The sequence below is a fragment of the Anaeromyxobacter sp. Fw109-5 genome, assembly GCF_000017505.1.
Classification (GTDB): Bacteria; Myxococcota; Myxococcia; order Myxococcales; family Anaeromyxobacteraceae; genus Anaeromyxobacter.
The window spans coordinates 2,084,646-2,142,316 of sequence record NC_009675.1; the positions used below are offsets into that span (position 1 = coordinate 2,084,646).

The 57,671-nt window shown below is 72.4% G+C and carries 40 protein-coding genes and 1 tRNA gene (2 of these 41 cut by a window edge); 30 read left to right on the forward strand and 11 right to left on the reverse strand.

Annotation, left to right across the window (positions count from 1 at the left end; genetic code table 11):
- The 8 genes from ANAE109_RS09335 to ANAE109_RS09370 form a co-directional block, all read left to right on the forward strand.
- Positions 1 to 1,902, forward strand: the 3' portion of a protein-coding gene (locus ANAE109_RS09335) for a hypothetical protein (RefSeq protein WP_012096612.1). It extends 297 nt beyond the left edge of the window; the window shows 1,902 of its 2,199 coding nt (coding positions 298-2,199); the start codon falls outside the window, past its left edge; its stop codon occupies positions 1,900 to 1,902.
- 19 nt (positions 1,903 to 1,921) lie between these two features.
- Positions 1,922 to 2,494, forward strand: coding sequence for a GNA1162 family protein (locus ANAE109_RS09340; protein ID WP_012096613.1), 573 nt, complete (start codon positions 1,922 to 1,924; stop codon positions 2,492 to 2,494).
- Positions 2,466 to 3,635, forward strand: coding sequence for a hypothetical protein (locus tag ANAE109_RS09345; protein WP_012096615.1), 1,170 nt, complete (start codon positions 2,466 to 2,468; stop codon positions 3,633 to 3,635). The genes ANAE109_RS09340 and ANAE109_RS09345 overlap by 29 nt, the downstream gene beginning before the upstream one ends.
- A gap of 351 nt (positions 3,636 to 3,986) precedes the next feature.
- Positions 3,987 to 5,582 carry a peptidyl-prolyl cis-trans isomerase gene (locus ANAE109_RS09350; protein ID WP_041448236.1) on the forward strand — a complete coding sequence of 532 codons (1,596 nt, stop codon included), beginning with the start codon at positions 3,987 to 3,989 and terminating at the stop codon, positions 5,580 to 5,582.
- Positions 5,583 to 5,602: 20 nt separating this feature from the next.
- Positions 5,603 to 7,573: a cytochrome c3 family protein gene (locus ANAE109_RS09355; protein WP_158305882.1), complete on the forward strand. Its 1,971-nt coding sequence runs from the start codon at positions 5,603 to 5,605 to the stop codon at positions 7,571 to 7,573.
- An 8-nt stretch (positions 7,574 to 7,581) separates the two neighbouring features.
- Positions 7,582 to 8,859: a cytochrome c3 family protein gene (locus ANAE109_RS09360; protein WP_041448237.1), complete on the forward strand. Its 1,278-nt coding sequence runs from the start codon at positions 7,582 to 7,584 to the stop codon at positions 8,857 to 8,859.
- Positions 8,860 to 8,864: 5 nt separating this feature from the next.
- The gene (locus ANAE109_RS09365) at positions 8,865 to 9,755 is read left to right on the forward strand and encodes an NHL repeat-containing protein (RefSeq protein ID WP_012096619.1); all 891 of its coding nucleotides are present in this window, start codon (positions 8,865 to 8,867) and stop codon (positions 9,753 to 9,755) included.
- Positions 9,756 to 9,763: 8 nt separating this feature from the next.
- Complete coding sequence (locus ANAE109_RS09370; protein ID WP_012096620.1) at positions 9,764 to 10,678, forward strand: NHL repeat-containing protein; 915 nt, start codon at positions 9,764 to 9,766, stop codon at positions 10,676 to 10,678.
- Positions 10,679 to 10,693: 15 nt separating this feature from the next.
- On the opposite strand, the gene ANAE109_RS09375 is transcribed toward ANAE109_RS09370, so the two are convergent.
- The 3 genes from ANAE109_RS09375 to ANAE109_RS09385 all read right to left on the reverse strand — a co-directional run bounded on the left by ANAE109_RS09375 (position 10,694) and on the right by ANAE109_RS09385 (position 13,655).
- Entirely contained in the window at positions 10,694 to 12,598 is a 1,905-nt protein-coding gene (locus ANAE109_RS09375) for a tetratricopeptide repeat protein (RefSeq protein ID WP_049768561.1), read from the reverse strand.
- Between the two features lie 176 nt (positions 12,599 to 12,774).
- On the reverse strand, positions 12,775 to 13,194 hold the full coding sequence (locus ANAE109_RS09380; protein WP_012096622.1) for a hypothetical protein: 420 nt from the start codon (positions 13,192 to 13,194) through the stop codon (positions 12,775 to 12,777).
- A gap of 35 nt (positions 13,195 to 13,229) precedes the next feature.
- Positions 13,230 to 13,655 carry a hypothetical protein gene (locus ANAE109_RS09385; protein ID WP_012096623.1) on the reverse strand — a complete coding sequence of 142 codons (426 nt, stop codon included), beginning with the start codon at positions 13,653 to 13,655 and terminating at the stop codon, positions 13,230 to 13,232.
- Between the two features lie 367 nt (positions 13,656 to 14,022).
- Between ANAE109_RS09385 and ANAE109_RS09390 the strand changes: the two genes are divergently transcribed.
- Entirely contained in the window at positions 14,023 to 16,320 is a 2,298-nt protein-coding gene (locus ANAE109_RS09390; RefSeq protein WP_041448238.1) for a YfhO family protein, read from the forward strand.
- A gap of 83 nt (positions 16,321 to 16,403) precedes the next feature.
- On the opposite strand, the gene ANAE109_RS09395 is transcribed toward ANAE109_RS09390, so the two are convergent.
- Positions 16,404 to 16,823, reverse strand: a complete 420-nt coding sequence (locus ANAE109_RS09395; RefSeq protein ID WP_012096625.1) for a helix-turn-helix domain-containing protein — start codon at positions 16,821 to 16,823, stop codon at positions 16,404 to 16,406.
- 358 nt (positions 16,824 to 17,181) lie between these two features.
- Here ANAE109_RS09395 and hemA point away from each other — a divergent pair, with 358 nt between their 5' ends.
- The 3 genes from hemA (at position 17,182) to ANAE109_RS09410 (ending at position 21,418) form a co-directional block, all read left to right on the forward strand.
- A complete protein-coding gene (gene hemA / locus ANAE109_RS09400) occupies positions 17,182 to 18,453 on the forward strand; it encodes a glutamyl-tRNA reductase (RefSeq protein ID WP_041448240.1) in 1,272 nt (423 codons plus the stop codon).
- Positions 18,454 to 18,536: 83 nt separating this feature from the next.
- On the forward strand, positions 18,537 to 20,042 hold the full coding sequence (locus tag ANAE109_RS09405) for a sensor histidine kinase (protein ID WP_012096627.1): 1,506 nt from the start codon (positions 18,537 to 18,539) through the stop codon (positions 20,040 to 20,042).
- Positions 20,039 to 21,418 (forward strand): sigma-54 dependent transcriptional regulator, encoded by a 1,380-nt coding sequence (locus ANAE109_RS09410; protein ID WP_012096628.1) that lies wholly within the window; start codon positions 20,039 to 20,041, stop codon positions 21,416 to 21,418. Before ANAE109_RS09405 ends, ANAE109_RS09410 begins: the two co-directional genes overlap by 4 nt.
- 332 nt (positions 21,419 to 21,750) lie before the next feature.
- Here ANAE109_RS09410 and rpoH read toward each other — a convergent pair whose 3' ends face one another.
- Positions 21,751 to 22,674 carry an RNA polymerase sigma factor RpoH gene (gene rpoH, locus ANAE109_RS09415; RefSeq protein WP_012096629.1) on the reverse strand — a complete coding sequence of 308 codons (924 nt, stop codon included), beginning with the start codon at positions 22,672 to 22,674 and terminating at the stop codon, positions 21,751 to 21,753.
- Positions 22,675 to 22,974: 300 nt separating this feature from the next.
- On the opposite strand from rpoH, the gene ANAE109_RS09420 reads away from it, so the two are divergent.
- From ANAE109_RS09420 to rplC, 3 genes are all read left to right on the forward strand, one after another.
- Positions 22,975 to 23,691 carry a sensor histidine kinase KdpD gene (locus ANAE109_RS09420; protein ID WP_012096630.1) on the forward strand — a complete coding sequence of 239 codons (717 nt, stop codon included), beginning with the start codon at positions 22,975 to 22,977 and terminating at the stop codon, positions 23,689 to 23,691.
- On the forward strand, positions 23,688 to 24,068 hold the full coding sequence (locus ANAE109_RS09425) for a response regulator (RefSeq protein WP_012096631.1): 381 nt from the start codon (positions 23,688 to 23,690) through the stop codon (positions 24,066 to 24,068). The genes ANAE109_RS09420 and ANAE109_RS09425 overlap by 4 nt, the downstream gene beginning before the upstream one ends.
- A gap of 181 nt (positions 24,069 to 24,249) precedes the next feature.
- On the forward strand, positions 24,250 to 24,960 hold the full coding sequence (gene rplC, locus ANAE109_RS09430; RefSeq protein ID WP_012096632.1) for a 50S ribosomal protein L3: 711 nt from the start codon (positions 24,250 to 24,252) through the stop codon (positions 24,958 to 24,960).
- Positions 24,961 to 25,089: 129 nt separating this feature from the next.
- Here the strand turns inward: rplC and ANAE109_RS09435 are convergent, their stop codons facing one another.
- Positions 25,090 to 26,487 (reverse strand): hypothetical protein, encoded by a 1,398-nt coding sequence (locus ANAE109_RS09435; RefSeq protein WP_041448241.1) that lies wholly within the window; start codon positions 26,485 to 26,487, stop codon positions 25,090 to 25,092.
- Between the two features lie 275 nt (positions 26,488 to 26,762).
- Positions 26,763 to 28,613, reverse strand: a complete 1,851-nt coding sequence (gene typA / locus ANAE109_RS09440; protein WP_012096634.1) for a translational GTPase TypA — start codon at positions 28,611 to 28,613, stop codon at positions 26,763 to 26,765.
- 169 nt (positions 28,614 to 28,782) lie between these two features.
- Here typA and ANAE109_RS09445 point away from each other — a divergent pair, with 169 nt between their 5' ends.
- Genes ANAE109_RS09445 through ANAE109_RS09455 form a run of 3 tightly spaced genes read left to right on the forward strand, consistent with a single transcriptional unit; the run spans position 28,783 to position 34,868 of the window.
- Positions 28,783 to 32,118, forward strand: a complete 3,336-nt coding sequence (locus ANAE109_RS09445) for a response regulator (RefSeq protein ID WP_012096635.1) — start codon at positions 28,783 to 28,785, stop codon at positions 32,116 to 32,118.
- Positions 32,115 to 33,917 carry an ATP-binding protein gene (locus tag ANAE109_RS09450; protein WP_012096636.1) on the forward strand — a complete coding sequence of 601 codons (1,803 nt, stop codon included), beginning with the start codon at positions 32,115 to 32,117 and terminating at the stop codon, positions 33,915 to 33,917. The genes ANAE109_RS09445 and ANAE109_RS09450 overlap by 4 nt, the downstream gene beginning before the upstream one ends.
- 3 nt (positions 33,918 to 33,920) lie before the next feature.
- On the forward strand, positions 33,921 to 34,868 hold the full coding sequence (locus ANAE109_RS09455) for a hypothetical protein (RefSeq protein ID WP_012096637.1): 948 nt from the start codon (positions 33,921 to 33,923) through the stop codon (positions 34,866 to 34,868).
- Positions 34,869 to 34,947: 79 nt separating this feature from the next.
- Here ANAE109_RS09455 and ANAE109_RS09460 read toward each other — a convergent pair whose 3' ends face one another.
- Positions 34,948 to 36,978 (reverse strand): cytochrome c3 family protein, encoded by a 2,031-nt coding sequence (locus ANAE109_RS09460; protein WP_234945278.1) that lies wholly within the window; start codon positions 36,976 to 36,978, stop codon positions 34,948 to 34,950.
- A gap of 1,450 nt (positions 36,979 to 38,428) precedes the next feature.
- Between ANAE109_RS09460 and ANAE109_RS09465 the strand changes: the two genes are divergently transcribed.
- The 5 genes from ANAE109_RS09465 to ANAE109_RS09490 are packed head-to-tail and all read left to right on the forward strand — an operon-like array spanning position 38,429 to position 47,956.
- Positions 38,429 to 38,791: a hypothetical protein gene (locus tag ANAE109_RS09465; protein WP_012096639.1), complete on the forward strand. Its 363-nt coding sequence runs from the start codon at positions 38,429 to 38,431 to the stop codon at positions 38,789 to 38,791.
- Between the two features lie 60 nt (positions 38,792 to 38,851).
- A complete protein-coding gene (locus tag ANAE109_RS09475; RefSeq protein ID WP_049768562.1) occupies positions 38,852 to 40,423 on the forward strand; it encodes a hypothetical protein in 1,572 nt (523 codons plus the stop codon).
- 8 nt (positions 40,424 to 40,431) lie between these two features.
- The gene (locus ANAE109_RS09480) at positions 40,432 to 42,213 is read left to right on the forward strand and encodes a hypothetical protein (RefSeq protein ID WP_012096641.1); all 1,782 of its coding nucleotides are present in this window, start codon (positions 40,432 to 40,434) and stop codon (positions 42,211 to 42,213) included.
- Positions 42,213 to 45,644: a hypothetical protein gene (locus tag ANAE109_RS25285; protein WP_012096642.1), complete on the forward strand. Its 3,432-nt coding sequence runs from the start codon at positions 42,213 to 42,215 to the stop codon at positions 45,642 to 45,644. Before ANAE109_RS09480 ends, ANAE109_RS25285 begins: the two co-directional genes overlap by 1 nt.
- 2 nt (positions 45,645 to 45,646) lie before the next feature.
- The gene (locus ANAE109_RS09490) at positions 45,647 to 47,956 is read left to right on the forward strand and encodes a hypothetical protein (protein WP_012096643.1); all 2,310 of its coding nucleotides are present in this window, start codon (positions 45,647 to 45,649) and stop codon (positions 47,954 to 47,956) included.
- On the opposite strand, the gene ANAE109_RS09495 is transcribed toward ANAE109_RS09490, so the two are convergent.
- Positions 47,949 to 49,244 carry a DUF4388 domain-containing protein gene (locus tag ANAE109_RS09495; protein WP_012096644.1) on the reverse strand — a complete coding sequence of 432 codons (1,296 nt, stop codon included), beginning with the start codon at positions 49,242 to 49,244 and terminating at the stop codon, positions 47,949 to 47,951. The genes ANAE109_RS09490 and ANAE109_RS09495 overlap by 8 nt on opposite strands.
- A 67-nt stretch (positions 49,245 to 49,311) precedes the next feature.
- On the reverse strand, positions 49,312 to 50,298 hold the full coding sequence (corA, locus tag ANAE109_RS09500) for a magnesium/cobalt transporter CorA (RefSeq protein WP_200860893.1): 987 nt from the start codon (positions 50,296 to 50,298) through the stop codon (positions 49,312 to 49,314).
- Positions 50,299 to 50,453: 155 nt separating this feature from the next.
- Here corA and ANAE109_RS09505 point away from each other — a divergent pair, with 155 nt between their 5' ends.
- From ANAE109_RS09505 to ANAE109_RS09525, 5 genes are all read left to right on the forward strand, one after another.
- Positions 50,454 to 50,846, forward strand: a complete 393-nt coding sequence (locus tag ANAE109_RS09505) for a VOC family protein (RefSeq protein ID WP_012096646.1) — start codon at positions 50,454 to 50,456, stop codon at positions 50,844 to 50,846.
- 32 nt (positions 50,847 to 50,878) lie between these two features.
- Positions 50,879 to 51,646: a hydroxyacylglutathione hydrolase C-terminal domain-containing protein gene (locus tag ANAE109_RS09510; protein WP_012096647.1), complete on the forward strand. Its 768-nt coding sequence runs from the start codon at positions 50,879 to 50,881 to the stop codon at positions 51,644 to 51,646.
- An 11-nt stretch (positions 51,647 to 51,657) separates the two neighbouring features.
- Positions 51,658 to 52,260: a CDP-alcohol phosphatidyltransferase family protein gene (locus ANAE109_RS09515; RefSeq protein WP_012096648.1), complete on the forward strand. Its 603-nt coding sequence runs from the start codon at positions 51,658 to 51,660 to the stop codon at positions 52,258 to 52,260.
- Between the two features lie 57 nt (positions 52,261 to 52,317).
- Positions 52,318 to 53,394: a metallophosphoesterase gene (locus ANAE109_RS09520; protein ID WP_012096649.1), complete on the forward strand. Its 1,077-nt coding sequence runs from the start codon at positions 52,318 to 52,320 to the stop codon at positions 53,392 to 53,394.
- 248 nt (positions 53,395 to 53,642) lie between these two features.
- Positions 53,643 to 53,714, forward strand: a tRNA-Val gene (locus ANAE109_RS09525).
- Positions 53,715 to 53,980: 266 nt separating this feature from the next.
- Here ANAE109_RS09525 and ANAE109_RS09530 read toward each other — a convergent pair.
- Positions 53,981 to 55,315, reverse strand: a complete 1,335-nt coding sequence (locus ANAE109_RS09530; protein ID WP_041448245.1) for a hypothetical protein — start codon at positions 55,313 to 55,315, stop codon at positions 53,981 to 53,983.
- A 472-nt stretch (positions 55,316 to 55,787) separates the two neighbouring features.
- Between ANAE109_RS09530 and ANAE109_RS23395 the strand changes: the two genes are divergently transcribed.
- Together ANAE109_RS23395 and ANAE109_RS09540 are read left to right on the forward strand one after the other, a co-directional pair.
- Positions 55,788 to 57,176: an ATP-binding protein gene (locus ANAE109_RS23395; protein ID WP_012096651.1), complete on the forward strand. Its 1,389-nt coding sequence runs from the start codon at positions 55,788 to 55,790 to the stop codon at positions 57,174 to 57,176.
- 388 nt (positions 57,177 to 57,564) lie between these two features.
- Positions 57,565 to 57,671: the 5' end (the start) of a hypothetical protein gene (locus ANAE109_RS09540; protein ID WP_041448246.1), read on the forward strand. The gene runs 238 nt beyond the window's last position; 107 of the gene's 345 nt are visible here — the first part of the coding sequence; it begins with the start codon at positions 57,565 to 57,567; its stop codon lies off the right edge, out of view.

The window sequence follows — 57,671 nt, forward strand, 5'->3', positions numbered from 1 at the left end:
AGCCGGCGCTGGACCCTCAACACGCGGCTCGAGCTCCGCCAGGACCCGTTCCAGACGGGCGTCTCCTACGCCCGGCGGGACGCGCTCCTCGAGTCGACCCGCCTGGGGGAGACGCGGACCATCCGCGCGCCGATCAACGACACCTACGCGAGCTGGCTCCAGTGGAACCCGGCCGGGCTCCCGCGTCTCTCCCTGAACGCTTCGCGGGGGAACACTTACGATCCAGGAAAGGACGAGGTGGACCGGACCACGGACGCGGCCTCGCTCGCCCTGGTGTACCAGGAACTCGAGGACTGGGATTTCCGCTACGGGTACCTCATCTCGCACGGGGTGGATCGGTTCAAGGATACGGACGCGCTGACCCAGGCGCATTCGGCGCGGGTCGGCTGGGGCGAGGACTGGCTCGACGGCCGGGTGTTCACGGCGGTCTCCTACGGAGCGGGCTACAACTCGTCGCGCCTCACCGCCGGTTCGGCGGGGGCTACCCGCGAGACGCAGCAGCGCCCGTCTACGGGGCTCTCCCGCGTCGAGGTCTTCCCGGACGAGCCCTCGCGGGTGAAGCTCGATCCAAACCCCGCCCTCGCCGACGCTGACACCGTCGTCCCCACCCAGCTCGACCTCGGCCACGCGCGCTCCACCGCACGCGACGTGGCGCCGCGCGACCTCGGCGCCCAGTTCCCCGACGACCGGCTGGAGGTCAACCTGATCCGCGTCTGGGTGGACCGGCAGCTCCCGGCCCACGTCGTCGCGGGGTTCGCCTGGGAGGCCTGGCAGAGCGACGACAACCTGGAGTGGACGCGCGTGCCGCTCGCGGGCGCGGTCAGCTTCGGGGTGTTCGACAACCGGTTCGAGATCCCCATCCAGCGGACCGGCGCGCGTTATCTCAAGGTGGTGACCCGCCCCATCACCACCGCGGTGACGACCGATCCACTTTACGCGAGCATCCTCGTCACGGAGCTCGAGTTCCTGCTCGTCGAGTTCCTCCCCTCCGGTACCACGCAGACGAGCGGGATCTCCGGCGACCTGAGCGGCTCGCTCCGCTGGGTGATCCTGCGGGAGCCGAGCCTCGCTTACAGCCTCGCCGTGCTCACCTCCCATCGAGGCGATCCCATCGACATTCGCACGGCGGTTCAGCAGTCGCTCGGCTTCCTGCGCACGCTCGGCGGGAACGCACGGCTGTCGGCCCAGGTCTCGCGGACCGACTCCTTCGACGACCAGGGACTGCGTTCCCAGGACGGCTGGGGCGCGTCGCTGGGCGCCGACCCGCTGCCGGCCCTCTCCTGGAACCTCAGCTACTCGGGGTCGTACGCCGAGGACACGCGCGACCTCTCGAACACCACGGCCGCGTCGGTGCGCGCGGACCTGTATGAAGGCTTCTCTGCGAGCGCGAACGGGGGCCTCGCCTGGACGAGCGCCGGGACCGGACGGCAGAGCCAGTCCGCAGAGAGCAGCGCATCCCTCAACGTGACGCCACACCGGGCGGTCAGCGCCAACGGCGTCATCACCTGGCGCTACGCGCAGGGCTGGGGCGGAGGTGCGCCCGAGAGCTCCGAACGGGCCGGACGGGTAGACGGCACGATCTCGGTGAACCCGTTCCCGGCCCTCTATCTCTCGGCCTCGGCTGGCCGGAACCTCTTCGGCCTGGCGCCGGCCACGACCACGGCCGTGAGCGCAGGGCTGTCGCTCTTCCGCGGCGGTGCCCTCGCCCTGCGCCTCAACGCGGGTCAGACGACCGACGCGGCGAGCCGCGTGCGCAACCGCTCGACGGGGGCCGGCCTGAGCGTGAAGCTCGGCCCAGGCCGAACGTTCGACGTGAACTCCATCTGGAGCGAGTCCCGCGCCCCCGTGGAACGGGTTCGCAGCTTCGCGCTGACCGCTGGGCTACGCCTCGTCCTACTCTAAGATGCAGGGAGGAGACCCCTTGAGCTGCCCATCCCCTTCGCGTCTGGCCACCGTCGCCCTGCTGCTCGCTACGGCCTGCTCGTCCGGTCCTCAGCGCACCTACACCGATCCCAGCATGGACTTCGGGGCGATCCGCACGGTGGCGGTGCTGCCGTTCCAGAACCTCAGCCGAGAGCAGACGGCCAATCAGCGGGTGCGTGACGTCTTCGTCACGCTGCTGCTCGCGGCGGAGGCGGTCTATGTCGTGCCGACGGGCGAGACCGCGCGCGGGCTCGAGCAGGCGGTGGTCGCAAACCCCACCGCGCCGAGCATCGCGGAGGTGGTGAAGCTGGGCACCATCCTCAAGGCTGACGCCGTGATCACCGGGGTCGTCAAGGAGTACGGCGAGATCCGCTCCGGGACCGCGACCTCGAACGCCGTCTCGATCAGCATCCAGCTCCAGGAGGCGGGTACCGGGAAGGTGGTCTGGTCCGGGGCCAGCACCAAGGGCGGAATCGGGTTCACGGATCGGCTGTTCGGAGGGGGAGGGGAGCCCCTGAACCGCGTCACCGAGGAAGCGGTCCGTGACATTCTCGACCAGCTCTTCCGGTAGGCGCCGCAGCCTCGCGATCGGCTGGCTGGTCGCGTTGACGCTCGCGTGCTCCGGAGCTTCGCCCCAGCGAGCGCCCCTCTCCTCGCGACAGCCGGTCGCCGATCTCCCGCCCGAGGTGCCGGCAGGCGGGCGCGCCGCGCGCATCGCCCTTCTCCCGCCGCAGAACCTGACCGGCACCACCTTCGACGAGGAGGCGCTCGCCACCCGGTTCGAGCAGGCCCTGGCGCGCGCCGGCCTCGACGTGGTCTCCGGAGCGCCGGTGGACGCCTTCCTCGCGAGCCGCCGCATCCGCTTCACCGGCGGCCTCGACCGGGAGGACGCGGTCGCGGCGGGCGAGACGCTCGACGTTCGCGGCGTGCTCGTGACCACCGTGGTGCAGCGCGAGGAAGGGTCGTCGCCGCGGCTCGCCGTGCTCGCGCGGCTCGTGTCGGTGGACGATGACCCGAGCGTCTACTGGATGGACGGGATCGCCATCTCGGGCGAGGACCACCGCGGGCTGCTCGAGCTCCGGCTGGTGCACCGCGTCGACCGGCTGGAGCGCCGAGCGTTCTCGCGGCTCGCCGGGTCGCTCGCCGAGTTCCTCGAAGGGGAGCGCACTGGCGGTCACCGCTGCAGCAGCGGACGCCGGTACCGCCCGAGCATCGTGTACCGGAACCTGGTGCCGCCGAAGGACCGAGCGGTCACCATCGCCGTGGTTCCTTTCCAGAACCGGACCCAGCGCGAGCACGCCGGAGAGGTGGCCTCGCTTCAGCTGACGCGGGCGCTCGCGGGGATTCGAGGGTACCGGGTGCTCGAGCCGGCGGTCGTCCGCGAGGAGATGCTCCGCCGGCGGATCGTCGTGCAAGAGGGAGTGTCCCGCGAGACGGTGCGGATGCTCCGGGGCGGGCTCGAGGCGGACTACGTGATCGGCGGGATGGTGACGCGCTACGACGAGGCACGGGGCGCGAAGGGGATACCGGCCGTGGACGTCACCGTCACCATGCTCGAGACGGCGACCGGACGGGTCGCCTGGCATTCACGCTCGGAAGGGCGCGGAAACGACGGAGTCGTCCTCTTCGATCTCGGGACGATCCGGAACACCGAGGAGCTTTCCTGCCGATTGCTGGCGCAGGTGGCGGACGGGCTTTCGGGGAAACGCTGACCCAACCCATGCTGCGTCGGAAAACGGAGGGAACGCAAATGGTGCGTCCCGCTCTTAGCCTACATTCCAACTTCGCCAAAGAAATTCAGCCAGTTAGGTGATTTCGTTCGCTTATCGGAAGGCATGCCGGATGCAATCCCGCCCGCTGCCTCAACCACCGAAGGGTCGCTGGACCCACCTCCTGAGGACTGAATGCTCTCTCGCCTGCTGCCCTGTGCCCTCGCTATCGCCGCGCCGCTGACCTGGGCGCGCGCCGATGCCCCGAAGGCCGCTGCGCCCGCACCCGCCCCGGCTGCCGCCGCAGGCGCGGGCGCGACCTCGGATTCGGCCAAGTCGCCGAACGCCGGGTCCGTGTCGATTCGCGTACGGGTTCCGCTCGCCGACGAGCGCTTCGGCCCGGTGCCGGTCGCGACGGTCGCGGACGAGGTCATCACGGTGGACGATCTTCGCGAGCTCGCCGCGATCACCCACCAGGACCGCGCGGAGGGGATGACCGGCAAGGCCGACTTCACGAAGCTCGTCGAGCGGCTCGTCGCCGTGCGGACGATCGTCGCCGAGGCGAGGGCCATCGGCCTCGACGATCTCGAGGAGGTGAAGAAGCCGATCGCCGACAACAAGGAGCGCATCCGCTTCGATCTCGTCCGCAAGCACGCGTCGAAGGACGTGACGGTCGATCCCGCCGAGGTCAAGCGTCTCTACGACGAGGCCAGACGCGAGTGGCGCATCCGCTCGGTCTTCTTCGGGCAGGAGGCCGAGGCGAAGAAGTTCACCGCGGCCCTGGCGGCCGGCGGCGAGTTCGACGCGCTCGCGAAGAAGGCGGCCGAGGACAAGGTCGCGCGGAGCGGCGAGGGTTCGCAGTGGATCCGCGTGTCCGAGATCCAGGTGAGCGTCGCGAAGGAGGTGGAGAAGCTCGCCCCCGGGAAGGCGACGGCGCCCTTGAAGGCCGGACCGGGCTGGACCGTCGTCCGGCTCGACGAGAAGCGCTCGGTCGAGGACGAGGCGCTCCGGGCCAAGATCGAGTCGACGGTCCGCGGCGAGGCCGTCGCGAAGGCGCTCCAGGCCTACTACGCGAAGCTCAAGAAGCAGCTCGTCCGCATCGACACGAAGCTCCTCCGCGCCGTGAGCTTCGACAAGCCGAAGGGTGGCTTCGAGGCGCTCAGGAAGGACCGCCGCGTCGTCGCCCGGGTCGAGGGTGCGAAGCCGGTGACCCTTGGTGAGGTCGCGGAATCCCTCGCGCGCCCCCTCTTCCACGGCGTCGCTCCGGCGCAGGAGCAGGGCAAGCTGGACAAGCAGAAGCAGGACGCGCTCGACGCGCTCGTGTCGAAGCGGCTCGTCACGATCGAGGCGGAGCGGCTCCGGCTCGACGACACGCCGGAGGCGAAGCGCCGGGCCGCCGAGTTCGAGACGAACCTCCTCTTCACCACGTTCATCGATCGCGTCGTCATCCCCGAGGTGAAGGTGACCGAGGCGGAGGATCGGGCCGCGTACGAGAAGCGCAAGGACGAGTTCAAGTACCCGGCGTTCTACCGGCTCGAGGGGCTGGCCTTCCAGGACGCGAAGAACGCGCAGAAGGCCCTGAAGAGCCTGCAGGGCGGTACGGACTTCAAGTGGCTCCGGTCGAACAGCGACGGCCTCGTGCCCGAGGAGGAGCAGGTGTTCCGCCTCGACGCCACGCAGACGATCAGCGCGCGCGCCATGCCGGAGGAGTTCCGCAAGGCGCTGGCGGGGGCCCAGGACGGCGACGTCCGGCTCGTGGCCTCCAAGGACCAGCACTACGTCGTGCGGGTCGCGCAGTTCACCCCCGAGAGCGTGCGGCCGTTCGAGGAGGTCCGCCCGGAAATCCACAAGGACGTGTTCGGGACTGCGATCGCCCGCGCGCTCGACGGATGGGTGGAGAAGCTGCGCGACGCGCACGAGGTCAACGTCTACCTCGTCACCTCGCCGTGAGACGGAGCGGAGACATGGCGATGAATCCCAGGATCCGGATCCCCGTCCTCGTCGCTGCGCTCGCCGTGGGCGCGGCCCTCGCGACGCCCTCGGTGGCCACCGCCGCGGCGAAGTTCGCCAAGCGCGACTGCTACGACTGCCACAAGGACTTCGCGAAGCGCGTCGGCGGCCTCTCGAACGTGCACCCCGCGGTGAAGGCGCAGAAGTGCGAGGACTGCCACCTGCGGCACGGCGCGGTGCCGCGCCTCCTGCTCAAGAAGAACGGCAACGCCCTCTGCGCCGAGTGCCATGCCTCCGCGAAGATCGGCACCGACAAGAAGGTCGTCCACCCGGTCGCCGGGAAGGGCACGTGCGTCACGTGCCACGATCCGCACGGCGGCAACGACCGCGCCATGATGAAGAAGGCGGGCGCTGAGGGGTGCTACGCCTGCCACGATCGCAAGCCCTTCGAGCGCCAGGCGGTCCACGCCGTCCTGAAGCAGAAGGGCTGCAACGCGTGCCACGCCGGGCACGGCTCCGACGAGCGGCACATCCTGCGCGCGTCGGAGGACAAGCTCTGCGCGAGCTGTCACGCCGCGAACGACGGCTTCAAGAAGAAGCACGGCGGCTACCCGGTCGCGACCTGCACGCGCTGCCACGATCCCCACTCCGCCCCCGGCGCCAAGCTCCTCAAGGCCGTCGTCCACGATCCGGTGAAGAGCGCCTCGTGCTCGGACTGCCACGTCGCCGCGACCTCCCCGAAGCCGTTCGCGCTGGCCCAGAAGGGCGGGGCAGTCTGCGCGTCCTGCCACGACCAGAAGGACGTCACCGGCGGCAAGAAGGTGGTCCACTCTCCCGTGAAGGACGGCGAGTGCGTCGCCTGCCACGATCCCCACGCGTCCGAGCAGAAGGCTCTCCTCGCACGCCCGGGCGCCAAGACCTGCGAGCAGTGCCACCCCGCGCAGATGGGCATCCGCACGGTCGTGCACAAGCCGATCGCGGGTGAGCGCGCGTGCCTCACCTGCCACGGCGCCCACGCCGCGGGCGAGGCGAAGCTGCTCGACAAGAAGGAGCCGGAGCTCTGCTACGGCTGCCACGCGAAGACCTCCGCGCAGCAGAAGGCGAAGGTCGCCCACCAGCCGTTCAAGTCGGGCGACTGCTCGTCCTGTCACGACCCCCACGGCTCCACGGTGGCGGGCATGCTGAAGGCCCGCCCCGACCGCGTCTGCTACGGCTGCCACGTGGACGCCGAGGCGAGGTTCGTGAAGTCGAGCACCCACGCGCCCGTGCGAGAGGGGCAATGCACGGCCTGCCACCTCGCGCACGGCGGCGAGAGCAAGGGGCTCCTCAAGGCGCGCGGCGCGGACCTGTGCAAGTCTTGCCACGCGGACCTCGTGAAGAAGTCCACGACCAAGTCGTCGGACGGCAGCCCCGTCCACGCTCCGTTCGCCAAGGGTGACTGCCTCGGCTGCCACGATCCCCACGGCTCCAACGTGAAGGGGATGCTGGTCGCGGACGAGCGCGCCATGTGCGTCCGGTGCCACGAGAAGGAGGCGAAGGCGGCGGGGGCGGCCAAGAGCGTCCACGCGCCGTTCTCCGGCGGCGAGTGCTCGAAGTGCCACAACGCCCACGCCGCGCCGCTGAAGAACCTGCTGCTCGCGAAGAGCCCGGACCTCTGCCTGTCCTGCCACAAGGACATCAAGGAGCGGCTCTCGAAGAAGACGATGCACTCGCCGGCGGAGGACTGCATGAGCTGCCACCGGCCGCACTCGGGCACGCAGCCGTTCCTCGTCGATCAGGCGCCGAACGAGCTGTGCGGCCAGTGCCACGAGCCCACGGACGGCTTCACGAAGGCCCACCTCGGCATCGAGCCGAAGGCGATGGCCTGCGCGAGCTGCCACGACCCGCACGCCTCGGACGATCCGAAGTTCTTCAAGGAACGCCAGCACGCGCCCTTCGGCTCGCGCAAGTGCGACGCCTGCCACGCCGCGACGATGGAGAAGAAGAAGTGAGTGGCCCCATGCGCACGATCCCCGTCCTCCTCGCGCTCTCCGTCGCGCTGGGCTCAGCCCCGGCGAGCGCCGCTCCCCGCTCCGCCAAGCCGAACCACCGGTTGAAGACAGGCGCGGAGGGCAAGCTCTGCGTGGACTGTCACACCGAGTTCGCGAAGGAGCTCGCGAAGCCCGTGATCCACAGCCCGGTCCGCGCCCGGGACTGCGTCGGGTGCCACGACCCGCACGCGTCGAAGCTGCCGGGCCTGCTCGCCGGCGCGCCGAACGACATCTGCGCGAGCTGCCACGGCGAGGTCGTCCCCGCCGGCGCGACGAGCGCCCACAAGCCGGCGGTCGAGCGGAAGTGCACGACCTGCCACGATCCGCACGCCTCCGAGACCAAGGGCGTGCTGGTGAAGCCCACGCTCGAGCTGTGCGGCTCCTGCCACAAGCCGCTCGTCGAGCGGATCGCCAAGGTCAAGCGGAAGCACGCGCCCGTGCAGAACGGCTGCGCGAGCTGCCACGAGTCCCACGCCTCCGCGAAGGCGCCGTCGATCCTCAAGGCGGCGGTCCCGGCGCTCTGCATCGGCTGCCACAAGACGGACAAGCCGATCTTCCTGAAGCAGCACCTCGGGTACAAGGTGGGCGCGGCCGACTGCACCACCTGCCACGATCCGCACGGCTCCGACACGAAGGGCATGCTCTTCGACCGGGTGCACTCGCCGGTGGCGCGCGGCATGTGCTCTCAATGCCACGAGGCCGCGGGCTCGACGAACCAGTTCGCCACCAAGGCCAAGGGCGCCGAGCTCTGCAAGACCTGCCACGGGCCGCTGGTCACCAAGATGCTCTCCAAGAACCGGGTCCACTCGCCGGTCCTCGGCGGAGAGGACGACTGCCTGAAGTGCCACAACCCCCACGCATCGCAGCAGAAGGCGCTCCTCGAGCGGCCGATCCGCGACCTCTGCGGCTCCTGCCACGTGGACACGATGCAGCGCGAGGCGCGGGCGTTCTCCCGCCACGAGCCGGTGCGCGATGGTGACTGCGCCGCCTGCCACGATCCGCACGGCACCGACGGACCGCTGCTGCTCACCAACGAGAACATCGTCGCGTTGTGCAAGGGCTGCCACGACTGGGGCGCGCACTCCTCGCACCCCCTCGGCGAGAACTTCGTCGATCCCCGCAATCCGAACCTCACGCTCGACTGCCTGAGCTGCCATCGCTCGCACGGCACCGAGTACAAGAAGCTCATGCCCTTCCCGAAGCAGAGCGACCTCTGCACGACCTGCCACGCGAAGTACCGGAGGTGATGACCGTGAAGCGCTCCAGCTTTGGGATCCTCGCCGCCGTCCTCGCCTCCCTCGCCGGGACGGCCGCTCGCGCCGAGGGCGTCGTATTTCGATTCTCCGGCGCGCTGTACGCCGACGACAAGAAGGTGAAGCTCCGCGCCCCCGAGGGTGTGGGCTGCGCGGACGATCGCGTCGTCGTCGCCGACAGCGGCAACGCGCGCCTCGTCGTGTACCGGCTGTCCGAGGGCGGCGTGGTCTCCCCCGGCAATCCCGTGAAGGTCGACGCGATGAAGTACCCCACGCGCGTGGTCCTCGACGGCAGCAAGACCGCCTGGTTCCTGGACCGCAAGGAGCGCAAGATCGGGCGGGTGGCCGCCGACGGCGCCTTCAAGGGCTGGCTCGTTCCGAAGGACGTGCCAGGCTTCCTCCCGACGAGCTTCGTGCTCGCGAAGGGCGGTGGCGTCCTCGCGCTGGACGGGTCTGGCCGCGCGGTGCTCGACGTCGGAGAGGACGGCGCCGTGGCCCGGCGCCTGCCCCTGCCCGAGGGGCAGTTCACGGACCTCGCGGTGGACGCGGCGGGCACGATCTTCACGATCGACGCCGTGACCGCCACGGTGTTTACCGCGGGCAAGGGCGACGCGGCCTTCAAGGCGCTGACGAAGTCGCTCAAGGAGTCGATGAGCTTCCCCATCCAGCTCGTCTCGAACGAGCGCGGCCGCTTCTACGTGGTGGACCAGAACGGGATGGGCGTGGTGGTGCTCGGTAACGACGGGAGCTACCAGGGGCGGCAGCTCACCCTCGGCTGGTCGGAGGGGAACCTCTACTACCCCTCGCAGCTCTGCGTGACCGGGAAGGGTCTCGCGGCGATCGCGGACCGCGGCAACCACCGCGTCCAGGTCTTCACGACCGTGGAGTGAGCCCGCCGTTGGTCTCTCTCGCCCTCGCGCTCGCGCTCGCCGCCGTCACGCCGCGCATGGTCCCGGCGCCGGACCGGGGAGAGGTGCGGGTCCGGTATCTCTTCTCGCTCACGGCCCACACCGGCAAGACCACGCTCGACGTCCCGGGGCTCTCGTGGGACCCGGAGGCTCGCGAGCTGTTCGTGCTGTTCGCGGGCGACCTCCGGGTCTTCAACGCGTCGGGGATGGAGATCTACCGGTTCAATCGGCAGCCGGAGCTCGGCTGGTTGCAGTCGGTGACGCCGCTCCCAGGCGGCGACCTGCTGCTGTGGACCGTCAAGGAAGGTCAGTCGAGGTTCGTCCGCTGCGACTTCCGCGGCCGCCCGCTCGGCGAGTTCACGCTGAGCGGCGTCCCCCCCGACCTCGTCGGCATCGGGCGCATCGGTCCGTTTCGCGCCGGCGATCGCCTCTACTTTCCCGAGGAGACGGGGAAGCGGCTCGCGGTGACCTCGCTGGAGGGCGAGTTCATCGCGGTGCGGGACCTCACCCTCAAGTTCGGCGACGAAGAGGACAAGCTCGAGAAGGAAGACCTCGACCGGGGGGGATTCTGGATCGACGAGAAGGAGAACGTCTACTTCTCGTTCCCCCTGATCTTCCACGTCGCCGTGCTCGGGCCCGACGGAAAGCAGCGCGGCTTCGGTCAGAAGGGCAGCACGGTCGGCAAGTTCAACGTCATCGGAAACCTGGCGGCGGACGAGGACGGCTACGTCTACGTCGCGGACGTGCTGAAATCGACCGTGATGGTGTTCAACTCCGAGTTCCGCTACGTCGGCCAGGTGGCCGGGATCCATCGCCCGGCGGGCATCCTCTACGGCGGCGGCAAGCTCTTCGTGGCGCAGGGCCGCGGCGCCGGTGTGGCAGTCTTCGAGGTGCTTCGGAACTGAGTCAGCCGTCGTTCGTCACCGCATGCCGCGGGACGCCATGAACGCGGCGAGCTGACCTGCCCGATCGCTGCCGCCGCGCTGGAGCGCCGCCAGCTGCGCGCTCGCGCCGGCGGCGTTCCCCAGCAGCACGTGCGCGACGCCGAGGTTGAAGCGCGCCTCCGGGCTGGCCTGCACGACCTGCGGCGCCGATTCCAGCAGCCGGAGCGTCTCGTCGGGACGGCCGAGAGAGTTCAGCGCACCCGAGAGGTTCGCGTAGGCATCGCGGTAACCAGGGTCCAGCTCGATCGCCCTCTGCGAGAGCGCGGCGGCCTCCGGCGCGCGCCCTTCCACCAGGAGCAGGCGCCCCAGGTTCACGTAGGTCTCCGCGTGATCGGGCTTGGAGCGGAGCGCCAGCTCGAGCCACTGCGCCGCCTCGTCCGTGCGTCCGAGCCGCTCCAGGTGGACCGCGAGGTTGTTCATCCCGTCCACGTGGTCCGGCGAGATGCGGACCACCGCGCGGAAGTGCTCGAGCGCCTCCTCGTCGCGCCCGAGCTTGCGGAGCGCGTGGGCGTAGTTCGTGTGCGGCCGCGTCTTGTTCGGCGCCTTCGCGACGGCGTCGCCCCACAGCGCGAGCTCGTCCTGCCAGACGAGGTTGCGTGCGAACGTCGCCGCGCCGAGCGCGATCGCCAGCACCGCTGCCGTCGCGACGGTGACCCGGTCCGGGACGGAGTACCGCCGCGCCAGCCAGAGCGCGGCCGTGACGGCGCCGATGAAGAGGCCCGCGGACGGCAGGTAGACGCGGTGCTCGAACATCACGTCCCTGATCGGGATGACGCTCGACTCGACGGAGAGCGCGAGGAAGAACCAGAGGATCCCGAACCCCACGACCCGGCCGCTGGGATCGAGACGTCCCGCCGCGCCCGGGCGGGAGCGCCACAGCAGGTGAGCGGCCACCGCGAGGAGACCCCCGACGACCACGAGCCCGAGCAGCACGCGTGGCTCGAGCAACGATCGCGCGATCGGCACGTCGTGATCGAACGTCAGCCCGACCGGAGCGATCAGGAGCCGGAGGTAGCTCGCCACGACCGGCAGCTGCGTCATCAGGTACTCGACCCGGGACAGCTCGGAGTTCCGCGTGGCTCCTTCCAGGCGCTGGACCGCAGCGCCGACGTCCGCGGTCACTCCCAGCATCGTGAGCGGGATGATCGCGAGCGTCGCGAGGATCGGCGCGAGCGCGAGGGCGGTCTTCTTGCGGAGAGGCCCGAAGAAGACGAGCTCGTATCCGGCGATCGCGAGCGGAAGCGTGAAGGCGATCTCCTTCGTTCGCATGGCGGCGACGACCGACGCGAGCACGAGCCCGTAGCTCGCGGCGCTCCAGGCGGGCGCGAGCGGATGGGTCTCCTGCCGCAGGCGCCACCACGCGTACAGCACGACGGCGAGCAGGTAGAACATCGTCGCGAGCGACGCGAACCGCTGGACCACGTACGTGACCGCGTTCGTCTGGAGCGGGTGCGCGACGAAGAGCGCCGCGGCGGCGAACGCGACGATGCGCGACGACCCGGCGAGCTTCGAGTCCCGCACGCCGGGCGTCCGGAAGGTGAGGATCGCGAGCGCGTAGACCAGCAACGCGTTCGCGAGGTGCACGCACAGGTTGACGACGTGGTACCCGGCCGGATCCAGGCCGCCTGCGGCGTAGTTCAGCGCGAAGCTCAGGTATCCGAGGTAGCGATTCGGCGCTGCCGCGTAGGTGCCGCCGCCTGGCAGGTAATGTCGCAGATCGCGGATGAGGACGTTCTCGACGATGCTCGGGACGTCGTCGAAGACGAACGCGGCGCCGAACGAGTTCGAGTAGGAGAGGAGGCCGAGGACCGTGACGGCGAGCAGCGGGAGCCAGTGCCCCTCGGCTCCGGGCGTCTTCGGTTCAGGGGCCGTCCGTTTCATTCGCGTCGCATCCGGTGAGGGAGAGAGCTGGGCCGCGAACGATATCACGCGCCCATGGAGCCCGGACACTCGCCCGCACCCCTGCCGGACGAACGAAACTGCGGCGCTGCTTGGAAAGAACGGGCCGGCGGGATCGCTCCCGCCGGCCCGCGCTGTCGAGGTCCCCCGCCTTCAGCCTACTTGCGCTCGTCCTTCCGAGCCGCGATCTCCTTCTCCAGCTCCTCCAGCTCCGGCGTCTTCGCCTCGCCGGCCCTCTTCTCCTCGCCGGCCTTGCCGGTCAGGTGGGCCTCACCGGGCGCCCAGCCCGGGGACACGGTCGAGGCGAGCTCCTTCGCGCCCCGCCGCGCACCGCCCGTCAGCTTCCTGGCGATGGCGTTGGCGAAGAGCACGAAGCCGATGAGCGGGAGGAACATCAGGAACACGAGCCCGGCGATGGGCAGGACCGCGAGCACGACGGGGAAGGGGAGCTTCATGTACTTCGCCCCGACGTCGCCCGGGAGCCGCCCGCCCTCCGGCGGGACCACTTCCACGCCCCAGCGCCGCGGATTCCAGTAGTAGCCGCTGCCGACCTTCATTCCGCCCGTGTAGCTGGCCATGATCGCCTCCTCACCGTGCTCGGGTCCGCTCCGCGCTAGCTCTTCCGCTTCTCCTGGATCTCCTTCTCGAGGGCGTCGAGCTGCGCGTCCGCGGCAGTCGGCCCCTTCTCCTCGGTCCCGGCGCCCTCGGTGGGCTTGCCGGTGAAGTGCGCCTCGCCGGGCTGCCAGCCGGGGCTCACGGTGGAGGCCAGCTCGGTCGCGCCGCGGTTGAACATCGCGATGATGGGGTTCACGAGCGCCCGGGCGAAGATGACGAAGCCGATCATCGGGAGGAACATGAGGAAGGTGAGGCCGAGGATCGGGATGAGCGCGAGGGCGGCGAGCGTCGGCACCTTCATCCACTCGCCCTTGCCCTCGGGCAGCCGGTCGCCGTCCTTGGCGATGGGCTCGACGTGCCACTTCATCGCGTTGAAGTAGTAACCGCTCTGCACCGCGCTCCCGCTCTTGAACTTGTTGGCCATGGTGTTTGGCTCCTTTCGATGCTCAATCTCGCTCAATCCGAGGCGTTTCGAAATGCGGACGAATGCCCAATCTCGCAGGAAAAAGTCCGGGGGGAGGGGCGCGCCGCGCCGGAGCGGGGCATGTCCGCGGACCGGAGCGGAGCGGCGGCGCGGTCCCGAGGGTCGCGGGTGCGGAGTCCGCGCCGCGAGGCGGGCGCCCACCGGAGGCCAGGTCCGGCGAGCTCCGGAGAGGACGTCGGGCGAATTCCCGATGCGGCCGGGTGGCGCAGTTTCTGGCGCCGTTCGGCCCGTGCTTGACGCGGATGGGGGAGCCTGGTCCGCTGGTGGCTCGACAGGCTCACCACGAGGGGACGAGAAAAGCCACCGCATGAGCACCCGAACGTCCACGCGCGTCGCTCGCGCTTCCGCTCAGGAGAGCTCGCCCGTCGAGTCCAGTCGAGCGGGATGGGCCGCCATCGCCGGCCTCGTCCTCGTCGTCCTCGTCTCCAACTACCGCGTGGCGCTCCTGGGCGAGACCTACTCCACCCGCGACGCGCTCGGGTTCATGTCCCCCGTGCTCGCGTTCCTCGGCTCGGCGCTGCGCAGCGGGCGAATTCCGGAGTGGTGCGACGGCATCGGGATCGGCGTTCCGTTCGCGACGAACCCGATCGACGGGGTGACCTATCCGCCGTTCTGGATCGCGGCGTTCGTCCGTCCGCTGCTCGCGAAGGACCTCGTCGTGCTCGCGCATCTCCTCGTGGCGGCGGGAGGAGCGGCGGCGCTCGCTCGCAGCCTCGGGGCGGGCTGGCGGGGCGCGTGGCTGTCGGGGGCAGCCTTCGTGACCTGCGGCTACGCGGCGTCGATGCCGGGGAACAACAACGTCCACCTGCTGTGCTGGACGCCGTGGGTGGCCTGGGCCGCGAACCGGGTCGCGCTGTCGCCGGGGGGCCTGCGGGAGCCGTTGCTCCTCGCCGCTGCGCTGGCGATGCAGATCGTCGTCGGAGAGCCGGCCCACCTCGTCGTCTCGCTCGGCCTCGCCCTGGTGCTCCTGCTGATTCCCCGCGGCCTCGATCGCCGCCGCCCGCTGCTCCGCGGCGCGCTGGCGATGGCGGGCGCCCTTCCCTTGAGCGCCGCGACGCTGCTCCCCGCGCTCGGCATCCTCGGCTGGACGACCCGGGGACAGGGGTTGTCGACCGAGGAGCGCCTGAGCTGGTCGATGGCGCCCATCCGCGTGCTCGAGTGGCTCTGGCCGGGCCTGCTGGGGACCCAGCTGCCTCCCGGCGGGCTCGTCGACAACCTCGCCCGCGCCCTCGGCCCCGTCTACGGACTCAACGACTCGACGTGGGCCGCCAGCGTCTACGTGGGCGTTCCCCTGCTCGCGCTCGTCGCCTGGACGGCCTGGCGGGACCGCCTGGCCAGGTGGCTCCTCTGGGCGTCGCTGGGATTCGTGGTCCTGGCCCTCGGCGCCGCGACCCCCGTGCACGAGGCGCTCGCCGCGCTCCTGCCGCCCCTCAGGATCGTCCGCTATCCCGAGAAGTACCTGATCGGCAGCATCGTCCTGTGGTGCGCCATGGCGGGCATGGGGGCCGCACGCGTCCAGAAGCACGGCGTGGAGCGTCCTCTCGTGAGCATCGCGTGGGCCGGGACGGCCTTGCTCGGGCTGCTCGTGGCCGCGGCGACCGCGTCCCGAAGCCTGATCGTGCCGGCGATCGCAGCGCGGGTCGATGCCTCCCAGCTTCCGTTCGAGGCGGGCGCCGCGTTCCAGCGCGTCCTCGTCTCCGGCGCGATCGCCACGGTCGTGGCGGCAGCGTTCGCGACGCTCCTCTGGCTGGGCGCTCGAGCTCGCCAGCCCCGCTTCGCCGTCGCCGCCGGCTTGCTCCTCGTCGCGGAGTTGGTCGTCCGCTCCTGGGCGGTTCATCCCTCCACCGATCCCGGGCCGCTGGAGACGCCCCCGAGGCTCCTCGCCGGGCTCCTCCCCTCGCAGTCGGCGACGATTCGACCGCGCCTGTGGGCGAGCAGCACGAGGCTGGTGGGACCGCCGGATTTCCGGAACGAGGCGACGTACGCTCAGTACGTGTTCCAGGGGCTCTTCGACAACGTGCCGATGATGTTCGGCTTCAACGCGTTCCCCGGCCACAGCTCGATCGAGAGCTCGGCCCTGCAGCGGCTCACGTCGAGCGAGGAGGGTGGCGCCCTGCTCGGCATCGAGTACGTGCGGATGGCGGAGGAGCTCCTCGTCGGCCCGGGCGGCGTGCCCACCGTTCCTCCCGAGCTCATCGTCGCGCGGGATGCGGAGCTGCGAACCGCCATCGTCCGGGTCCCCGATCCCAGGCCCAGGGCCTTCGTCACGGCCGAAGCGTTCGACTCGCCGCGTCCATGCTCCGTCCGCTCGGCCATCCCGGAACAGGTCGAGCTCGACTGCGTGACGCCGTCTCCAGGGTACGCCGTGCTCCTCGACGCGGCGGCCCCCGGCTGGACGGTCAGCGTGGACGGCATCCCCGCGCCCATCGAGACGGCGGACGGCGTCTTCCGTGCCGTCCGCGTGGGCGCCGGAGCTCACCGCGTCGATTTCCGATACCGGACGCCGTGGCTTCGAGGCGGCGCCGCGATCGCCGGCGCGAGCTGGCTCGCGTGGCTCGTGATCCTGATGCTCGCAGCTCGCAAGCACGCAGCGCACTCGCCCTGACGCGCTCGATTGGGCCGGGCCGCCGCTCGTGGTTCGACAGGCTCACCACGAGCGGTTCGTGCGACGAGAAGATCGCGTCGCGCTCAAGTCGCTCGCTCGCGCCGGCTCCGCGTGAGCCCGAACTGCGAGAGGGTCCGCTCGACGCTGCGCACCGAGACCTCGTGGCCGAGGGAGCCCAGCTCCTCGGCGATCTCGGCGGCGCTGCGCTCGGGAGCCCGGAGGCGCGTGCGGACGATGTGGCGGACGACCTCCAGCGGTCTCCGCCACTGACCTCGCGGGCCCGACGGCTGCGCGATGAGCCCTTCCAGCCCTCGTTCGCGGAACCGGCGCAGCTTCTCGTAGTAGGTGCTCCGCGAGCGCCCGAACCGGGCGAGGACGTCGTCGAGGGGAGCGCCGCTCGTTTCTCCCTCGATCAGCATAGCCAGATCGGACGACGCCTCGTCGCTCTCGGGTAAGGAAAGGGAGCCGCCGGGGCCGTGGATCGCGTTTGCGAGGAGCTTCAAGAAGGTTCCTCCGGCCGACGTCTTCCGCCGGATCCTGGCGGCGGAAGCGCGGTGCGGCGGCGTGCGAAGCAAGGGCAGTGCCGGGGTCAGCCGCACGTAAAGTCAAGCGAATTCCAGAAGCGGGGGCGTCCCGTTGGGGATCTCACCCAGCGGCCATGGGTGAGGTACCCCAGCCCCCTTCACGCGCGGTCGTCCGGTCGGCCCCGCAGCGCGCGTGCAGGGGTTTCGTCCCCTTCATACGCGCGGGTGAAATGGCGCAAGGGATGCGCGCCCACAGCGTGAATTCCCCCGGATGTTGCGAGGATGTGAAGGGCACGGTGCTTGCTCACGAAGCGCGCAGATCGCGAAAGGAGCCGCCGTGCTCGTCGCAGTCGGTCTGAACCAGAAGGGCGCAACCGTCGCCGACCGCGAGGTGCTCGCCCTCCCCGCGGAGGGGTTCCAGTCGACGCTCGCGGAGTACGCCGCGCTCGACGCCGTCGACGAGATCGCGGTGATGTCCACGTGCTACCGCGTGGAGATCTATGCCGCGACGCGCTGCCCCGCGGCCGCGACGCTCTCTCTTCGCCAGGCGCTGAACGCGCGCGCCGGGCGTGAGCTGCCGCTGTTCGAGCTCCACGGCGAGGAGGCGTACCGCCACCTCGTCCGTGTCGCGTCGAGCCTCGAGTCCGCCATCCTCGGCGAGCCGCAGATCCTCGGGCAGGTGAAGGAGGCCTTCCAGCGGTCCATCGACCAGGGCGTCGCGGCCAAGGAGCTCACCTCGGTGCTGAACCGGGCGCTCTCCGCGGCGAAGCGCGTCCGCACCGACACGGCGATCGGGCGGGCGGGCATCTCCTGGGGGCACGCGGCGGCCACGCTGGCAGAGAAGGTTCTCGGCAAGATGCAGGGCCGGCGCGTGGTGGTGGTCGGCGCCGGCGAGATGGCGCGGCTCTCGGCGCAGCACCTCCGCGACCAGGGCGCGCGCATCGTGGTCCTGAACCGCACCCTCGTGAACGGCGAGGCCCTCGCGCGGGAGGTCGGGGGCGTCGCCCGTCCCCTCGAGGCGCTCGGGGAGGAGCTGGCGCAGGCGGACGTGGTCGTCTCCGCGGCGCCGGTGGCGCCGGATGCGTTCCAGCCGGAGGCGATGGCCGAGCTCTCCCGCAGCCGCAAGCGGCCCATCGTGCTCGTCGATCTCGCCGTCCCACGGGCCATCCCCGCCGCCACCGGAGCCATCCGCGACGTGTACCTGTGCGACGTCGACGACCTGGATCGGGTGATGAAGGCGGCCATGAGCGAGCGGGCGGCAGCAGTGGCCGACGCGGACCGGATCATCGCCGAGGAGGTCGGCAAGTTCGTCCGCGCCGAGGCGGAGCGCCGGGCCGCCCCGCTCATCCAGGAGATGCGCACCCGCGCGAGCGCCATCGCCCGGGAGGAGGTGGAGCGCACCCTCCGGAGGCTCGGGGAGGATCCGGAGGTGGAGCGGCGCCTCGAGGCGATGGCCGGCTCGATCGTCTCGAAGATCCTGCACGCCCCGAGCGCCCGGCTGCGTCAGGCGGTGTGCGACGGCTGCTCCGGGGAGGCGCTCGTGTCGGCGGCGGTGGAGATCTTCGAGCTCTCCGCCGACATCCGCGTACATCGCGGGAACGCGGCCTGACGCACCGAGCGCGAGGGCGCCTTCCTTACCGTCCACGTCCTTGCAATGATGGCGGTCGCCCGGGCGTTGTCCCTGGCGAATAGATGAACCCCTTCGAACGCCTCTTCAAGCGGCTCGATTCGAGCATCCGGGCGCGCATCCTGCTCCCGACGGCGCTCCTGTTCGCCCTGACGATGGCGGCCATGGTCGCGAGCGGCGTCCACCTGTACAGCTCCGACATCGAGCGGGGGCGCCGGGAGCGCGCCCAGATCTTCACCGAGATGGTGGCCTCCGGCGTCTCGAACACCATGCTCTCGGGGCAGCCGAACGCGGTCCCCGCGCTGCTCGGGACGCTCCTCGCCCACAACAGCGAGCTCCTCGCGGCGAGCCTCGTCGCCCCGACGGGCTACGTCTCGGTGTCCACCGCCCCGGCGCTGGTCGGCTCGGTGCCCTGGCCCGAGCTGGGGCAGTACGAGAAGACGACCGTGGTGCAGTCTCCCAACGGGAACGCGCTCGAGTACGCCGTCCTCCACCCCATCCCGAACGCGGCCGCCTGCGTGCGCTGCCACGGCGACCACTCCCACGTGAACGGCTGGCTGGACCTGCGCTTCACGCGTCACTCGATCGAGGACGCCGAGTCCCGGCTCGCGCGGACGCTCATCCTCGCCGCCTCGGGCGCGCTGGTCTGCCTCCTCGCCATCCTCCTGTGGCTCCTCGGGCGGGAGGCGGTGACCCCGCTCCAGCGCCTCGTCAACGCGATGCGCCGCGCAGAGGCCGGCGAGCTGACGGTGCGCGCCGACGAGGGGCGGCCCGACGAGCTCGGCATCGCCGCGCGCGGCTTCGACGCGATGCTCGCGGCGCTGCGGCGCAGCCAGTCGGAGCTGGAGGCCTTCTACCGGGAGCGGATGGTGCGCGCCGATCGCTTCGCCGCGGTGGGCGAGATCGCCACGGGCCTCGCCCACGAGATCAAGAACCCGCTCGCCGGGCTCTCCGGCGCGCTCGAGCTGCTCGCCGAGGACCTCTCCGCCAACCCGCAGCACGCCGAGGTGGTCGGCGAGATGCGCCACCAGGTGCAGCGGCTCACGCACACGATGGAGAGCCTCCTCAGCTTCGCACGCCCACCCAAGGCGAAGCTCCGCTCCACCGACGTGAACGCCACGCTGGAGAAGGTGCTGTTCCTCATCCGCCAGCAGCGGAACGGGGGAGTGTCGGAGGTGGTGCCGGAGCTGATGCCCGAGCTCCCCTCCGTCCTCGCGGATCCGTCGCAGCTCGAGCAGGTGTTCCTCAACATCTGCCTGAACGCCTGCCAGGCGATGGGCGCGCAGGGCGGCGGCAAGCTCACGGTCCGCTCGCGGCCAGGGGACGGGAACGTCGTCGTCGAGATCGCCGACACCGGCCCAGGCATCCCGGCGGATCTCCGCGCCCAGGTCTTCAAGCCGTTCTTCACGACCAAGCGCGAGGGGAACGGCCTCGGCCTCGCGATCTCCGCCCGCATCGTGGCGGAGCACGGAGGCCACATCGGTTACCGCTGCCCACCGGAGGGAGGAACGGTGTTCACGGTCACGTTGCAGCAGGTCCGCGCCGCCCGCGCCCCGGAGCAAGCCGCATGACGAACCTCTCCTCCCGCGTCCTCGTCGTCGACGACGAGAAGCTCATCCGCTGGTCCGTGGCCGAGCGCCTGCAGCGCAGCGGGTACGAGGTGATCTCGGCGGAGTCCGGCGAGCAGGCGCTCGAGCTGATCGCCGCGAATCCGCCGGACGTGATGCTCCTCGACGTCAAGCTGCCGGGCATCGACGGCGTCCAGACGCTGCAGCGCGCGCTCGCCGAGAACGCGGATCTCATCGTCCTCATGATGTCGGCCCACTCCACCGTGGACGTGGCGGTCGAGGCCATGAAGCACGGCGCGGTGGACTTCCTCGTGAAGCCGTTCCCGTTCCAGGCGCTCGACGCCGCGGTGGAGCGCGCGATCGCGACGGCCCGGACGCGCCGGCAGATCACCGCGCTCGCGAGCGAGCGCCGCAACGCGAACGCGCTCGACGCGATCGTCGGCGGCTCGGCGTCGATGGAGCAGGTGCGCTCCATGATCTCGCGGCTCGGCAGCTCCGACACCACGACCGTGCTCATCGAGGGCGAGAGCGGCTGCGGCAAGGAGGTCGTCGGCCGCGCCATCCACTTCCAGAGCGCGCGCGCGGAGCGCCCGTTCCTCCAGGTGAACTGCGCGGCGCTGCCGGAGCACCTCCTCGAGTCCGAGCTGTTCGGTCACGAGCGCGGCGCCTTCACCGACGCCCACGCCCAGAAGCGCGGCCTCTTCGAGAGCGCCGAGGGCGGCTCGGTGATGCTGGACGAGATCGGCGACCTGCCCCCCGGGGGCCAGGCGAAGCTCCTCCGCCTCCTCGAGAACAAGACGTTCCGCCGCGTCGGCGGGGTCCAGGAGCTGCGCAGCGACGTCCGCGTGATCGCCGCCACCAACGTGGACCTCGAGCAGCGCGTCGCCGAGGGCCGCTTCCGCGCGGACCTCTTCTTCCGGCTGAACGTGGTCCGCATCATCGTCCCGCCCTTGCGGGAGCACCAGGAGGACGTCCCCGCGCTGGCCGCGCACTTCATCGCCCGGTTCAACGCCGAGCTGAAGCGGCAGGTGCGAGGCGTGTCGAGCCAGGCGATGGAGCTGCTCAAGGCCTATCACTGGCCCGGCAACGTCCGCGAGCTCCGCAACGTGGTGGAGCGCGCCTTCATCCTGCACGCGGGCGTCGACGAGATCCGCCCGGAGCACCTCAGCCCCGAGCTGCGCCGCGCCACCCCCGCCAAGCGCTCCGAGAAGCTCGTCCCCGCCGTCACGCCGGACGGGCTCGTCCTGGACGACGTGGAGCGGAAGCTCATCGTCGAGGCGATGGAGCGCGCGAGCGGCAACCAGTCGAAGGCCGCGCGGCTCCTCGGCGTCTCGCGAGATACGCTGCGGTACCGGCTGAAGAAGCACGGGATCGGGTAGGGCCGGGATCGGCGGTACCCGTACGCTCGTGCTTCGACAGGCTCAGCACGAGCGGAGCGCGGATGGCCGAGCACGAGCGGAGCCTCGGTGACACGGGTAGGGCGGGATGGGTGGCTGTGCCCGTGAGCAACTCCCGTTCGTCCCGAGCGTAGGGTGCGCGATGCGCGCCCGAAGTCGAGGGACGAGCAGGGTGACCCGGGTCCGCCCAAACGCGAGCGGCCCGAGGCGAGGCGCCCGGGCCGCGAATAGCCTTCTTCCACTCAGGCCAGACGGATCCGCTCACCCTGACCCCTCGACAAGCTCGGGGGAAGGGTGAGCGGTGCGGGAAGGCGCTACGCCAGCGCCGCGTCGTCGATGTCGATCGGTCTGCCGTCCGTCGGGTAGTCGATCTCCGCCGCGAGCGCGTGCAGCTCCTGCTTCAGCTTCTCCTTGGCGCGGATCTCGAGCTGGCGCGCGCGCTCGCGGGAGAACCCGAAGTGCTCGCCCAGCTCCTTCAACGTGAGCGGGCGATCGCTCATGACGCGCTGCTCGATGATGTACCGCTCGCGCTGGTCGAGCCGCGCGAGCGCGGCGGTGACCTTGGCGGAGACGATCTGCTGCTCCTCGGCGTCGGAGAGCTCGTCGTCCTGCGCCGCCGACTTCGCGGCCACGAAGTCGATGTGGGAGTAGCCGCCGTCGTCGCCCATCGGCGCGTCGAGGGAGAGATCGCGGCCGTCCATCCGCTGCTCCATCTCCTCGACCTCGGCCGGCTTCACGCGGAGCTTCTTCGCGATCTTGCCCTTGTCCTGCGCGTCGGAGTCGCGGCCGTGCTCGACCGACATCTTGTCGAGCTCGCGCTTGGTCCGCGCGAGAGAGAAGAACAGCTTCCGCTGTGCCTGGGTCGTCCCCAGCTTCACGAGCGACCACGACTTGAGGATGTAGTTCTGGATGTACGCCCGGATCCACCAGACGGCGTAGGAGATGAGTCGGATCCCCTTGTCCGGGTCGAACTTCTGGACCGCCTTCATCAGGCCGATGTTCCCCTCCTGGATGAGGTCGGCCATCTTGAAGCCGTAGGAGCGGTACTCGTAGGACACCTTCACGACGAAGCGCAGGTTGGCCGTGACCAGCCGGTGCGCCGCGCGCGTGTCGCCCTCGTCCCGGAACAGCCGCGCGAGGCGCTGCTCCTCGTCCACCGTCAGGAGAGGAAAGCGATTGATCTCCGATAGATACAGCTCGAGGGAGCTGGTGGTCGTCGGGATCGCGATGCGCTTCATTCGGCCTCCGGAAGTCTGCCTAGTGACGGGGGCGGAAGAAAGCAACGGGTATGCCGCAACGGGGCTATGGAAAATCTTTCGCAATTCCAATGGGTTGACAGTCAGGAAAGGAGCCGCTTGGATAGCATCCGGCTGTAAATATGACCGGAGTCGCGCGAACCCCTGGCCCTGTTGGGCTTTTTGGCTGTAATTCCTGCAACGAAAACTTCCGGGTGGTTGCAACCCCCACTTGCGGACGGCATAGGGGGGACCCACGTTGAGGTCGTACGCTCGTCGGGATGGCGGCTAGGCAGGTGGAAAGTGGAGCGCGAGCAAGCTGAACAACCCGAGACCGGCCGGAGCCGGGAAGCGGACGCGAACGACCGGAGCGGCTACCTCGGCTTCGTCGCTCATGAGGTCCGCAACCCCCTCTCGACTGCCCTCTGGACGGCCGAGCTGCTCACCCGCATGTCGCCCGAGGAACGCGGCGGTGCCCGGGGAGACAAGCTCTCCGCGATGTGCCTCCGGTCGCTGTCCCGCGTCCGCCAGCTCATCGAGGACCACTTCCTTTGTGAGCGCCTGGACGTGGCCGGAATCCCCGTCCGCGCAGAGCCGCTCCGCGTCGGCGAGCTCATCGACGGCTTGCTGGAGCGTCGCGCGGCCGACGCCCCACCGGTCTCCGTCGAGCTCGACGAGCCGCTCGCGGTCGCAGCCGATCGCACGCTGCTCGAGCGCGCAGTGGAGGCGCTGCTCGCCGTCGCCGGCAGCGAGGGTACTCCAGTGCGCGTGGTCGTCCGGCCCGACGGGGAGGGGCGGGTGTCGCTCTGGTTCTCCGGACACGCGCCGGGACCGGCCGGCCTCGAAGACCCGCGCAAGGGCTCGCCCAGCGATCCGAAGGGAAGGGCGCTCGCCCTGCCGGTCGCGCGACGGGTGGCGGCGGTGCTGCGCGGCGCGCTCGCGGTGTCCGAAGGGGACTACGTCCTCACGCTCCCGCGGGCGGCATATACTGCCGCGCCGGAACCCTCCTTGGAGCCATGAGCCTGCCCCTCGTGCTGGTCGTCGATGACGACCCGGACATCCTCGAAGCGATCTGCGACATCCTCGAAGGCGAGGGTTATCGCGTGGCGCGCGCCCGTCACGGCGGCGAGGCGCTCGAGCGGGTCGCGGCCGAAGAACCCGCCATCATCCTCCTGGACCTGATGATGCCGGTGATGGACGGGCTCGCCTTCGCCCAGGCGCTCCGGCAGCTTCCGGAAGGGCAGCGGATTCCCATCGTCGTCATCTCCGCCGACGGGAACCCGCAGCGCGCCGCCTCGATCGGAGCCGTCGGCTATCTCGCCAAGCCCTTCGACATCGACGCCCTGCTCGCGCAGGTGGCGCAGACCACCTCGGCGTGCGCCTCGGCGGGAGCGTAGGGAAAGCCGCTCCTCCCGCGCGGTCTGGCGAATGAGAGCGGGAGCGAGGGCGCCCGAAACCCCCGGCAGTTCGCGGTGTTCGCTTGACTTCCCGCGCCGGCGCGGGTAGAAACCGCCCCTTTCCAACGGCACGTCCTCCGCGGCCAGACGCGACGCGCGGCGGACCAATGCGAGGTGACACATGGCGACTGGGCTTCTCGCGAAGAAGCTGGGCATGACGCAGATCTTCACCGCCGAGGGCGACTGCATCCCGGTGACGGTGCTCGAGGCGGGCCCCTGCACGGTGGTGCGCCGCAAGACGGCGGAGAAGGACGGCTACGACGCCGTCGTGATCGGCTGGGGCGAGGTGGACGAGAAGCACGCCCACCGGCTCACGAAGCCCGAGGTCGGGGTCTTCAAGAAGGCCGGCACCCCGGTCTTCCGGCACGTGAAGGAGATCCGCGTCAAGGACGCGAAGCTCCTCGGCGAGCTCAAGGCGGGCGACGTCCTCACCGTCGACAAGGTCTTCAAGCAGGACCAGCGCATCGACGTGGCCGGCGTGACGAAGGGCCGCGGGTTCACCGGCGTCATGAAGCGCTGGAACATGCACGGCGCCGCGCGCGACTCGTCGACGACGCACGAGCACCACCGCCACGTCGGCGCGATCGGTCAGCGCAAGACGCCCGGCAAGGTGTGGAAGGGCAAGCACCTCCCCGGCCACTACGGCGTCGACAACGTCACCATCCAGAACCTCACCATCGTCGGCGTGGAGGCGGACAAGAACCTCCTCCTCGTGAAGGGCGCGGTCCCGGGCCACAACGACGGGCTCCTCTTCGTGAACACGGCCGTGAAGGGCCAGCCGCGCGTGAAGAAGGTGCAGGAGGTCCGCGCGCGCGCCAAGCCGAAGGTCTAGCCGACCTCCGCGGCTCGCACGGGCCTGGAACACGAACGCCGCTCCGGGGAACCGGGGCGGCGTTTCCATTTCGCTTCGGCAGCCTGCGTGACTCGCGCTCGAGGCCGGTTAACACCTCGTGAGGCGAGTTCAGCGGGAAGAGTCGACTCGATACAGCCACCACATCCCGGAGCGCGCCTCCAGGCGTACCGGTTTCGTCGCATCGTGAAACAGGGATCGGCCCATGTCGGTGGGCGAGCGGACGATGAAGTAGTCGTACCATCCGTCACGCTCCCAATTGAACGAGTCGGGCTGCAACGCGAGCGCCTCGGTCGCGATCGGGCGGCTTGCCGTCGGGGCGTGTCGCGCGAGCTCCGGGTAGCAGCTCGCGAAGGAGTACCCGAAGGCTCCCCCTTTCTCGGCTTGGTACCACGCTGCCATGTGCTGGTGAGGCGCTGCGGGGACGGCGGCGCTCGCGCCAGAGAACATGAGGCCAAGTACGTTCCGCCGCGGCTCCATCCGCGCCAGGAGGTCGTCGATCCCCGCCGCTTCCTCGTCGAAGGCGTGGAACCGCGCGGTCAGGACGACCATCCATCCCACGACGAGCGCGACGAGGGCCGCGTGCCCCCATCGCGAGCGCCTGGGGTTGGCCGCTCCATTCACCGCAAATAGACAAAAGGGCACGAGGAACATCGCGAAGCGCTCCGCCACCAGGGCGATGTCGGCTACCCGCGTCGGCCCGAGCTGGACCACCGCGAGCGCTGCGACGCCCGGTACCCATCGAGCGGGGTCACGGGAGAGGCGAGGACGAGTCGCCACCACCGCAGCGAGCATCAGCAGCAGGGCTGCCACTTCCAGCCAAGAAACGCTCAGACGGATCGGCGGACGAGGACCGAGAACCAACATCGGGAACTGGAAGAGCCGATGGAGATCGACTCCCCACGCGTGCGGCCAGTTGGACTGCGGCTCGCGCGAGTGAGTCCAGGCGGCCCAACAGAGCGCGACCATCAGCGCTGCGGCGAGCGGCACGGCGCGACGAACGAACCCGTGCAGGCCCCGCGCTCGTAACGCGATCATTCCGGCTGCCGTCGCGCCGCAGATCCCGAAGACGAGCGCATGCGCGAAGAACAGGAGGACGGCGGATGCGCCGACGGCGATGCCGAGACTCCGCGTCGGAAAGCTCGCGTACTCGTAGGCCAGCGCGACGAATAGGATTCCGAGCGGCACAGCCACCAGGAAGTTCAGGAATCCCCAGTAGAACGCGAACCCGAACGCCGCGGGGAACCCCAGCAGCGCCCAGTAGCGGTCGCCACCAGTTCGGCCGAGCAGTACGTGCATCGAGAGCGGGATCGCCAGCACCGCCGCGGTCACAACCAGCTTGATCGCGTTGAGGACGCCCGTGAACTCCGCCAGGCATCGCGCCAGGGCATATCCAACGAGATAGGGAGTGAACCAGTTGAGCTCGTACTCTTTCGCGAAGCCGTAGCTCGGGTCGTCCAGGTGCATCCAGATCGAGATCTGCGCCGCATGCTGCGGCAGATCCGTCATCGGGAGGTACTTGACGCTCCAGAGCGGAACGAGCGCCGCTGCGGTACACGCCGCGAAAGCGATCCAGTATGCGGAGATCCGCCTCGGGGACGAAGCCGGGAGCTCTCGCGGCGGACGAGGGTCGTCCGGTGTGCGGGAAGGGATTGGTTCGAGAGCTGCGGAGCTAGGGCGCACCGCGCGACACTAGCACGCGCCCGATCGGCAGCCACTCGGGCCTGCTCCGCGTCAAATGATCTGGCGCCGAACGCCCTGCCCGTAGGCCGGAAACAAGAAGCTCACGCCTGCGCCGACGCCGCGCCCTTCTTGCGGTCGCGCTCGATCTTGTAGCGCACCGTCGGGTCGAGGAACTTCTTCCGCAGCCGGATGGACTGCGGCGTCACCTCGACCAGCTCGTCCTCGGCGATCCACTCGAGCGCCATCTCCAGGCTCATGTCGCGCGGCGGCGTCAGGATGACGTTCTCGTCCCGCCCGGCGGCGCGGATGTTCGTGAGCTTCTTCTCCTTGGAGATGTTGAAGTCGAGGTCGTTGTCGTGGCTGTGCTCGCCGACGATCATGCCGGCGTACACCTTGTCGCCCGGCTTCACGAACAGCGCCCCGCGCTCCTGCGCGTAGAAGCAGGCGTACGCGATCACGTCGCCGATCCGGTCCGCCACGATGGCGCCGCTCTTGCGCTTCTCGATGCGCCCCTGCCACGGCTCGTAGCCGTCGAACTGCGAGGACATGATGCCCTCGCCGCGCGTGAGCGTGAGGAACTCGCCGCGGAAGCCGATGAGGCCGCGGGCCGGCACGCGGAACTGGAGGCGGGTGCGGCCGGAGCCGAGCGGCTGCATGTCCACCATGCGGCCCTTGCGCGAGCCCATGCTCTGGGTGACGCCGCCGACGCCGTCGTCGGGCAGGTCGCAGACGAGCAGCTCCATCGGCTCGTGGACCTCACCCTCGATGGTCTTGAGGATGGGCTCGGGGTTCGAGACGGTGAGCTCGTACCCCTCACGGCGCATGTTCTCGACGATCACCGCGAGCTGGAGCTCGCCGCGGCCGACCACCTTGAACGCGTCCGGCGTCTCGGTGTCCTCGACGCGGATGGAGACGTTCTTGTACGCCTCGCGGTAGAGCCGCTCGCGGATGTTGCGGCTCGTGACGTACTTGCCCTCCCTGCCGGCGAAGGGCCCGTCGTTGACCTTGAAGACCATCGACATGGTCGGCTCCTCCACGCTGATGCGGGGGAGGGCGACCGGGTTCGCGGGGTCCGCGATGGTGTCGCCGATGCCGATCTCCTCGGCGCCGGCGATGCACACGATCTCGCCCGGGCCGGCGTCCTTCACCTCGACCCGCTTCAGGCCGTCGTACGCGTAGAGCCGGACCACCTTGGCCGGGACGATCTTGCCCTCCTCGCGCATGACCGCGATGGCGTCGCCCTCGTGCAGCACGCCCGAGGCGATGCGCCCGATGGCGAGGCGCCCCACGTACTCGTCGTAGTCCAGGTTGTCGACCAGCATCTGGACGTGGGTGCCGTCGCCGCCGGGGGGAGGCGGGACGTGGGTGAGGATCGCGTCGAAGAGCGGCTTGAGCGACTCGGCCTCGAACGCGCCCTGGACGGTGTGGGCCGCCTTGCCCTCGCGGGCGATGGCGTAGATGACCGGGAAGTCGATCTGGTGCTCGTTCGCGCCGAGGTCGATGTAGAGCGAGTAGACGAGGTCGAGGACCTCCTTCGCCCGGGCGTCCTGCCTGTCGACCTTGTTGACGACCAGCACCGACGGCAGGCCGAGGGCGAGCGCCTTGGACAGCACGAAGCGCGTCTGGGGCAGGGGCCCCTCGGCCGCGTCCACGAGCAGGAGCACGCCGTCCACCAGCCGGAGCGCGCGCTCGACCTCGCCGCCGAAGTCGGCGTGGCCGGGCGTGTCCACGATGTTGATCTTCACGCCCTTGTAGGTGACGGCGGTGTTCTTCGCGAGGATGGTGATGCCCTTCTCGCGCTCGAGGTCGTTCGAGTCCATCACCCGCTCGACGAGCTGCTCGTTCACGCGGAAGACGCCGGCCTGGCGCAGCATGAAGTCGACGAGGGTGGTCTTGCCGTGGTCGACGTGTGCGACGATGGCGACGTTGCGGATCTGCTCGCGGGGGGTCATGTAGGACTCTTTGCGTAAAAGGCCGGGACTTATAGTCGTTTCGCGACGCGCAGGGCAAGCGAAACCGCGATGTCGGGCGATAGCGGATAAATCGGACGCTCGCCTGCCGCGTGGTAGGATGGCGGCGGTTCAGCAACTTTTTCTCCTCGCCGGGGGGCGCGGTCAGGGAATGCCGCACGTCATCCTCTTCGTGGACGACGAGCCGGAGGTCCTCGGCCTCCTGCGGCGCACGTTCTCGCCGCAGGACGGCTACGAGGCGCTGACGGCTGGCGGCGCGGAGGAGGCGCTGCGGATCCTCGCCGAGCGCGAGGTCGATCTCCTCGTCACCGACCAGCGGATGCCCGGCATGACGGGCGTCGAGCTGATCGCCGAGGCGCGCCGGCGGCGGCATGACCTCTGCGCCATCCTCCTCACGGCGTACACCGAGCCGGAGGAGCTCGTCGACGCGATCAACCGCGGCGAGGTCTACCGCTACCTCGTGAAGCCGTGGGAGAGCGCCGATCTCCGCCAGACGGTGGTCCGCGCGCTCGAGCAGGTCCAGCTGAAGCGCGAGCACGCCCGGGCCCTCGCCGAGGCGGAGCGCCGGCTGCAGACCCTCGAGGTCGCGGCGGAGGTCGCCCGCGACGCGAGCACCGCCGAGAGCCACACCCGGCTGCTCGAGCAGGTGGTCGAGCGGCTGCCGCGCGTCGTACCGTGCGACGTCGCCGCCGCGCTGTTCGCGCCGGCCGGGACCGCCCCGGTCCTCCTCCTCCGCCCCGTCGCCCGGCTCTCCGATTCGGCGCTCCTCCAGGTGAAGGAGGACGCGCTCGCCGCGTACGCCGAGCACGCCGGCAACCGGCTCGCGGAGTCCACGCTCCAGATCCGCGTCCTCGGCTCCGCCGGGCGGGCCAGCACGTTCGGCTCGCGGCTCGCCGTGCCGCTCCAGGTCGACGGCGTGACGGCAGGGGTGGTCCTCCTGCAGAGCATGGCGACCGGCGCGTTCGGGCCCGGCGACGCGCGCGTGCTGGACGTGTTCGTGAACGAGCTCGGCGCGGCGCTCCGGGCCTTCGGCGCCAAGCACGCGGGCGAGCGCCACCGGCTCGAGCGGGTGGTCGAGTGCATGGCCGACGGGCTGCTGTTCGCCGCCACCGGGTCGGACGAGGTGATCGCGAACCCCGCGGCGCGCCGCATGCTCGGCGCTGCGCTCGATGGGCCGCTCCCGGTGCGCTGGCTGAAGGACGCGCTCGGCTTCTACCCGTTCGACCTGGTGCGCGGCATCGAGCCGGATCCTTCGGGCCGCGCCTTCGTCCAGGAGGAGGTGCATCTCCTCGACCGGACCCTCTCGTCGATCGTGTCCCCCGTCGCGGAGGCCGACGGGCGGCTCGCCGGCGTGGCCATCGCGCTGCGCGACGTCACCGAGCAGAAGCGGCTGGAGGAGCGGAAGGAGGAGTTCGTCCAGGTGATGAGCCACGAGCTGCGCTCGCCGCTGACGTCCGTCACCGGCGCGCTCGACCTCGTGCTCTCCGGCCTGGCGGGGCAGCTCGAGCCGAAGCAGGCGCGGTACCTGCGCATGGCCCGCGAGTCCACCGAGAAGCTGAACGGCCTCGTCGACGACCTCCTCGATCTCGCCCGGCTCGCGAAGGGCAAGCTGCAGATGGAGCCCGAGGTGACGAGCCTCGACGAGCTCGTGCGGGCCACGGTCGAGCGCTACCAGCCCGCCGCGGCGGAGCGGGGCCAGGAGGTGGCCGTCGAGACGCCGCCGGCCTCCGTCCGGATGGTGGCCGATCCGGCCCGCGTCGGCCAGGTGCTCTCGAACCTGCTCACGAACGCCATCAAGTTCGCGCCGGAGAACAGCGTCATCCGCGTGCGGCTCTTCCGCTCGCCGGCGCTGCCCGGGATGCTCGGGCTCTCGGTGTGGAACGCGGGCGAGGCGATCTCCGAGCCCGACCTGGAGCGCATCTTCGAGAAGTTCGAGCAGGCGCGCAGCGATCGCAACCGGCGCGTGCGCGGCACCGGGCTCGGGCTCTCGATCTGCCGCGGCATCGTGGAGGCGCACGGCGGCGCGATCTGGGCGGAGAGCCCGGGCGACGGCGTGCGGTTCGTGGTGGTGCTCCCCGAGGAGGCGCCGGCCGCCCCCGCCGAGCGCGCTCCCCTGTCCCCCGAGGCGCCGCTGGTCCTCGTCGTCGACGAGCCGGACGCGGCCACGCTCGCGCGCGGCGTCCTCGAGGCGCGCGGCATGCGCTGCCACGCCACGAGCGATCCCCACGAGGCGCTCGCCCAGGCCCGCCGCCGCCGCCCGCGCCTCGTCGTCTACGATCCGCGCGTGGTCGCGCTCGCGGGGGTGCCGCTCGCCGACATCCTCCGGCACGACGCGGAGACGCGGCAGGCGGCGGTGCTCGCCTTCGCCGACCCCACCCAGCGCGAGGCGGCGTTCCGCGCCGGCGCCGAGGCGTTCGTGCCGAAGCCGTCCCCGCCGTCCGTGTTCGCCGCGTCCGCCGAGCCGCTGCTGCGACGCGGCCGGCCGGCCGGGGGCCGCGTCCTCGTCGTGGACGACGACCCGGGCACCCGCGCGATCTCCGCCGAGGTGCTCGCGAGCCAGGGCTACGAGGTCCTGGAGGCGGACACGGCCGCCGGCGCCCGCCGCCTCGTCCAGGAGAAGCGGCCGCAGCTCCTCCTCGTGGACGTGCAGCTCCCGGACGCCAACGCCTTCTCGCTCCTCGAGGGGCTCGCCGAGGAGCGCGCCTCCGATCCCTTCGCCGTCGTGTTCCTCTCGGCCCGGGGCGAGACGGCCGACAAGGTCCGGGCGCTGCGGCTCGGGGCGGACGACTACCTCACGAAGCCGTTCGACGCCCAGGAGCTGGTCGCCCGCATCGACGCGGTGCTGCGCCGGCGCGAGGCCACGCTCCACGCCTCCCCGATGACGCGCCTGCCGGGAGGCCGCGCGATCGATCAGGAGGTGGAGCGCCGCCTCGGGGGCCGCATCCCGTTCGCGCTCACCTACGTCGATCTCGACAACCTGAAGGCCTTCAACGACACGTACGGCTACGCGAAGGCGGACGGCGTCATCGTCCAGACGGCCGGGATCCTCCGCCACGCGGTCGCCGAGCACGGCGGCGAGGGCGCCTTCCTCGGGCACATCGGCGGTGACGACTTCGTGGTGCTCACCGCGCCGGAGCGCGCCCAGTCGGTCGCCCGCGAGGTGATCACCACCTTCGATCGGGTGATCCCGCTGTACTACGACCGCGAGGACCGGGAGCGCGGCTTCATCGAGGCGGCCGATCGCTACGGCACCCCGCGCAAGTTCCCGATCCTCTCGGTCTCGATCGCGACCGTGACGGCGCCGCCGGGACGCTGGGGCGCGCACGTCGACCTGGCGCGGGCGGCCTCCGAGCTGAAGGAGAAGGCGAAGCGCACGGCGGGCAGCGTCCACCTCGCCGACGACGGCGTCGTCGCAGCCGGTGAGCCCGGCCCGCGTCCGCTGCTGACTCCGGTCGCGGGCGGCGGTGGAGGCGGAGCGGCGGCATGACGCTGCAGCGGAAGCTCGCGCTCTTCCTCCTGGCAGCGTCGCTCGCACCGGTGGTCGGAGTCGGCTTTCCCATCCTCGGGTGGGCGCAGCGGGAGCTCGGCCGGCGCGCCTCCGCCGAGCACCTCGCGCGCGCCCGCTCGGGCGCAGCGAGCATCTCCGCCGATCTCGCGCAGGTGGACGCGACGCTCTCGACCGTCGCCGAGAGCTGGCGGCCCGATCGCCTCGACGAGGCGGACCGGCGCGGGCTGCTGCTCGTCCTCTCGCGCCAGCTCCCCGCGGTCGAGGCGAGCGCGATCGTGGACGGCGAAGGGACGACCCGCGCCCTGCTCTCGACCCGCGGCGGCGCGGCGGAGGAGGGATTCCTCGCGGCCGTGCGCGCGGCGCGCGAGGGCACGGGACGCGGCCTCTCGCTGCACGCCTACGAGGAGGCGGGAGGCGGCGTGCGGCTCGCCGCGGTGCGAGCGATCCCGGCGGCGGACGGGGGGCGGTGGCTCGTCGCCGTGCGGCTCGGGACCTCGGTCGTGCAGCGGCGGCTCGACGCGGCGGTCCCCGAGGACGGCGCCGCCTACCTCGCGAGCGGCACGCGCCTGCTCGTCACGTCCGTACGGGCGGAGCCGCTGACGGAGGCGGCCCGGGGCGAGCTCGCCGAGCGGATCGACCGGAAGCGCGCGGGCGCGCTGCTGGGCAGGAGCTCCCTCGCGGCCTGGGCACCGCTCGCGGCGGCGCCGGGATGGAGCGTCGTCGTCGGGGTCCCGGCCGAGGTGGCCTACGCGCCGATCGTCGGGCTGAGGCACGCCGCCCTCACGGCGTGCGCGCTCGTGGCGCTCGGGGTGCTCGCCCTCTCGGCGCTCCTCGCGCGGCGGATCAGCGCGCGGGTCGCCCGCATCGACGCGGCGGTGCGCGCCCTCGGCGAGGGGGAGGTCGAGGTCCGGCTTCCGGAGGAGGGGCGCGACGAGATCGCGGCGGTGTCCCGGACGTTCAACGCCATGGCGGAGGAGCTCGGGTCCGCCCGGGCGCGCCTGGAGCGCTGGAACGACGACCTGCAGCGCGAGGTCGACGCGCGCACGCGCGAGCTCCGCGAGGCGCAGGCGCAGCTCCTCGAGGCGCAGAAGCTCGCCGCGATCGGTCAGCTCGGCGCCGGCGCGGCCCACGAGATCAACAACCCGCTGACCGGGATCCTCGGCAACGCCCAGCTCCTGCTCGAGGCGATGCCGCGGAGCAACCCGGATCGCGAGTCGGTCGAAAAGATCGAGGCGCTCGCGCGCCGCTGCCGGGACATCACCCAGAAGCTGATCCGATTCAGCCAGCAGCGCGCCGAGCCCGACTTCCGGGAGCTCGACGCGAACCGGGTCGTCGCGGAGGCGCTCGCGCTCGTGGACGGGCACCTCCGCGCCGGGGGCATCCCCCTCGACGTCTCGCTCGCCGAGCCCTCCCCCCGCGTGAAGGGCGACCCCGGCCACCTCGCCCAGGTCGTGCTGAATCTGCTGTCGAACGCGCGGACGGCGTGCGCCGGCAGGCCCGGCGCCGGGATCCGGATCGCGACGCGGCGCGCCGGGGGCGACGTCGAGATCGTGGTGAGCGATGGAGGTAAGGGGATCGCCCCGGAGCACCTGCCCCGCATCTTCGAGCCGTTCTTCACGACGAAGGACCAGTGGAGCAACGTCGGGCTGGGGCTCTCGGTGTCGTACCGGATCGTCGCGGAGCACGGCGGCCGGATCGACGTGGAGAGCCGCGCGGGGGAGGGGAGCACGTTCACGGTGCGGCTGCCGGCGGCGTCCGCGGCGGCGACGGCGGCATAGGCCATGGACGAGCGGCGCGATCGGATTCGGTTCTGGGCGATCGTCGCGGCGCTCCTCGCCGCGGTGGGCGCGGCGTACGCGCTGATCCTGGGGCCGCCTCCGGGCGAAGGCGAGGCGGTCGTGATCCTCGCCGACGACCCGTCCCCCGCGCCCGTGGCGCCAGGCGCCGCACCGGCAGCGCCGCTCAGGCTCGCCGTCCTGGCGGTCGACGGCGACGTGTCGCTGGTCCGCAACGGCGCCGCCGTGCCTGCGCGGGCGGGCGATCCGCTGCACGAGGGGGACGCCGTCGTCACCGGCGCGGTCGCGCGCGTGGAGGTCGCAGGCGCGACCTACACCGCGGAGCTCGAGGAGCTCGGGCGGCTCGAGGTCGGCGCCTCGTCGGCGGGGCTCTGCCGGCTCCGGCTCGAGGGCGGGCTCCTGTCGGCGCGCATCGCGCAGGCGGCGCTCGAGGTCGCGGGACCGCCGGGCGCGACGGTCCGGAGCGAGGGCGGCGCGCTCTCCGTCGGGCGGGATGGGGAGTCGATGTCCGTCGCCGTGAAGGAGGGCGGCGCCGCGCTGCGTGCCGCCGGCATCGCGGTCACGCTGGGCGCGGGGCAGCGGTCGATGGCGGCCGGCGGCCATCCACCGGCGGCTCCCGCGCCGGTCGCCTCGCAGCTGTCGCTGGAGGTGGAGTGGCCTGCGGCGGGGCGGACGAAGGAGGCGCGACCGGTCGTGACGGGCCGCACGGCGCAGGGCGCGATGGTGGTGCTGGGCGCCGAGCGCGTGAAGGTGGAGCCGGACGGGAGCTTCGCGCACCCGGTGGTGCTGCGCGAGGGCGAGCAGCGCCTGAGCGTGCGCGCCCGTGACGTCGGCGGCCTCGAGGCGAGCGCGGAGAGCCCCGTGCTGATCCTCGACACGCGCGCCCCCGCGGCGAGGTTCGACACGCGCGGGCTGTGGAAGAGGAAGCGCTGAAGCGGCATTCACCGATCCGCTCGCCCTGAGCCTGTCGAAGGGCGAGCGGAATCGGGCTCGAGCCGAGCGATCACGACCATCAGCACCACGGATCGCCGGCGAAGACCCCGAACGTCCCGGCCGGCGACCAGTCGGACACGGCGCCCTGCGCATCGCGCGCCCGGACGCGCCAGTAGTAGACGTTCGGGACGTAGTCCCCGCAGTCGTCCTGGGGGATGTTGGTCAGCGTCGCCGGGTAGCTCAGCGCGGGCTGGCCGCCGTACGTCGCCGGAGTGCCGCTCACCCAGCCGGAGTCGCCGACGGACGAGCCCGGGATCCCCGGCCCAGCCAGGGAGCCGTTCACGAGGTAGGTGAAGGCGGGATCGGAGGCGAGCTGGACCTCGTACTGGAGGGTAGTGCCGGACGGCGAGGTCACCGGAGTCCAGACGAGGGAGGCGGTCGTCGTGTGCGTGCCCACGCGGACGCCCGCGTACACCGGGGCGAGGTCGGGCACCGGAACGCCCGCCGCCGCCGTCGTGGTGAACGTCTGCAGCGCCGTCTCCGTCACGTTCCGGAAGCGGTCGCTCGAGCGGACGCGCCAGACGTAGGTCGTCCCCGGGGTGAGCCCCGACAGCGTCACCGCGTGCGCGCTCACGAACCCGTCGTCTCCAGCGACGAACCCGGCGCTGCCGACGCCGTACTCGACGTAGGTGGTGGCCGGCTCGCCCGTCGTCCACGAGACGGTGACGCTCGTCGCGGAGATCCCCGAGACCGCGGGGGTCGACGACAGGACGGGAGCGACGTACTCCGTCGCCGGCGGCGCCCAGCCGCTGTGGCAATGGGAGCACTGGGGCTGAGCCTTGCTCTGTCCACCCATCCGGAACGGGTGGCCGGAGGCGGGGTACGCCGGAGAGGAGACCGCCATGAAGCGGATGCCCTCGTGGCCGTGGCAGTAGAAGCAGGCGCTGCCGTCCGGCGCGGGATCGGCGGGCGCGCCCTCGAACCACGAGTACTCGCCGTCGCTCAGCCACAGCTCCTTGTGGCAGCTCTTGCAGACCTCGTGACGCTCGCCCTCGTGGCACGCGTTGCAGAGCGCCTGCGCTCCGACGCCGGCGCGGTCGATGGTGGCCGCCGGGAGGGCGACGCCGTTCACCGTCGACGCGAGCAGGAAGGCGTTCGCGCTGGAGTGGAAGTCGTGGCAGCTCGCGCACGCGACGGCGCTCTGTCCTCGGGCGAACGGAGCCGAGAGCGACCCGCCGAAGCCGCGCGTCACCCAGGTGGTGGGGTAGCAGCCCGTCGGGATCTGCGGGTTGTTGCAGGAGGAGTTCAGGAACGTACCCGCGGGGCACGGCTGGCGCGTCAGGATCGCGCCGATCCGGTTTCCGGCGGCGTCGACCGTCTCGAGGTCGCACGTCCACGCCCACGGGCCGGAGAGGCCGCTCGCGTACCACCAGCGAGAGGTGATGCGCAGCGCGTTCGGGAGGTCCGGCTGCCCGGCAGGGCACTCGAGCGCGCCCGTCCCGATCGTCTTCAGCCCGGAGCGGTCCAGCCGGTCGAACCGGCACGTCCCCTCGCGGTCGCCGTGGAAGTCGCCGCCGCCCAGGTCGTCCCAGCCGACGAGCAGCGGCGGGGTCTGGCCTCCGAGGGTCTCGCCCTGGCCGCTGTGGCACCCCACGCAGGTGCTGCTCGTGGTCGTTCCGTCGCCACCGGCGAGGATGACCTGACCCGTCATGTGCTGCGAGACGTCGTGGCACGACTCGCAGGTCGCGCTCGGGTCGGCGGGGTTCACGAGGTGCGAGGAGAGCACCGCGCTCGGATCGATCGTGGAGATGTTCGAGTGGCAGGAGGTGCACTCGAGGGGCCCCGCGTTCCAGGCGATCGTCTGCGAGGGCGCGCCGAGCGGGGTGTGGCACCCGACGGAGCAGGTCGTGGTCCCGCCGTCCCTCGTCATCGTGCCCCCGGCGGTGGTGGCTCCGCCCGGGAAGGTGACCTCGCCGAAGGCGAGCCCGCCCGCGCACGCGTGGCAGACGGCGCAGTCGAACCCGGAGGCCGCGTGCGCGCCGTGCGCGCCCGTGGGGACGCAGGCGTTCACCGCCTCGGTCGTCGCAGCGCCGTAGGCGGACGCGGTCACCCGGGAGGAGGTACCGGCCGCACCGGTCTCTCCGAGCGAGGCGTCTCCTCCGCCGCAGCCCGCGAGGAGCGTCGCGAGGAGACCCGAGGTGACACATACCATCAGTGAATGACGGGTGGTGCCCTCGATCGCTACGCGTGAAGCCGCGCTTCGATACCCCGCCTTCCTCATGGCGCCCCCCGACGCAGAGCGCGTCCTTCCGCGCTCGTTTGCGCACTGTACGGGTCGCTCGTGCGTTCGGGGATTGAGTCAAATTGCTGCAAGCCCATTGCTGCGTCGGTCGAACCGCGTAGCTGGTGCGGTGGTCACCGGCGGAAGGGACCTCGCCGTGCGTGCGGACGCGGTCCGTCGGGCGCGCGGACGGAAGCGAGCTCGTGCCGCCGAGCGTCAGCGGGCGCCGGCGGAGGTTCGATCGCGGCGAGACATCAGGCACGGCCGTCCCCTGTGCACGGGACGACCGTTGCGAGCCTCTACTGTGCCTTCACGCGCAGTGTGCAGCGGGCCGACGCGTTCGGGCTCGCCGCGCAGCCGCCGAGCGACCCGGCGGAACCCGGAGTTCAGGAACTGGATGGACCGTGAGAACGTTCAGATCCGCTCTGGCAGCTTCTCGCTCGGAGATCCGTACGGTTGGGCCGACCAGAATTCGCACGGTGCGATAAACAGGGACTCGCCGTTCCCTGACGATCGCCGTCGAGATCTCTGGCATCGGATGGCTGTCGAGGGCGCGAGGAAGGAAACACGCGAGGCCGTCCAGACGGGACGGGCGTTCGGGGGTGCCGATCGCGCTTCCCTCGTTCGCCCTCCGGAGCGCAAATCAATGACGCGAATCGCTCTCGTCGTAGGTGCCTGGGCCGCGATGGTCTTGCCTGGAGTCTGGCCGCGATGGTTTTGAGCCGCGAGTGCAAACCAGGTTCCGTCTTGAAGACCGCCTGACTGGCCGTCGTGCTCGCTTCGCTTGCGGTCTCGATTGCCGTCGCGAGGAGGGGGCGCGCGTTGGCCCTGGTGGCTCTCGCCGCATCCCTCGCGGTCGGGTCGGAGTTCCTGCTCCTGTACGTGTGCCAGGCGCGCTGGGCAGACGAGGTCGGCATCTTGGAGTGGACGCCGATGGTGAACGCGCCGCCCCGCGAACAGTCGTCGCGGGCCACGTCACCGCGCTGGTGCGCCTCCTCGGCGACGACGTCCCTGCGGACCAGCGCCTCGCCACGTTCGAGGGCGGTGAGCTCGGCGTCGCTGACGCAGGGGCGACGATCTCCGGCATCCCCGACCCGTCGCACCGCCGCGCCGCGGTCGAGCAGCTCGTCCGCGTGCGGCTCCTGGCGCAGGACGCGGAGCCGCGGGGCTCCATCGTACGCCGGAGGTCCTTGGTCGGTACGCGGAAGAGCTGGCTCGGCTCCAGATCGAGAAGGCGTTCGAGGAGCCGTTCAAGAAGCAGCTCCCGACCGACGACGAGGTGCGGACGTTCTTCGAGGACAACCGGGCGAAGCTCGGCCGCCCCGAGCGCATGCGCGTGGCCCACGTCGCGCTGCTCGCGCCCGCCGCCGATCCCGCCGCGCGCGCTGAAGCGATCCGCGGGCGATTCCGCTACGGCGGCGCCCAGGCGGCGTGCGGCCAGGGGCTGTACGACGACCACGATGATGTCGCGTTCGCGGTCGAGTACACGCCGAACGCCGCGTACGACGCGAAGCTGAAGGCGCCCGCCTGCGCGGGCGCGGGCGTTCACCGAATCGTCCTCGCCGTCGGCGCCTGGGCGAGAAAGTCCACTCATCTCACCTTTCCCTACGCGCCCTGGGTCACGGGGGTGGGTTGGGGGTGACAGGGTGCCGCGATATCGTCCGGTATCCACGTCGGGGGAAGCTTGCTCACTCGCAGCCACATGGCCGCGCTCGCGCTGGCGCTCGTCGCGCCTTACGTCGCGCGCGCCACGCCCATCGGAACGTTCACCTGGATCGCGTCGGGGCCGGGCGACCAGACGGATCCCGCCATCGACGGGCGCTACGTGCTGTACGCCGACGGCACGCGCGGCAGCCTCGATGTGCTCGCGCGCGATCTCGCGACCGGCGAGACGCGGGTGGTCGCGGCCGGTCCGGACGACGAGGACAGCCCGGACCTCGCGCGCTCGGTGGTCGCGTACCGCACCGACGCCGGCATCACCGTGGCGTACCTCGCGACGGGGACGCTCCTCCGTCCTCCGGCGGAGCCCGGGGCGCGTGCGCCGGCGGTGTCCACCTCCGCCGCGGTCTGGGAGGTCGGGCGCGATGGCGCTCGCGACCTCGGATGGTTCCTGTTCGGGAGCGGAGCGCCGCGGAGCGGCGTCGTCGCCGCCCCTGGCGATCAGCGCGCGCCGGCGGTGAGCGGGACCACCGTCGCGTACGTGGACGCGGCGGCCGGCGGCGCCGTCCGGCTGCTCGATCTCGCGCGCGGCGAGGCCCGCGTCGTCTCGCCCGGCGGCGCCACGGGGGTGGCGATCGACGGCGGACCGGGCGCGCTGCGCGTCGCGGTCACGCGCGCCGTCGCGGACACCTCGACCGACGTCGAGGTCTACGACGGCGCGGGCCAGCTCCTCGCCGCGCTGCCGCTCCCGGGCGAGCAGCGGCGCCCGCGCCTCTCGGGCGAATGGGTCGCCTTCGAGGACCTGTCGTCGGGCCGCTCGCAGGTCGTCCTGTGGGCGTGGCGCAGCGGGCTCGTCCACGCGCCGCGCCCGTACGCAGGCGAGCAGCTCCTGGGCGACCTCGCCGCGGACGACGACGCCGTCAGGGTGGCGTTCTCGGAGCGAACCTCGGGAGGGCTGGACGTCGGCCTCTACACGCTGCCGCTCCCCGTCGCGGACGATGGAGCGAGCGGCATTCGCTGCGACTCTCCGGGGGCCCTGGTCCTCGCGGAGCTGACGCTCACGCGCGGCACGGGCGCAGTGACCACGGGCGCGGTGGCGTTCGCCGGCGGCGACGGCGCCGACCTGCCCATCCTGGTGTGCATCGACGCCGCGAAGGTCTCCTCTGCCTGGGCCACGCTCGACGGCGCGGCGCTGGCCGTCCCGGGGGACTTCGCCTCCGGCAGCGCGCACCTCGAGCTCCGTCGGATCGCGCGGGGAGGCGAGGGGCTCCTCGAGGCGGGAGTGGAAGGGAAGCGCGGCGCGTCCCTGCGCGTGCGCGTGCTCGCGGAGCCCGTGCCCGACGGTGGCCAGGACCCGGGGGCGCCGCCCGACGATCCGGGCCAGGGGCCCGGCGACGGCGGGCCTGGCGGTGACGACGACGGCGACGACGGCTCCGACGAGGAGCCAACGCCTACGGTTCCTGGCGACGGTGACGACGACGCGCCCGGCGGCGAGGACGAGCAAGACGGACCGACGCTTCCCGGGCGAGGCGGCTGCGCGAGCGGCGGCGCCGATGGGCTGGCGATCGCCGGCGCGCTGGCGCTGCTGCGGCTGCGCCGGCGCACCCGGGCCTAGGGGATGCCGTGACGGCCGCGCTCCTCGCGCTCGCGCTCACCGCGGGGGAGATCTTCCTCCCACCCTGGCCGCTCTCGGCGGATGGCGAGCTCGTCGCGGTGAGCGGGGGCGCCGAGCTCACCGCGAGCGACGCCGCCGTGGAGCGGGTCGCGCCGGGACTCTTTCGCGTCACGCCGGCGACGGGGGCGCAGCGCGTGGCGCTCGCCGCGGGCGAGGCGCGCGCCGAGGCGGAGGTGGAGCCGCCCCCCGGCGAGATCGTCATCACCACCGACCCCTTGCTGCCGGTGAAGGGCGAGCACGGAGCGGTCACCTTGTCCCTCGAGGTCCGGCGCCCGAACGGCGCTCCGGACGAGGCGGCGCCACCCCCCGTGCTCGTCGCGTCGCCGGGACGCGTCTCCGCGCCGGCGGCCGCCGGCCCCGGCCGCTGGCGCGCGACCTACGAGCCGGCCGCGGGTTCGCGGCCGGAGGTCGCCGCCGTCCTCGCGCTGTCGCCGCGCTGTCCCCTCTGCCCGACGCCTCGCGCGGTGGGCGGCCTGGCGCTCCCCGTCGCGGCCTCCGTCGAGCTCCCCGGCGCTGCCGATCCCGGAGCGCGGACGACCATCGTGGTCGGGGCGCGAGCCTTCGGGCCGGCGCGCGCGGACCGGCGGGGCCGGTTCAGCGTGCCGATCGTCGTGCCGCCCGGCGTCCGCAAGGCGCGGGCGATCACGCGGGACCGGGCGGGAAACCGGAGCGCGACGGAGCTCGATCTCGGCCTCCCCTGGGAGGCGCGGCTCGCCTGCATCGCGTTCCCGCCGGCCCTGCCGGCCGACGGCCGGAGCGAGGCGCTCCTCCACTGCCTCGCCGCGAACCCGCGAGGCGAGCCGGATCCGGAGGCGCCGCTCGAGGGCTTCGCGAAGGCGGGCAGCGCCGGCCCCCTCGAGCCGTGGCGCGGTCCGCTCCAGCGGGCGCGGTACCGGGCGCCGAAGGGAGGCGCGGAGAAGGACGACGTGGTGGCGGTGCGGCTCGCCGCGGTGGCGGAGATCGAGGTGCCGCTGGCGCTCGCCGCAGGGGCGCCCGATCGTGTCGACTTCGCGCTCTCGCGCGAGCCCCTGCCGCTCGGCGCGACGGCCGCGGCCGAGGCGCCGGTGCGCGACGCCCGCGGCGACCTGCTCGGGAGCGCGACGGCTCCCCCCGGCGCCGACGCGGGGCTCCTCGTGGCGGATCGCTTCGTGGCGCCCCGCGCCGCCCGCGGGTGGCGCTTCACGGCTCCGCTCCGGTTCGCGCTCACGCCGGGCGCCGAGGCGGCGACCGTGACCCTGCGTCGCGAGGGGAGCCGCTGGATCGCAGCCGCGCGGACGGTGGACGCGCGTCCGGCCGCGGGCGTTGCGCTGCGCTTCGGCTCGGGGGCGCAGGCGCTGACCGACGACCGGGGCGAGGCGAGCGTCCCGGCGCGAGGCGCTACCGAGACGGTGGTGGCCGCGGGCGGCGCGCGCGCGGCGGGCTGGGAGGGGATCGCGCCTCCGGTACCGCCGATCGCCATCGGCCGCGAGGTCGAGGTGGCGCTCCGCCCCGCCTCGCCGGTGGACGTCGTGGCGCGACTCGAAGGACGGACGGTGCTCTGGCGCGTGGAGGACGCGGACGGGCGGCCATTGCCCGGCCGTCGCGTCGTGCTGCGCGCCCGCGGGATCGCGGTCGGACCCGCGGAGCTCGCGGGCGACGGGGGGCGGGCCCCGCTCGGGCAGGGCGCCGGCGTCGTCGCGGTGGTGGACGCGGAGACCGGCGTCGCCGCGGTGCTCGAGGTCGCGAGGTGATGATGAAGCGCGCGCTGCTCTGGCTCGTCACGGTCGCGCCTGCCGCCGCGCTGGCGCAGGCGGTGAGCCTCGGCGCGGAGCGGGAGCCTTCCGGCACCGTGCTCGGGCGCGTGTGCCTGGACCTCGACGGCGACGGCCGCTGCGGTGCGCACGAGCCGGGCGTCGCCGGCGCCCGCGTCGTGGGAGAGGACGGGAGCCTCTCGCTCGCGGACGGTCGCGGGCGCTACCACCTGCTGGAGCGGACCGGTCGCATCGTCCTGCGCGATCGGACCGCCTATGGCGGGCACGTGGTCGCCGTGGAGGGGTTGGGGGTGCGCCGCGCCTTCGAGCTCGCCCCCGGCGGTGCCGCGGGCGTCGACCTCGCCGTCGCGCCGCCGCGCGCCAGTCCGCCCGCGCTGGCGGAGGCGGAGCCTGCGGAGGGCGCGGCGACTGCGCCGGCGCCGCGCGAGGATGGGCGCCTCGGCTGGGCGCTGGCGGCCCGCGTCGCGCCGGGCGCGAGCGTCACCGTCGCAGGCGCTCCGGCGGAGGTCGCGACGGATGGGACCTTCCGGGCCGAGGTCGGCCTCGCGCCAGGGGACAACGTGTTCCCGCTGGTGGTGGTCGCGGCCGACGGCGGGCTCGCCGTCTACTCGTGGAGGGTGCACCGCGCTTCGCGGGCGCGCGGAGGCGAGCTGATCGTGCCCGCGACGCCCGTGCGCGTCATCGGCTTGACGACCTCTGCCGCGGCGGGCGGCGGCGCGCTCGTGCACGGCGAGGCACCGGCGGGGGCCCGCGTGCGGCTCGCGGGGCTCGCGCCAATGCCGACCGCCTCCGGCGCCTTCGCGGCGTTCGTCCCGCCGGGCGCGGAGGACGCGGCGCTGGAGCTGCTAGCGGCGGACGCCACGCCGCTCGCCGTGAAGCTGCCGCTCCCGCGGGCGCACGGCCTCCGCGTCGCGACGGGCGTCGCCGAGCTGGAGCTCTCGCTCGGCGGCGACGCAGGCTTCCTCGTGACGGCGCGCGGCGCCGCGACCGCGGCGGGAAAGGCGGGGTCCGTCGAGTACGCCGCCGGCGTGGACGTGGACGATCGCGAGCGATCCTTCGCGGATCTGGCGCGGCCGCGCGACGCCCTCGTCGCCGAGCACGCGCTCGATCCGGAGGGGAGCTTCCTCGCCAGCGGCGACGACGCCGCCGCCGGGGATCGCAACCCTGGCCGGGGCCGGCTGTGGGCGCGGGTGGAGGCGCCCGGCGCGAGGCTCGATCTCGGCAACGCCCGCGCCGGCCTCACGGGTGCGGAGCTCGGTCGCTACGACCGGCCCCTCTTCGGCGCGAAGGCCCGCGGCGAGCGCGACCTCGGGCCGGTGCGGCTCGAGGCCAGCGCGTTCGGCGCGACGATCCGCACCGACGCCGCCGGGAACGCACCTCCGCGCGTCGCCCACGACGTGCTCACCGCGACGGGGGGCGCCTTCTTCTGGCTCTCGCACGGCGAGGTCGTGCCCGGCAGCGAGAGCGTGCGGATCGAGTGGCGCGATCCGTGGACCGGGCGCGCGAGCGACGGTCGCGTGCTGGTGCGCGGCGAGGACTACGAGGTGGACTGGGTGAGCGGCCGGATCGTGCTCGCGCGGCCGCTCTCGTCCGCGGCGGCGCCGCCGGTGCTCGCCACGGGCGAGCCCTTCGCCGCTCAGCGCGCGGTCGTCGTGGTCGACTACCAGCACGCCGCGACCGGTCCCGACGGAGAGGACCTCGCCGGCGGTCGGATCGGCGCGACGGTCGGACCGCTGTCGCTCTCCGCGCACGGCGCAAACGAGGAGCGGGAGCAGGGCTACCGGCTCGGGGCGGCGACGGCGTCGCTCGACCTCGGCGCGCCGTTCCTGCTGCGCGCGGAGGCGGCCCACAGCCGGGGCACGCCGTACGGCACCGGAGCGGCGAGCGCCTTCGGCCGGAGCCCCGACGGCGGGGTCGGCTTCGCGCCACTGGAGGTGGACGGCGGCGAGGCGGGCGCGGTGCACGTCGAGGCGAGCGGCGCGCTCGGGCCGGCGCGCTACGCCGCGTGGTGGCGGGAGCGCGAGGCGGGCTATGCCGACTTCGAGTTCGCCGAGCCCGTCGCGGCGCGGGAGCGCGGCGTCGAGGCGGGCGGGAGCGCCCGGAGCGTCACCGCCTCCGCCACCTACGCCGAGCGCGAGGGCGCTGGCCCAGCCGAGGAGGGCGGGGTGACGCCTTCGGAGGCGCGGCGGCTCACCGGTCGCGTGACGACGCGCGCGGGGCGGCTGTCGCTCACGGGGGAAGCCGCGCACGCGCGGCTGGTCGCGCCCGAGGCGGGCGAGGAGTCCTCCGCGGGCGTTCGCGCCGACTGGCGGGCCGCGCCAGGCCTCTCCCTCGATCTCTCGCACCACCAGGGCCTCGCCGTCTCCGGCGCCGGCCGCGATCCCACGTTCGCCGCCGCGGGCGCGACGATGCGGAGCCGGGATGGGCGGCTCTCGGTGCGGGGCGGCTGGGGGCCGGAGCTCGGCCCGCGCGTGCTGCTCTCCGGCGAGCGCGGCCGCGAGGGCGAGGCGATCTACTGGACGTACACGGTGGATCCCGACGCGCCTTCCGCTTTCCGTTCCTCGGGGAGCGCGCTCGGCGCCCGCTCGCGCGCCGGAGCCGCCGAGGTGTTCACCGAGGAGCAGCTCGAGCGCGACGCGTTCGGGCTGCGCGCCGCGCGCGTGGTGGGCGCGAGCGTCTCGCCGCTGCGCGGGCTCACCCTGACGGTCACCGCCGAGCGCGGCGCTCGCCTGCGGCCGGACGGCGACGACGTCGAGCGCACGGGCGCGGCCGGCGCGGCGGCGCTCGTCCGCGGGCCGCTCCGCCTGGCGCTCCGGGGCGAGGCTCGGCGCGAGGGCGACGACGCGCAGGTCGCGACGGGCGGGTCCGCCGAGTGGCGCGCTGCCGAGCGGCTCACCCTGTCGACGCGCGCGACGTGGGCGCACGCCGGCGGCCCGCGCGAGGCGCTCGCCTTCGAGGCCGCCGCCGGCGCGGCGCTCCGGCTCGAGGGCGGCGCGCTGCTCGCGACGGTGGCGAGGATCGCCGAGCAGCGGCCGGACGCAGAGCACCGCGACGCCCTCGTCGCCCGCCTCGCGGCGACGGCGGACGTCGCGTCGCGGCTCGCGCTCGGTGCGGCGGCGGCGATCGGGTGGCAGGAGGCGGCGGGGGAGCGCGACGATCGGATCGCCGCGAGCGTCCGCGCCGAGGTGCGCGTCATGGGGCCGGTGGACGTCGCCGCGGAGTACGCCCGGCGCTCCCCGCTCGCGGGACGGCCCCTCGGCGACCTCGACGCCGTCCGCGGCGAGGCCGGCGTGCGCGCCGGCCAGAGCCGGATCGCGCTCGGCTACACGTTCCTCGGGTTCTCCGGAGACGGGATCGCCCCCGACGAGGACGACGGGCGCGTGTTCCTGCGCGCCCAGCTCGCCTACTGACCATGCCGCGCCCGATCCTCGCCGCCTTCTTCGTCCTCGGCCTCGCCGCCCCTGCCCGTGCGCAGCTGCGGGCCGACCCGATGCGCCTCTCGCTCGTGCAGCGGGCGGAGCTGCTCGCCGCGCCGATCGCCGGCGACGCCCCGGCGGCCGACGTCCTGCTGCTCTCGTCCACCGGCGCGGGGGCAGAGTTGCGGCCGCACCGGCGCCTCGCCGCCGCGGCCTCGCCAGGGCGCTTCATCGACGCGAGCGCCCGCGACGTCGCCGCCGCGTTCCTCGGGGATCCGGCCGCGGCGCGGGCCGATCTCGTATTCGCCCGGGCCGACGGGGTGTCGGTGTCGTGGGCCGCGTCGCCGGGCGCGCTCTGCGTCGTGGGCGGGCTCTTCCCGGGCGGCGCCCCCACCGTCACCGCGGCGCGGCTCCGCCCGGGCGGCGACGTGATCGTGGCGCCCGTCGGAACGGGAGGCTCGACGGCCGGGGCGGTGCAGGCGGTGGATCTCCGCGGCTGCCAGAGCGCCGACGCGGCGCGCTGGACCATCGAGCCCGTGTTCTCGCGCGTCGGGCTCGCCGACCAGGTGTACCCGCTGCGGCTCGGCGCCACCGCCCGCGCGCTCGGGCTCGACGATCTCGCCCTGCCCGGGCTGGGCGAGGTTCAGCTCCTCGTGCACGCGAGCCCTCCGGACGCGGGCGCCGGGCTCGGGGGCGTCCACCTCACCGCGGTGAAGGTCGGCGAGCACGTCCTCGAGGCGCATCCGGCGTGGCTGCCGGCCGGGGTCCGGCAGGGGGATGTTCACGGCGTCGCCGCGGTGGACGTGGACCTGGACGGCGTCCCCGACCTCGTCTTCTCGCTGGCGGTCTCGACGGTGCTCCCCGACGTGAACGGCGCGCTCGTCTCGATCCGGAACGGCGGTGATCCGCTCGCCCTGGACCTGACGCCCTGGTCGAACCTCACCCGTCACCTCGACCTCCAGCCGCTCGTCGATCCGGTGACGCTGCGCGGGGTGTCGGTCGGCGGATCGCCCGGAGCCGCCGTCTGGGACCGCGATCTCGGCGAGGTCGTCGTCTTCTGGCCGGAGGGCGCGCGCCTCGCCACCTGGCGCGGAGACGCGCTCGGGCTCTCCATCCGGGAGCTCGTCGCGGCGGACGTGGTCGGCTCCACCGCGCCCGATCTCGTCGCCCTGGCGGAGGACCCGACCACCGGCGCGAGCGTGCTGCTCGTCTACCCGGATCTCGACGACGGCTCGCCCACGATCGCGTGGACGGCGGGGAGCCCCGGGGAAGCGGAGCGCGGGGCGGACCACGCGATGGCGGTCGAGGCGCGGGATCCGGAGGGGCCGGTCACGGTCGAGTGGTTCGTGGGCGCGGCGGCGACGCCCGCGGGGCTCGGGCCGGCGGTCACGATCCCGGGCGCGCTCCTGTGCGGACCCGGAGGCGACGTTCCGGTGGTCGCCCGCGCCACGGACGCGGAGGGCGTCTTCCGCGAGGTGGCGGGCGCGGTGAAGGTGCGGCTCGCGCCGCCGAGGCTCGCCCTCGTGGGCGGAGCGCCACCGGGGACGCTCGCGCTCCCGCCGGGCGGGACCAGCGCCGTGCTCGAGGGCGAGGCGTGGACGGGGTGCGGAACCCAGGTGGCGTTCCAGTGGTCCGCGAGCGGCGTTCCCGCGGGAGCGCTCGCTGCGCCCGAGGAGAGCGCAGGGCACTCGCGGCGCGCGCTCGCGCTGCCCGAGGCGAGCTATCCGGAGCTCCTCGCCGGAAGGCCGTCCGTGACGCTCGTCGCGTCGGACGCGAGCGGGCTCACGAGCCCGCCTGCCACCCTCGCGCTCGCCCTCGACGCGACGGCGCTCGTCGACGTGGCGCACGAGTCGGACGAGGTGGCGCTCGGGGCAGGCGAGGTCGCCCTCCTGCGCACGCGGCTGCGGAGCCGCCTCGGGACGGCGCTCCCGCGAGTGAGGATTCAGCACCGCCTCGACGGCGTCACCCCCGCCGGCACGGCGCGCGTCCACGGCGCGACCGTGCTCGAGGTTCGCGCGGACGGCGCCGAGCTCGTCCTCGAAACGCTGCCTCCCGCAGGTTCCGAGGTGACGATCGAGCTCCCCGTGCGCGGCACCGGCGGCCCGGGCGCCTCGGCCGTGCAGGTCCGCTCCGAGGGCGACCACCTCCTCGGCCCCGCCGCCGAGGCGCGGGGCGGGGGTGCGCCGCTGCCCGGGCACGGCTGTGCGTCGGGCGGGCCCGGCGCCGGGGCGTGGCTCCCGCTCGTCGTCGTGGCGCTGGCGGCGGCGCGGCGGGCTGCCCGGCGGCGCGCCAGCGCCCTCACATGAAGCCGATGCGGCGCGTGCCCGCGAGCAGGCGCTCCACCTCGTCGAGCACGCGCATCACCCGGCATGCCTGGAGGAACGCGAGCGCGTCGCGCTCCGGGACCTCCGACAGCCGCACCAGGTCCGACACGCCCTTCGTGCCGTCGGCGAGGGCGAGGAGCTTCGCCTCCTCGCGCCGGAGCTTGAGGGCGTAGAGCTCGAACGCGGGATCGGGCGAGGGCGCGAGGTGCGCGTGCGCGGGGAGCTCCGCGCGCAGGCACGGCAGGGTCGAGGCGCGCCGCATGCCCTCCAGGACCAGGTCCGCCATCGGGAGCCGCAGGTCGACGCGGCCCTCGGGCGGCCGGCCCGGCTGGAAGGCGTACCGTCCCTCGCGCCACTCGAACGTGGACCAGACGATGGCGCGCACCTGGGCCTGAACGAGCGCCACACGGCGCTCCGCCGTCATGAGCCCGCGCGCCACCAGGGCGTCGCCGAGCCGCTCATCCGGGGCCGCGCGGGACATCGTCTCGACCGCCTCGGGCGTCACCTCGCCACGCCGCACGCAGATCGTGGAGAACCGCTCCGCCGCGACGTTCGAGGCGGCGTACACCGGCACGCCGCGCTCGACGAGGAGGAGCTTGCGCACGGGGCCGCGCTCCAGCGTGAGCGCGCCCGTCGCCTGGCCGACGTGGAGCGCGACGCAGAGCCTCGGGACGCTCGCCTCGCCGAGCTCGCCGGCGGGGCGGGGCGGAGCGTCGAGGGACGGAGCGTGGCCGGAGCGCGCCGCCGGGAGGGGCAGGGCGAGCCCGGCGACCGGCGCCGGAGCCACGTCCGCGTCCTGGCCCGCGAAGGAGGCGGCCACCGCGTCGGGGATCTCGTCGCGCTCGAGCGGCCGCCCCCCGGTGACCTCGTCCGGGGCCTCGGCGAGCGGGGGCGCCTCGGCGCCTATCGCGCGGGCGACGGCGGCGACCACCGCCTCCACCTCGAAGGGCTTCTCGAAGAAGTCGTGCGCCCCGAGCCGGCGGACCTCCTCGAAGGCGCGGGCGCCGCGGTGCACGCCCGACACGACGATGGGCGCCACCCCCGCCCGGAGGAGCGCCTCGAGCAGCTCGCTGCCGCGGACGTCCGGCAGCGGCAGGTCGAGCACGGCGGCGTCGGGGGCGCGCGCGGCCACGGCCGCGAGGGCGGCCCGCCCGCTCTTCACGCCCGAGACCTCGGCGCCGAGGCGCGCGGCGGCGCCGGCGATCACGGCGGCGAGCTCGCGGTCCTCGGCGACGAGCAGGAGTCGCTTGCCGGAGAGGGGGGGCCGCACGGGGACGGCAATCTACCACGGTCGCCGAGGAGTTCGCTCGTACCACGAGGCGATGCTGCTGCCTCCGTCACAGCCAGCCGGCGCGGCGGAAGCGGAAGAACAGGTAGACGTCGATGGCCACCATCGCGAAGACCGTGATCGGATAGCCGAGCTCCCAGTGCAGCTCCGGCATCTGCTCGAAGTTCATCCCGTACAGCCCCGCGACGAGCGTGGGGACGGCGACGAGGGCGGCGTAGGCGGCGAGACGCTTCGTGGTCTCGTTCTCCTGGAGCGAGATGAGCGACAGGTTCACGGACGTCGCGGTGTTGACCATCTCTCGCAGGCTGTCGATCGACTGGTTGATGCGCTGGAGGTGATCGTAGACGTCGCGGTAGTACTCCTGCGTGCGCGAGCAGACGGACGGCACGCGCGCGCCGAAGAGCTTGCCGGTGGCCTCGAGCATCGGGCGCGTCGCGTGCTGGAGGGCCGTCAGCTTCTGCTTGAGCCCGTAGAGCGCCTCCACGCTCGCCCGCACGGGGGCGCCCGCGAAGATCTGCTGCTCCACGCGCTCGAGCTCGGACTCGATCTCCTCGACGACCGGGAAGTAGCGGTCGACGATCGCGTCCATGAGCGCGTACAGCACGAACCCCGAGCCGTGCTTCAGGAGGTCCGGCTCGCGCTCGCAGCGGGCGCGGACGTCCGCGAACCCCAGCCTCGCGCGGCTGCGGACCGACAGCACGTAGTTCGCCCCGACGAACACGTCGACCTCTCCGAGGGAGATCGCCCCGCGCTCGAGCTCGACGGTGTGCAGCACGAAGAAGAGCGAGTCGCCGTACTCCTCCAGCTTGGGGCGCTGGTGGCCGTGCTGGGCGTCCTCGACCGCGAGCTCGTGGAGGTGGAACTCCTGCTGCATCGCCAGGAGCTCGGCGGGCTCGGGGTCCTTGAGCGCGACCCAGACGAAGCACTCGGGCCTGCTCACGTAGCGGCCGATCTCTTCCACGGGGATGTCGGCGAGCTTCTTCCCGTTCTGGTACGCCACGCAGTTCACGAGCATCGGTGGCTCCGGTGAGGGCATCGACCGGGAGATGGTAACGCCGCTGCGCGCGCTGGGCGTTCGGCACGCGGGGTGCGGGATCCCGGTGCTCGTCGGCGCCGCACGGCGAGCCTGTCGAGCGAGAGCGGCCGGTCGCGGCGTGGCATCGCGCCCGACCCGGCGCTACCCTGGGCCCCGTGCCGCTCGCCTTCCACCACGTCGCCGTCCAGTGCGCGGACCTCGAGCGCTGCGAGGCCTTCTACCGCGAGGTCCTGGGCCTCCCCGTCCTGAAGCGCTGGCCGCGCGACGGCGGGGGCGACAGGAGCGTCTGGCTCTCGCTGGGAGACGGCGAGGGCGCGTTCCTCGCGCTGGAGCGGGCCGAGGAGCCGCCGGAGCGGCGGCCGTGGAAGGACGGCCGGGCGGGGCTGCACCTGCTCTCCCTGCGCATCGCCCCGTCCGAGCGGGGTGCCTGGGAGGACCGCCTCGACGCCGCGGGCGTCCGGGTCGTGCACCGCACCCGCTGGACCGTCTACTTCCACGATCCGGAGGGGAACCGGATCGGGCTCTCGCACTACCCGCACGACGTCTGACACGGGCGGGCGGGCCGCGGTAGGAGAGGGGCGTGATCTTCGACCGCCGCCGGTACCACCGCGACAACTACGTGTACCTGCTCGCCGAGGGAGAGGACTCGGTCCTCGTCGATCCCGGCGACGCGGCCGTGGCGCTCGCCCTTGCGGCGGACCACGCCGTGCGGCCGCGCTTCGTCCTCCACACCCACGGCCACCTCGACCACTCGGGCGGCTCGGCGGAGGTGCGGGCCGCGCTCGGCGCCGAGGTGCTCGGCCACGCGGCGGACGCGGCCTGGTTCGCGCCGGACCGGGACGTCGCCGGTCACCGGACGCTCGCCCTCGGCGCGCTGCGCGTCGCCGTGCACGAGGTGCCGGGGCACACCCCGGGCTCCGTCCTGTTCGCCTGGCGCGGCAAGCTCCTCACCGGCGACACGCTCTTCTGGGGAGGCTGCGGCAACTGCCGCCACGGCGGCGATCCCGCGCGGCTCGCGCAGAGCTTCCTCGGGCCCATCGCGGCGCTCGATGGAGCGCTCGAGGTCCATCCCGGCCACGACTACGCGGAGGCGAACCTGCCGTTCGCGCTCGCGCTCGAGCCTGGGAACGCGGCCGCCCGCGCGAGGCTCGAGGTGGTCGAGCGGGCGCGCGCGGCCGGGGCGGAGCCGCCCGCGTCCACGCTCGCGGAGGAGCGCGAGGTGAACCCGTTCCTCCGCGTGGCGAAGCCTTCCATCCGGGACGCGATCGCCGCCCGCTCGCCGGAGGGGGGCGAGCTCACCGACGCAGCGCGATTCGTGGCCCTCCGCGCGCTCCGGGACCGGCTCTGACGGAGCGGCGAGTGCGAGACGACGTCGAGCGGGGAGGGGAGCCCGGCGAGCGCGAGCCCGGGCCGTACACGCTCGCCAACGGGCTGACCGCGCTCCGCATCGTGCTCGCGCCGGTGTTCCTCGTCCTGTACGTGAGCGGGGATCGGCTGCGGGCGCTCGCCGCGTTCGCGGCGGCCGCGGCGACCGATGTCCTCGACGGGCTCGTCGCGCGCGCTCTCCGCCAGCACACCCGGCTCGGCGCCATCCTCGACCCCCTCGCCGACAAGCTCCTCGCCGCGTGCGCCCTCATCGCGCTCGCCGCCACCGGGCGCCTGCCGTGGTGGCTCCCGGTGGTCGTGGTCTCGCGGGACGCCCTGCAGATCTCCGGGGCCGTGCTGCTACGGACCACCCGCCACCCGGTGCCGATCGCCCCCACCCGGATCGGCAAGTACGCCACGTTCGGGGTCGCCGCGACCGTCGTGTTCGCGCTCGCCGGCGAGTACGGCGGCTACCCCGCCGCGGTGGCCGCCCCTTATGTGGCGGCGTGGGCGCTCCTGACCGCGGAGTGCGTCGCGGTGTCGTTCGGTCAGTATTTCCTGCTCTTCGTCCGGGCGCTGCGCGCCCCATCTCGGTGAGCGATAGCGGCTGCCGGTCGCTTCCCGGACGAGCGGACATGAATAAGTTACCGGGTGATGGCCCCCCGGAAGCTCAAGCTCGTCGTCTCGGATTTCCACCTCGGCAAGGGCCCCTACCGCGAGGACGGCTCGGTGAACGTGTTCGAGGACTTCCGGCACGACGGGAAGTTCGCGGAGTTCCTCGACTACCACCGCGAGGGGGAGTTCGCGGGCGCGGAGATCGAGCTGGTCGTCAACGGCGACTTCTTCAACCTGCTCTCCGTGGATCTGGACGGGCGCCTGCAGGAGGCGATCACCGAGCGCGTGGCGGTGGAGAAGACCGACGCCATCCTGCGCGGCCACCCCCTCGTCTTCGACGCGCTCGAGCGCTTCGCCGGGGATCCGCGGCGGAGCGTGACGTTCATCATGGGGAACCACGATCCCGGCCTGCTGTTCGCCGGGGTCCGGGAGATCATCGCGCGCCGGGTGGGCGGCGCCCACCGCTTCCTCCTCGACAGCTACGACTTCGACGGCGTCCACGTCGAGCACGGCATGCAGCGCGAGCCGATGAACGCCTTCAACCCGAACCGCTACTTCCGGGAGCGCAACGGCGAGCTGTTCCTCAACCTGCCGCTGGGCTCGCGCTACATCATCTCCGTCTTGAACGAGGAGAAGGCGCAGCGGCCATACATCGACAAGGTCGCGCCGTTCGCCAGCTACTACCGCTGGGCGATCCTCAACGATCCCGAGGCGGTGCTGCGGATCTCCCTGCGCTCCGTGGGCTTCGCCGCGGCGGCCGCGCTGAAGCGCATCCCGCACCTCGATCCCATGCCGCTCGCCGACCTCGCGAAGCGGCTCCTGCGCTACACGGCGTTCCCCACCCTCGAGCACGAGGCGCGGCACCTGCTCTCGCGCAAGGGCTACAACACCGTGATCATGGGCCACACGCACGTGCCGGTGTACCGCGAGTACGCGCGCGACAAGGTCTACGTGAACACCGGCACCTGGAACGCCATGACCTCGCTCGACGTCGGCAACCTGGGCAGGACGGAGCAGCTCACGTACGCCCACGTCGAGTACGTCGACGGCCGCCCCCGCGCCCGGCTCCGCGAGTGGCGGGGGATCGCCCGGCCGACCGAGGACGTGTTCTTCTGACGGCTTCGGCGAGACGGGCGGCGCGATTGACCCGCTGACCCGGAGCCGTGGAGAGAGAATGGCGCGGGACGTTCCGCCCACCCCGAGCCTGCGGAGAGAACGGGGCCGCGCGATGACCCGCTCACCCTGAGCCTGTCGAAGGGTGAGCTCCTGGAAGCGGGGGAATGCCGAGCCGCTCCGGACCGCCGAGCGACCAGTTGACTCCGGCCGGAAACCGGCTATAAACGCGCCTCGTTGTCGCGGACGACAGGCCCGTAGCTCAGTGGTAGAGCACTACCTTGACACGGTAGGGGTCGTCAGTTCAATCCTGACCGGGCCTATGAAGACGGGAGCTCAGCCGCGCGCTGAGTTCCCGTTTTTTTCCTTTGCGGGCTCCCCTGGGTAACCGGATGGGTAACGCGGTCAGCGCGACTGCTCCGCGAGCCACGCGTCGGGCGCCGCGGACGACCGCGGGACCTTCGCCGGGGACACATGGCCAGCCTCTCGGAACGCGAGAAGGGCCGCCCCGTCTCCGGAGCGGCCCCGTGCCGCCTGACCTGCGACTCAGCGGTTGTGGCGCGAGTGCGCCGATGTCATCGCTGCGAGATCAAGGGACCGCGGTCAGCGTCAGGTAGTAGGGCAGCGCGCACCCCGTGGCCGCGGGGTCGGGAACGACGCGCACCCAGTAATTCGTCCCTGGAGCGCGGCCGGACACCTCCGCTCGCCCGGTGCCGAACGCGATCCGCTCCTCCCCCGAACCTGCGTTCATCGCCCACAACTCGACGGACAGTCCCGCATTGCTGGAGACGACGGTCAGTCCCGTGAAGTCCATGTGAGTCCCGATCACGTACATCCAGTCCTCGTCGTTCGGGACAGCCTCGATCGTGGTGGTCGGCGCGGTGGGGACCGGCGTGTAGCCCCAGGCGGCGTTCGCAAGCGTGTTGTCCGTCTCGCGCATGTCGTCGCGGCAGATCGGCTCCACGATGTTCACGGCGACCGTCATCGTGTCGGTGAGCCCCTCGTTCACGAGGCGCGCCGTCAGCATACAAACTGTAGGTGACGACGGGGCAGTCCAATAGAAGAGTCGCCAATAGTGGCCATCCGGTGCCGTCGGCAGAAGCTCGGTCTGCGGCGCAGCCTGGGACGTTTCCGTTCCGCCACAGTCGATCGACAGCGACGCGTCCGGATCGCTCGGTTGGGTCCCGACGTGGGCGAGATATTCAATCTGCAGATCCTGTCCCGTAGGCCAATCGATCTCGCACGACCAGTTTGCTCCGACCCTCCGGACGTTGCACACGTTGCTGGGGTTCGGGTTGCGGCGGTTCGCGACGGCAACATTCACGAAAGACGGGTTCGGAACGAAGTACCCGCTTATGTTTGCGGTGCCCAGGTCCGATACGACGATGACAAGGCTGATCGTGTCGGTCAGGGATCGCGACGACACGGTGAGTGTCAGCGTGCAGGCTCCCGCGGTGGTGGCCGACCACTGGGTCGTGGCCGACGCCGGGGAGGAAAATGTACCAGAGCACCCCTCGCTCTGCGTCCAGGAGAACGTCACGGCGTCCGCGTCCGGGTCGACGGCCGCGGCTGTAAGCGTGATGGCCTCCGCGACGAACGGGCCCAAGTCGGAGATGGCGAGACTCGTGATGATCGGTCCGTGATCGCCCCCAGGGAGCGGGCCCGTGTCGTCCAGAATCTTGATGACGACCAGCGTGGAGTTGCCAGCCGTGATCGTCGCCTCGGTGGTGCCGGTGCCGACTAGCACCTCGTATGGCGGAGTGCCGGTATACGCGCGCGCCGTGAAGGAGTGCGTTCCGGCCGGTACCGATATTGCGCCGCCAAACGAACCGTCCGTGTTGAGCGTCAGATTGCTCACGATGTTCGCGGGCTGGATTTCAATCTCGACCCGCGAGAGAGTGGTCGTCGCGGTTGCGGCCTGCACGCGGATGTTTACCGATGGACTCGGCAATTCCGACTTCCGCGAACCGCATGCGAGTGCGACAAGTGCGCTACAGGCGACAGCGAGTGATCGAACGTTCATGCCGGCCCCCCAAGGCCCACCGGAGGGGGGTTCCGAGGGACGTCCTCGGTGACGACCCACCAACGGCTTCGCGCCAGGCTGGCAGGGCGGCGCGCATGCGATCCACCGCTCGATGGGGTACTCGCGCTGAGCGTGAAGCGAGTCGGGCGTGGCGGCGCCAGCAACCCGTTGGCGCCTCGCGGGCAACTCCGTGCGGCGCGGCCCGGTTCGCTCCGGCGCCGAAAGTTTCCCGCAGAGGTTCCCTCGTGTACGGGAGCCGCCTCTTTTCCCAGCTCGACGCCGACGCGTGAGCTCGCGACCCGCGACCTGTGGCAATGAGCCACAGCGCAACCTCGTGAACGCAGGCGCTCGGCGTGATGGGATCGGGTGACTCGTGGCCCGCCCGGAGGGGACACCTTCGCAGCTGCGCTGGCCGGGCCTTCCGGCGCGGATCGCGATCGGCTTCGGCGCCGCGCTCGTGAGCCTCGCCGCGGCTTCCGGCGCGTCTTACGTCGCGCTCTCGGCGCGCGACTCCGCGAGCGCGCTGGTCCGGCACACGGCCGAGGCGCAGCACGCGATCGAGGAGCTCGAGTCCGCCCTGCTCGTCTCGGACGTCGCGCTCAGGGCGCACGTGGAGGACCACGACCCGCGCCATCGAGACCTGTTTCAGAGCGGTTGGTCGAAGGTGCTGCCCGCGCTCGCGGACCTCCAGCGCATCTCCGAAGCGCACCCCGAGCAGAAGCCGCGCATCGCAAGGATCGCGGAGGCCGTGGACGAGATCCGCGCGGAGCAGGCCCGCCTCGTGGCGCTCGTCGACGCCGGCGATCTCCCCGGGGCTCGCGCCCTCGAGACGGCGAACGCCGCGAGGGAGGTCCTCGAGGGCGCGATGACCATGCTCGGTCGGATCGACGAGGACGAGCAACGCGCGCACGAGGGCCGCGAAGCCGCGTGGAAGCGGACCGTGCTCGTCTCCAACGCGGTGTTCGTCGCCGCGGTCGGCGTGCTCCTCGTGCTGATCCTCCTCGCCGCCCGGCTCGTGCGCGACGACATTCGCACGCGGGAGGCCGCGCGGGCGGACCGCGAGCGCACGCTCGTCGTGCAGCGGCGCCTCATGGCGGTGGTGAGCCACGACCTGCGGAACCCCCTCGGCGCCATCCTCACCGCGGCGTGGGCGCTCGCACGGCTCGAGCTACCGCCGAATGCGGGGGCGATGGTCCGGCGCATCGTCAGCTCGGGGCGGCGGATGGAGCGGCTGATCCGCGATCTGCTGGACTGGAGCCGCTTGCAAGCCGGCGGCTCCGTCCCCATCGCCACCCGCGAGGCCGATCTGTTCGACGCGTGTCAGCGCATCACGGACGAGCTCCGGGATCGCGACGGGAAGCTCATCCACCTCGAGCGCGACGGTGACACGCGCGCCACGTTCGATCCGGAGCGCATCGAGCAGGTGGTCGGAAACCTGCTCTCGAACGCGCTCCGTTACGCGCCGCCCGGAACGACCGTGCTCGTGCGCGCAGTCGGCACCCCGCAGGAGGTCCGGCTCGAGGTGCACGACGAGGGTCCCGGGATCCCCTCCGAGGCGCAAGCCCGGATCTTCGAGCCGTTCCGGCAGGGGCCGAGCGGACACGGCACGGGGCTCGGCCTGGGGCTCTTCATCGTGCGATCGGTCGCCGAGGCGCACGGGGGCCGCGTCCACCTGGAGTCCGCGCCGGGCAAGACGTCGTTCGTCGTCCACCTCCCGCGGTGTGTCGCCGCCCTGGGAGGCGAGGGCGGCGCGACCCGCTGACGGCCGAGGCCACGGATCCCCCGGCTGCGCGGGTGATCCGGTGGCCGATCCCGGAACGCTCCGTTAACGCGTTAGCACCCCACGTAACGCCGAAAAGTTAACACTCTCGGGAGGATGCGTGTCCCGTGGACGCGGGTCGCACCGCCGGGTGAGGCAGTTGCCCCACCTCGAGCGGCGATGGGGGAATTCCCCCATCCTTCACTCATCGTGACCCGCCGGTCTTCCGGTTCGCCCGCGGTCCGACACGGCGCCGCTCCGGGCACGCGCCGTGCTCTCTCCCGCTCCGCGCGGATCGTGGTCTTCACGAACCGTGTCGAGAACCGGGACCAGGGCCGGCGTTTTGCCGGCTCCAACGGAGGGAGCAGTGAACACACACGTTAACGCTCGGATGCGGACGGCGATCGCCGTCCTCGCCGCGCTGGGCTTCGCGTGCCTCGGGGAGCTGCCCGAGCCGCCGCAGACCGGCGAGAAGCAGAAGTCCACCTACCACTCGTC

Coding starts and splice junctions, on each gene's coding strand:
- ANAE109_RS25285 (WP_012096642.1), top strand. CDS start 42,213: ATGATGAAGCGCGCGCTGCTCTGGCTCGTCACGGTCGCGCCTGCCGCC.
- ANAE109_RS09355 (WP_158305882.1), top strand. CDS start 5,603: ATGAATCCCAGGATCCGGATCCCCGTCCTCGTCGCTGCGCTCGCCGTG.
- ANAE109_RS09520 (WP_012096649.1), top strand. CDS start 52,318: ATGGCCCCCCGGAAGCTCAAGCTCGTCGTCTCGGATTTCCACCTCGGC.
- typA (WP_012096634.1), bottom strand. CDS start 28,613: ATGACCCCCCGCGAGCAGATCCGCAACGTCGCCATCGTCGCACACGTC.
- ANAE109_RS09360 (WP_041448237.1), top strand. CDS start 7,582: ATGCGCACGATCCCCGTCCTCCTCGCGCTCTCCGTCGCGCTGGGCTCA.
- ANAE109_RS09390 (WP_041448238.1), top strand. CDS start 14,023: ATGAGCACCCGAACGTCCACGCGCGTCGCTCGCGCTTCCGCTCAGGAG.
- corA (WP_200860893.1), bottom strand. CDS start 50,298: ATGCCCTCACCGGAGCCACCGATGCTCGTGAACTGCGTGGCGTACCAG.
- rpoH (WP_012096629.1), bottom strand. CDS start 22,674: ATGAAGCGCATCGCGATCCCGACGACCACCAGCTCCCTCGAGCTGTAT.
- ANAE109_RS09425 (WP_012096631.1), top strand. CDS start 23,688: ATGAGCCTGCCCCTCGTGCTGGTCGTCGATGACGACCCGGACATCCTC.
- ANAE109_RS09380 (WP_012096622.1), bottom strand. CDS start 13,194: ATGGCCAGCTACACGGGCGGAATGAAGGTCGGCAGCGGCTACTACTGG.
- ANAE109_RS09435 (WP_041448241.1), bottom strand. CDS start 26,487: ATGACGGATCTGCCGCAGCATGCGGCGCAGATCTCGATCTGGATGCAC.
- rplC (WP_012096632.1), top strand. CDS start 24,250: ATGGCGACTGGGCTTCTCGCGAAGAAGCTGGGCATGACGCAGATCTTC.
- ANAE109_RS09405 (WP_012096627.1), top strand. CDS start 18,537: ATGAACCCCTTCGAACGCCTCTTCAAGCGGCTCGATTCGAGCATCCGG.
- ANAE109_RS09385 (WP_012096623.1), bottom strand. CDS start 13,655: ATGGCCAACAAGTTCAAGAGCGGGAGCGCGGTGCAGAGCGGTTACTAC.
- ANAE109_RS09375 (WP_049768561.1), bottom strand. CDS start 12,598: ATGAAACGGACGGCCCCTGAACCGAAGACGCCCGGAGCCGAGGGGCAC.
- ANAE109_RS09450 (WP_012096636.1), top strand. CDS start 32,115: ATGACGCTGCAGCGGAAGCTCGCGCTCTTCCTCCTGGCAGCGTCGCTC.
- ANAE109_RS09410 (WP_012096628.1), top strand. CDS start 20,039: ATGACGAACCTCTCCTCCCGCGTCCTCGTCGTCGACGACGAGAAGCTC.
- ANAE109_RS09445 (WP_012096635.1), top strand. CDS start 28,783: ATGCCGCACGTCATCCTCTTCGTGGACGACGAGCCGGAGGTCCTCGGC.
- ANAE109_RS09455 (WP_012096637.1), top strand. CDS start 33,921: ATGGACGAGCGGCGCGATCGGATTCGGTTCTGGGCGATCGTCGCGGCG.
- ANAE109_RS09475 (WP_049768562.1), top strand. CDS start 38,852: ATGGCCGCGCTCGCGCTGGCGCTCGTCGCGCCTTACGTCGCGCGCGCC.
- ANAE109_RS09490 (WP_012096643.1), top strand. CDS start 45,647: ATGCCGCGCCCGATCCTCGCCGCCTTCTTCGTCCTCGGCCTCGCCGCC.